The 50,512-nt window shown below is 70.9% G+C and carries 43 protein-coding genes, 1 tRNA gene and 1 pseudogene; 14 read left to right on the top strand and 31 right to left on the bottom strand.

Annotated elements, in window-relative coordinates:
* Positions 1-85: 85 nt before the first annotated feature.
* Positions 86-1,063 (bottom strand): glycoside hydrolase family 16 protein, encoded by a 978-nt coding sequence (locus ACT2CW_RS18555; protein ID WP_445517412.1) that lies wholly within the window; start codon positions 1,061-1,063, stop codon positions 86-88.
* Between the two features lie 317 nt (positions 1,064-1,380).
* Here ACT2CW_RS18555 and ACT2CW_RS18550 point away from each other — a divergent pair, with 317 nt between their 5' ends.
* On the top strand, positions 1,381-1,554 hold the full coding sequence (locus ACT2CW_RS18550; protein ID WP_445517411.1) for a hypothetical protein: 174 nt from the start codon (positions 1,381-1,383) through the stop codon (positions 1,552-1,554).
* 223 nt (positions 1,555-1,777) lie between these two features.
* Here ACT2CW_RS18550 and ACT2CW_RS18545 read toward each other — a convergent pair whose 3' ends face one another.
* Positions 1,778-2,413 carry a hypothetical protein gene (locus ACT2CW_RS18545; RefSeq protein ID WP_432047849.1) on the bottom strand — a complete coding sequence of 212 codons (636 nt, stop codon included), beginning with the start codon at positions 2,411-2,413 and terminating at the stop codon, positions 1,778-1,780.
* Between the two features lie 659 nt (positions 2,414-3,072).
* Between ACT2CW_RS18545 and ACT2CW_RS18540 the strand changes: the two genes are divergently transcribed.
* Positions 3,073-6,234: an AfsR/SARP family transcriptional regulator gene (locus ACT2CW_RS18540; protein ID WP_445517410.1), complete on the top strand. Its 3,162-nt coding sequence runs from the start codon at positions 3,073-3,075 to the stop codon at positions 6,232-6,234.
* Positions 6,235-6,276: 42 nt separating this feature from the next.
* Here ACT2CW_RS18540 and ACT2CW_RS18535 read toward each other — a convergent pair whose 3' ends face one another.
* The 10 genes from ACT2CW_RS18535 to glyA form a co-directional block, all read right to left on the bottom strand.
* On the bottom strand, positions 6,277-8,028 hold the full coding sequence (locus ACT2CW_RS18535) for an ABC transporter ATP-binding protein (RefSeq protein WP_445517409.1): 1,752 nt from the start codon (positions 8,026-8,028) through the stop codon (positions 6,277-6,279).
* The gene (locus ACT2CW_RS18530; RefSeq protein ID WP_445517408.1) at positions 8,025-8,582 is read right to left on the bottom strand and encodes a lasso peptide biosynthesis B2 protein; all 558 of its coding nucleotides are present in this window, start codon (positions 8,580-8,582) and stop codon (positions 8,025-8,027) included. Before ACT2CW_RS18530 ends, ACT2CW_RS18535 begins: the two co-directional genes overlap by 4 nt.
* Positions 8,579-8,875 (bottom strand): PqqD family protein, encoded by a 297-nt coding sequence (locus ACT2CW_RS18525; RefSeq protein ID WP_182468216.1) that lies wholly within the window; start codon positions 8,873-8,875, stop codon positions 8,579-8,581. Before ACT2CW_RS18525 ends, ACT2CW_RS18530 begins: the two co-directional genes overlap by 4 nt.
* Positions 8,872-10,410: an asparagine synthase-related protein gene (locus ACT2CW_RS18520; RefSeq protein WP_445517407.1), complete on the bottom strand. Its 1,539-nt coding sequence runs from the start codon at positions 10,408-10,410 to the stop codon at positions 8,872-8,874. The genes ACT2CW_RS18525 and ACT2CW_RS18520 overlap by 4 nt, the downstream gene beginning before the upstream one ends.
* Before the next feature lie 283 nt (positions 10,411-10,693).
* Complete coding sequence (locus ACT2CW_RS18515; RefSeq protein ID WP_267950677.1) at positions 10,694-10,822, bottom strand: hypothetical protein; 129 nt, start codon at positions 10,820-10,822, stop codon at positions 10,694-10,696.
* Positions 10,823-10,928: 106 nt separating this feature from the next.
* Entirely contained in the window at positions 10,929-11,543 is a 615-nt protein-coding gene (locus ACT2CW_RS18510; protein WP_445517406.1) for a sarcosine oxidase subunit gamma, read from the bottom strand.
* On the bottom strand, positions 11,536-14,439 hold the full coding sequence (locus ACT2CW_RS18505) for a sarcosine oxidase subunit alpha family protein (RefSeq protein ID WP_445517405.1): 2,904 nt from the start codon (positions 14,437-14,439) through the stop codon (positions 11,536-11,538). The genes ACT2CW_RS18510 and ACT2CW_RS18505 overlap by 8 nt, the downstream gene beginning before the upstream one ends.
* On the bottom strand, positions 14,436-14,732 hold the full coding sequence (locus ACT2CW_RS18500) for a sarcosine oxidase subunit delta (protein WP_020865506.1): 297 nt from the start codon (positions 14,730-14,732) through the stop codon (positions 14,436-14,438). Before ACT2CW_RS18500 ends, ACT2CW_RS18505 begins: the two co-directional genes overlap by 4 nt.
* Positions 14,733-14,811: 79 nt before the next feature.
* Positions 14,812-16,032 (bottom strand): sarcosine oxidase subunit beta family protein, encoded by a 1,221-nt coding sequence (locus ACT2CW_RS18495; protein ID WP_445517404.1) that lies wholly within the window; start codon positions 16,030-16,032, stop codon positions 14,812-14,814.
* On the bottom strand, positions 16,029-17,345 hold the full coding sequence (gene glyA / locus ACT2CW_RS18490; protein ID WP_445517403.1) for a serine hydroxymethyltransferase: 1,317 nt from the start codon (positions 17,343-17,345) through the stop codon (positions 16,029-16,031). The genes ACT2CW_RS18495 and glyA overlap by 4 nt, the downstream gene beginning before the upstream one ends.
* 96 nt (positions 17,346-17,441) lie before the next feature.
* On the opposite strand from glyA, the gene ACT2CW_RS18485 reads away from it, so the two are divergent.
* From ACT2CW_RS18485 to ACT2CW_RS18465, 5 genes are all read left to right on the top strand, one after another.
* On the top strand, positions 17,442-18,107 hold the full coding sequence (locus tag ACT2CW_RS18485; protein ID WP_037965141.1) for a GntR family transcriptional regulator: 666 nt from the start codon (positions 17,442-17,444) through the stop codon (positions 18,105-18,107).
* Between the two features lie 126 nt (positions 18,108-18,233).
* The gene (locus ACT2CW_RS18480) at positions 18,234-18,566 is read left to right on the top strand and encodes an aldehyde dehydrogenase family protein (RefSeq protein WP_445517402.1); all 333 of its coding nucleotides are present in this window, start codon (positions 18,234-18,236) and stop codon (positions 18,564-18,566) included.
* On the top strand, positions 18,563-19,297 hold the full coding sequence (locus ACT2CW_RS18475) for a hypothetical protein (protein ID WP_445517401.1): 735 nt from the start codon (positions 18,563-18,565) through the stop codon (positions 19,295-19,297). The genes ACT2CW_RS18480 and ACT2CW_RS18475 overlap by 4 nt, the downstream gene beginning before the upstream one ends.
* A 20-nt stretch (positions 19,298-19,317) precedes the next feature.
* Entirely contained in the window at positions 19,318-20,583 is a 1,266-nt protein-coding gene (locus ACT2CW_RS18470; protein ID WP_445517400.1) for a sensor histidine kinase, read from the top strand.
* Positions 20,580-21,287, top strand: coding sequence for a response regulator (locus ACT2CW_RS18465; protein ID WP_445517399.1), 708 nt, complete (start codon positions 20,580-20,582; stop codon positions 21,285-21,287). Before ACT2CW_RS18470 ends, ACT2CW_RS18465 begins: the two co-directional genes overlap by 4 nt.
* Before the next feature lie 168 nt (positions 21,288-21,455).
* On the opposite strand, the gene ACT2CW_RS18460 is transcribed toward ACT2CW_RS18465, so the two are convergent.
* The 4 genes from ACT2CW_RS18460 to ACT2CW_RS18445 all read right to left on the bottom strand — a co-directional run bounded on the left by ACT2CW_RS18460 (position 21,456) and on the right by ACT2CW_RS18445 (position 24,050).
* Complete coding sequence (locus ACT2CW_RS18460; RefSeq protein ID WP_445517398.1) at positions 21,456-21,785, bottom strand: deoxyxylulose-5-phosphate synthase; 330 nt, start codon at positions 21,783-21,785, stop codon at positions 21,456-21,458.
* A 208-nt stretch (positions 21,786-21,993) separates the two neighbouring features.
* Positions 21,994-22,548 carry an AAA family ATPase gene (locus ACT2CW_RS18455; RefSeq protein WP_445517397.1) on the bottom strand — a complete coding sequence of 185 codons (555 nt, stop codon included), beginning with the start codon at positions 22,546-22,548 and terminating at the stop codon, positions 21,994-21,996.
* Between the two features lie 80 nt (positions 22,549-22,628).
* A complete protein-coding gene (locus tag ACT2CW_RS18450; protein ID WP_445517396.1) occupies positions 22,629-23,762 on the bottom strand; it encodes an FAD-dependent oxidoreductase in 1,134 nt (377 codons plus the stop codon).
* A 213-nt stretch (positions 23,763-23,975) separates the two neighbouring features.
* Positions 23,976-24,050 (bottom strand) — tRNA-Trp (locus ACT2CW_RS18445).
* Positions 24,051-24,354: 304 nt separating this feature from the next.
* Here ACT2CW_RS18445 and ACT2CW_RS18440 point away from each other — a divergent pair.
* On the top strand, positions 24,355-25,101 hold the full coding sequence (locus ACT2CW_RS18440; protein ID WP_241788062.1) for a GNAT family N-acetyltransferase: 747 nt from the start codon (positions 24,355-24,357) through the stop codon (positions 25,099-25,101).
* 350 nt (positions 25,102-25,451) lie between these two features.
* Here the strand turns inward: ACT2CW_RS18440 and ACT2CW_RS18435 are convergent, their stop codons facing one another.
* The gene (locus tag ACT2CW_RS18435) at positions 25,452-25,961 is read right to left on the bottom strand and encodes a MarR family winged helix-turn-helix transcriptional regulator (RefSeq protein WP_037963508.1); all 510 of its coding nucleotides are present in this window, start codon (positions 25,959-25,961) and stop codon (positions 25,452-25,454) included.
* 128 nt (positions 25,962-26,089) lie between these two features.
* On the opposite strand from ACT2CW_RS18435, the gene ACT2CW_RS18430 reads away from it, so the two are divergent.
* On the top strand, positions 26,090-26,515 hold the full coding sequence (locus ACT2CW_RS18430; protein ID WP_037963511.1) for a Rid family hydrolase: 426 nt from the start codon (positions 26,090-26,092) through the stop codon (positions 26,513-26,515).
* Between the two features lie 390 nt (positions 26,516-26,905).
* Here ACT2CW_RS18430 and ACT2CW_RS18425 read toward each other — a convergent pair whose 3' ends face one another.
* From ACT2CW_RS18425 to ACT2CW_RS18405, 5 genes and pseudogenes are all read right to left on the bottom strand, one after another.
* The gene (locus ACT2CW_RS18425) at positions 26,906-27,826 is read right to left on the bottom strand and encodes a class I SAM-dependent methyltransferase (RefSeq protein ID WP_037963513.1); all 921 of its coding nucleotides are present in this window, start codon (positions 27,824-27,826) and stop codon (positions 26,906-26,908) included.
* A complete protein-coding gene (locus ACT2CW_RS18420) occupies positions 27,823-28,959 on the bottom strand; it encodes an NAD(P)-dependent alcohol dehydrogenase (RefSeq protein WP_037963515.1) in 1,137 nt (378 codons plus the stop codon). The genes ACT2CW_RS18425 and ACT2CW_RS18420 overlap by 4 nt, the downstream gene beginning before the upstream one ends.
* Positions 28,960-29,121: 162 nt before the next feature.
* Positions 29,122-29,430 (bottom strand): annotated as a pseudogene (locus ACT2CW_RS18415) (aldehyde dehydrogenase family protein); the annotation flags it as partial.
* Between the two features lie 8 nt (positions 29,431-29,438).
* Positions 29,439-30,215, bottom strand: coding sequence for a (5-formylfuran-3-yl)methyl phosphate synthase (locus ACT2CW_RS18410; protein ID WP_037963518.1), 777 nt, complete (start codon positions 30,213-30,215; stop codon positions 29,439-29,441).
* Between the two features lie 209 nt (positions 30,216-30,424).
* The gene (locus tag ACT2CW_RS18405; RefSeq protein WP_445517395.1) at positions 30,425-31,324 is read right to left on the bottom strand and encodes a LysR family transcriptional regulator; all 900 of its coding nucleotides are present in this window, start codon (positions 31,322-31,324) and stop codon (positions 30,425-30,427) included.
* 168 nt (positions 31,325-31,492) lie between these two features.
* On the opposite strand from ACT2CW_RS18405, the gene ACT2CW_RS18400 reads away from it, so the two are divergent.
* Positions 31,493-32,374: an EamA family transporter gene (locus ACT2CW_RS18400; protein ID WP_445517731.1), complete on the top strand. Its 882-nt coding sequence runs from the start codon at positions 31,493-31,495 to the stop codon at positions 32,372-32,374.
* Between the two features lie 81 nt (positions 32,375-32,455).
* Positions 32,456-32,929 (top strand): nuclear transport factor 2 family protein, encoded by a 474-nt coding sequence (locus ACT2CW_RS18395; RefSeq protein WP_037963568.1) that lies wholly within the window; start codon positions 32,456-32,458, stop codon positions 32,927-32,929.
* A gap of 53 nt (positions 32,930-32,982) precedes the next feature.
* On the opposite strand, the gene ACT2CW_RS18390 is transcribed toward ACT2CW_RS18395, so the two are convergent.
* From ACT2CW_RS18390 to ACT2CW_RS18365, 6 genes are all read right to left on the bottom strand, one after another.
* Positions 32,983-34,023, bottom strand: coding sequence for a vWA domain-containing protein (locus ACT2CW_RS18390; RefSeq protein WP_037963525.1), 1,041 nt, complete (start codon positions 34,021-34,023; stop codon positions 32,983-32,985).
* 114 nt (positions 34,024-34,137) lie between these two features.
* Positions 34,138-36,432 (bottom strand): family 43 glycosylhydrolase, encoded by a 2,295-nt coding sequence (locus ACT2CW_RS18385; protein WP_445517394.1) that lies wholly within the window; start codon positions 36,430-36,432, stop codon positions 34,138-34,140.
* Between the two features lie 120 nt (positions 36,433-36,552).
* Positions 36,553-40,215: an alpha-glucuronidase family glycosyl hydrolase gene (locus tag ACT2CW_RS18380; RefSeq protein WP_445517393.1), complete on the bottom strand. Its 3,663-nt coding sequence runs from the start codon at positions 40,213-40,215 to the stop codon at positions 36,553-36,555.
* A gap of 12 nt (positions 40,216-40,227) precedes the next feature.
* Positions 40,228-42,024: a sugar-binding domain-containing protein gene (locus tag ACT2CW_RS18375; protein ID WP_445517392.1), complete on the bottom strand. Its 1,797-nt coding sequence runs from the start codon at positions 42,022-42,024 to the stop codon at positions 40,228-40,230.
* A gap of 77 nt (positions 42,025-42,101) precedes the next feature.
* Positions 42,102-42,710, bottom strand: coding sequence for a hypothetical protein (locus tag ACT2CW_RS18370; protein WP_445517391.1), 609 nt, complete (start codon positions 42,708-42,710; stop codon positions 42,102-42,104).
* Between the two features lie 8 nt (positions 42,711-42,718).
* A complete protein-coding gene (locus ACT2CW_RS18365) occupies positions 42,719-43,555 on the bottom strand; it encodes a carbohydrate ABC transporter permease (RefSeq protein WP_037963530.1) in 837 nt (278 codons plus the stop codon).
* A 155-nt stretch (positions 43,556-43,710) separates the two neighbouring features.
* Here ACT2CW_RS18365 and ACT2CW_RS18360 point away from each other — a divergent pair, with 155 nt between their 5' ends.
* Complete coding sequence (locus ACT2CW_RS18360) at positions 43,711-44,919, top strand: RNA-guided endonuclease InsQ/TnpB family protein (RefSeq protein ID WP_445517390.1); 1,209 nt, start codon at positions 43,711-43,713, stop codon at positions 44,917-44,919.
* Positions 44,920-44,933: 14 nt separating this feature from the next.
* Here ACT2CW_RS18360 and ACT2CW_RS18355 read toward each other — a convergent pair whose 3' ends face one another.
* Positions 44,934-45,905: a carbohydrate ABC transporter permease gene (locus tag ACT2CW_RS18355; RefSeq protein WP_182468187.1), complete on the bottom strand. Its 972-nt coding sequence runs from the start codon at positions 45,903-45,905 to the stop codon at positions 44,934-44,936.
* On the bottom strand, positions 45,902-47,224 hold the full coding sequence (locus ACT2CW_RS18350) for an ABC transporter substrate-binding protein (protein ID WP_445517389.1): 1,323 nt from the start codon (positions 47,222-47,224) through the stop codon (positions 45,902-45,904). Before ACT2CW_RS18350 ends, ACT2CW_RS18355 begins: the two co-directional genes overlap by 4 nt.
* Before the next feature lie 377 nt (positions 47,225-47,601).
* On the opposite strand from ACT2CW_RS18350, the gene ACT2CW_RS18345 reads away from it, so the two are divergent.
* A complete protein-coding gene (locus ACT2CW_RS18345) occupies positions 47,602-48,645 on the top strand; it encodes a LacI family DNA-binding transcriptional regulator (RefSeq protein ID WP_445517388.1) in 1,044 nt (347 codons plus the stop codon).
* 245 nt (positions 48,646-48,890) lie between these two features.
* The gene (locus tag ACT2CW_RS18340; RefSeq protein WP_445517387.1) at positions 48,891-49,250 is read left to right on the top strand and encodes a hypothetical protein; all 360 of its coding nucleotides are present in this window, start codon (positions 48,891-48,893) and stop codon (positions 49,248-49,250) included.
* Between the two features lie 12 nt (positions 49,251-49,262).
* Here ACT2CW_RS18340 and ACT2CW_RS18335 read toward each other — a convergent pair whose 3' ends face one another.
* A complete protein-coding gene (locus tag ACT2CW_RS18335; protein ID WP_445517386.1) occupies positions 49,263-49,796 on the bottom strand; it encodes an EF-hand domain-containing protein in 534 nt (177 codons plus the stop codon).
* Positions 49,797-50,512 lie beyond the last annotated feature (716 nt).

The following is a 50,512-nucleotide window of genomic DNA, read 5'->3' as shown; positions in this document are numbered from 1 at the left end:
ATCCCTGTGAGGCGGACCGGACGCACCCGGCCCCACCGCGCGGGTGGGACCGGGCGCTCCGCTACGCGGATGAACGTGCGCGGCGCTACTTGCTCACCTTGACGGAGAACCAGTCCACGCTCATTCCCTCACCGGAGGTGGTGTCCGCCGCCGGTGAGGTGCAGCCGCAGACCTTGTTCGGGTAAGAGCCGCCGACCGCGACGTTGAAGATGGCGAAGAACCCGTGGTCGACCGCCTTCTTCCAGGTCTCGGCCGACACCTGGTTCTGCTTCACCGTGAAGGTCTCCTTGCCGTCGCGGTAGAAGCGCAGCTGTTCGGCGGAGGTGTCGGTGCGATCCACGATCACGGAGTACGTGTGGTAGTCGGTCTGACAGCCGTCGCACGGCAGCAGATCGCTGGTGATCCCGTCCGGGTCGTGGCACTCGCCCGCCCACTCACCGCAGTGGAAGGTGCTCGAGTGCTTGCTCAGCCCGTTGACGGCCTCCATGATGTCCAGCTCACCGATGCTCGGCCAGTTGGTGGCCCCGACCGGGCGCGCGTCGGCGCCCATGGCCCAGAAGGCGGGCCAGATTCCGAGGGCCTTCTCCGGGTTGGGCTGCTTGAGGGAGGCACTGATCTCCAACTGCCCACCGGCGGGCGCCTCGAAGTCGGTGCGCTGGGTCTCCACGCGGCCGGAGGTCCACTTGCCGGAACCGTCACGGATCGGCTTGATCACCATATGCCCGTCACCGTCGTGGTAGACGTTGTCGGTGGAGTCCGTGACCGACTCGATCTCGCCGGTGCCCCAGTTCGCGGCGCCGCCCGGGTAGCCGGTGCCGATGTCGTACAGCCAGTCGTTCTTGTTCAGACCGGTGCCCGCCGCGCCGTCGAAGTCGTCCTGGAAGACGGTGGTCCACTCGGCCTTGGCCGCGGGCTCGCCCGCGGCGGCGGTGTTGGAGGACACCGTGAGAGCCAGCAGTCCGGTCACCGGAAGCGACAGGGCGGCCACGAAGGCCAGAACGCGTCGTCGGCGGCGGCGGGGTTTGGCCTCCGCCGTCGTAGCTGAGGAAGTGATCCTGAACATGTGGGGGGCTGCTTTCGTTCGAAGGAACAGCGGTGCCCGGATGTGCGAGCCCCCGTGGCCCGCTCCTGGCGTGGGGGTGATGGGAGATCGGGCTACGGGAACTCGGGCACAGTGGGCAGAGCGAGCGCCCATGGGGTCGAGAGAGCGCTCACACGGAACGACTGTCTTGGACCCCGCCCTTGTCGGTCAAGGGCCTTGCTGAATTCACTAGTTGAACGAAAGCCGTTTCGGTTGACCGCACCGCGGCGGATGTATCGATCGCCCCACTTCAGAGTTGGAGGCATGTTCGGGGTGCCGGTACTGGTGCTCGCCAACTCTTGACGACGCGGCACGCCGTCCTGGCGGACCTGCTGCTGGACGCGGTCCTCACCGAGGGGACCGACGAAAACGCCGCGCAGGCGGCGGTGCGGGCCGCCGAGCGGCGCGGCCGGCGGATGGCTGGCCGTTCCACCCGCTCACCGGGAAGGCCCCCGACTTGGTGTGCGGCATGAACCATGCCTTCCTCGCCGGTTACGTCAACGGGCTTGAAGAATGATGGGCGGATGGCCCGGGATCGCTGATACGGGCCGCTCTCGGGCGGCCCACTGGCCCGTCGATGGACGGCGGAGCCAGCGGGCGGCGGCCGGTTTCACCGGCGGGGTGATGCCTCGGAGAGGCGAAGAAGCCGAGAGGTCGAGAGGTCGAGATTGTCGACAGACTCAGCGGCCTGGAAGCCTAGAACAGGCGGTTCAGGCGGAGCGACAGGTAGCAGCCGCCGGCGCGGCCGTCGGTGTCGTCGCTCACGGTCACGGAGTGGCCCTCATAGGCCGTGTCGTAGGTGTCCTTGGGGCGGTAGTTCTTGCACTGCCCCCCGGCGTCGGCGCCGCCGTCTCCGTAGAACTGCACGTCGAGGCCGATGTCCGAGCGACCGGAGAGGGCGAAGGTGAGGTTGCACCAGCCCGCTCGGCCATCGGTGTCCACCCGGATGTTGTCGCCGAAGGTCTTGAACGGCTTGATCGGGATCACGTGCGTGCCCCCGTTCTGGCACTGGCTGTCGTCGCTGCCGGGCTCCGGCTCCCAGGTGTAGGTGGCGGTCAGGCCCGCGAGGGAGTTCGACGGGTCGTAGATGCCGAAGGCCAGCTGGCAGCCGCCCGCGCGATTGTCGGTGTCCAGGCGGATGGCGGTGGACCAGTCGGGCGCGGTGACCCACCGCTCCGGCGGATTCGTCGGCCCGTCGCACTGGCCGTCGCCGTCGGGGTAGAAACGAACGCCCAGCTCGGGCGAGGCGTTGGCCGAGGACGACGCGGCGCCGGCCGACGTGGCCGTCAGGCCGCTCACCATCAATAAGCCGACCGCCAGCGCGGATCCCATTCGGGTCGATCTTTTGCCCAGCTTCAGCTTTCTCACGTGTGTCTCCCAGGGTGTCTTCGCTTGATGCCGAAAAGGTGCCGAACCGTTCCACGAGCGCGCATGACCATCACTGAATTCCTGGCAGGTGCGTTGGAACAGGGCGGAGCAGGGAGGAGCGGAGAGGAACAGAGGGAAACCGAGGTGGATCCGATGGAGCAGACGGGAAGGCGAAAATGGACCCTCCCCGGACCGCGGCGCCGCTCTGGCAGGTCACGGCGGCGACGGCAGAATTATCCAGGCCACGTCGGGACGAGCGGCAAGCTGGATATCGGCCAGGTATGGCCGAATCAGAGGCGCCTTCAGGACGAAGGTGAATATGGGGTTTCCTGGTGGTGGAGCGATGGGCGCGCGCTATCAGATGGGGCTCTGTCCTGGGGAGGGGCCGGTCGACCCCGGGATATGGGCCAAGGCCATGGGCTGACGAGTGGGGCGCGCGCTGCCCGACCGGAAGCGCTCATGGCCGAATATGGCGGGGAAGGGAGAGGTATTTCTGGACACCACCGGCGCTTGCGGGAAGCATGACCACCTGGCATACGCAGGTGAAGGCCTCTCGCGTCCGAGGCGGGTCCGAGGCGGGTCCGAGGGCGGGCTGGGGGCGGGGCTCGGGTCGGGGGGAGACCATGCGCGTTCAGGTACTTGGGCCGTTACGGGTCTGGCACGGCGAGGCCGGAATCGACCTCGGCACACCTCATCAGCGAGCCCTCCTCGGCCTGCTGGTCCTGGCAGGGGGACGGTCGCTGTCCCGGGCGGAGCTGGCCGACGCCCTGTGGCGGGCCCGGCCACCGCGCAGCGCCGTCAATCTCATCCAGACCTACGTCAAACGATTACGCCGCCTGCTGGAGCCCACCCGTCCGGCCCGGACCCCCAGCGCGCTGCTGCCCAGGGTCGGGGACGGCTACGCGCTCCGCGTTCCCCAGGACGACGTCGACCTGTCCCGCTTTCGGCAGCTGGCGACGCGGGCCGAGGCCGCACGGCGCGACGGCGACGATCGCGGCGCGGCAGCGCTGCTGGCTGAGGCGCTCCGGCTGTGGCAGTCCCCGCCGATGGCGGATCTGCCCCTCCTGGCCGCCCATCCCGCGGTGGTCGCGCTGGCCGAGGAGCGGCGGGCCGCGGTGGCGAAGTACGGCGACGCGATGATCGCCGCGGGGGACGCCGAGGAGGCCCTGCCCATCCTGGCGGAGACCGCGGCCGCGCACCCGCTGGACGAGCGGGCACAGGCCCGTCTGATGCGGGCCCACGGCGCCGTCGGACAGCGGGACACGGCCTTCACGATCTATCTGGACAGCCGCCGCAGACTCGCCGACGAACTGGGTGTGGAGCCCGGCGCCGAATTGACCGCCGCCTACGCCGCGTTGCTGGGGGAGGCGGCCGGGAGACCGGGAGCCTGTGCGGCAGGCCCCACGGGAACCCGTTCCCGTGGGGCCGACGTCATTCCGGACGCCCCCGGGCACGAAGCCCGGCCCGTCCCCGGGCACGAACCCGGGCCCGCGTCGGGATCCGTCCCCGAGCCCGCGTCGGGATCCGCCCCCCGACCCCGGCCTGGGGACGATCAGCCGACGAGCCCGGACCGGCCCGCCCCGCCCGCCCAACTCCCGGCGGACGTCTACGGCTTCACCGGCCGATCGGCCGAGCTGTCCGCGCTCGACCGGCCCTGGGCCGGGGACGAGCGGCCCGGCCTCCGGGCGCCCGGACCCGCGACCATCGCGCCCGGACCCGCCACCATGACGATCTCGGTGATCTCCGGAACCGCCGGCGTCGGGAAGACCGCGCTGGCCGTCCACTGGGCGCATCAGGCACGCGACCGGTTTCCCGACGGGCAGCTGTACGTCAATCTGCGCGGCTACGACCCGGACCGGCCGCTGTCCTCCGGTGACGCCCTCACCCGCTTTCTGCGCGCCCTGGGGCTGAGCGGTCGGCACATCCCCCTCGACCCGGACGAGCGGGCGAGCCGCTACCGCACCGAGATGGCCGACCGCCGGATGCTCGTCGTGCTGGACAACGCCCTCTCGGTCGAACAGGTGCGCCCGCTGCTGCCGGGCACACCCTCCTGCGCGGTGTTGGTCACCAGCAGGGACAGCCTGGCCGGTCTGGTGGCGCTGCACGGCGCCCAGCGGATCGAGCTCGGCCCGCTGGTCCCCGCCGAGGCGACCGCGCTGCTGCGCCTGCTCATCGGCGACCGGGCTCGGACGGACCACACCTCGTCCGCCGTGCTGGCCGAGCAGTGCGCACGGCTGCCGCTGGCGCTGCGGGTGGCGGCCGAACTGGCTGCCACCCGTCCGGGAGTGACCTTGTCCGAGCTGGTGGCGGAGCTGAGCGACCAGCAGCGGCGGCTCGAACTGCTGGACGCGGGCGGGGACTCCCGGGCCACCGTGCGATCGGTGTTCTTCTGGTCGTACCGTCATCTGCCTCCCGCGGCCGCCCGGACGTTCCGGCTGCTCGCCCTGCACCCGGGGCCGGACTTCGGCGTCCACGCCACCGCCGCCCTCACCGGCGAGGACGTGGACCGGGCCGGCAGCCGGCTCGCCCTGCTGACCCGGGCCCATCTGGTGCGGTCCTCCGGGCCCGGGCGGTACGCCATGCACGACCTCCTGCGCGCCTACGCGGACCGCCTGTCGCTCAGGTACGACGAGCGGGCGGACCGCCAAGCGGCCGGCATCCGCCTGCTCGACCACTATCTGGCCGGTGCCACCGCGGCGATGGACACGCTCTACCCGGCCGAGCGGCACCACCGCCCCGGCACCGCGCCCACGGCGGCATCGGCCCCGCCCATGCGGGACCAGGCGGCGGCGCGGGCCTGGCTGTCCGCCGAGATCCCCGTCATGAGCTCGGTCTGCGCCAGGGCCGCGGACGGACACCGGGCCGACTACGCCGTGCGCCTGGCCGCCGTGCTCTTCCGCCACCTGGACGGCGGCCACCACATGGAGGCGCTGTCGTTCCACACCCACGCGCTGCGCGCGGCCGAGCACATCGGGGACAGCGCCGGCCGGGCCCACGCACTGACCAACCTCGGCGTCGTCCACTGGCGGCTCGGCGCGTACCGATCGGCCGCCGTCCACCTGCGGCAGGCCCTGGTCCTCCATCGCGCCTCGGGCGACCGTGCGGGCCAGGCCCGTACGCTGTCCAATCTGGGCAATGTGCACTGGCGGTCGGGCGACCACCCGTCCGCCGCGCACTGCCACCAGCAGGCCCTGTCGCTGTACGAGGAACTGGCCGACCGGGTCGGCCAGGCCCGCACCCTGACCAACCTCGGCAATGTGTGCCAGCGGCAGGGGGAGTACGACCTGGCCGACGCCTATCAGCGCCGGGCACTGGAGCTGCACGGCGTGACGGGCGACCAGATCGGCCGGGCCCGGACGCTGACCAACCTCGGCACCGTGTGTCTCCGCCAGGGCCGTTACGAGGCGGCAGCCGACCACCACGGTCAGGCCCTCGAGCTCTTCCGCCGGTTCGGTCACCACGGGGGGCAGGGATACGCGATGACCGGCCTGGGGGATGTGTATCTGCGGCAGGGGCTGCCTCTCGTGGCCGCCGACCACCACCGCCAGGCCCTGCGCCTGTTCCGTACCAACGGCGAGCGCTACGGCGAGGCGTCCGCGCTCAACGGCCTGGGCGAGGCGCTGCGCGGGGCCGGGCGCCCCGGCGAGGCCGTCGTCTACCACGTCAGGGCCGAGGCGGTCGCGGCGAGCACCGGTGAGCGCGACGAGCAGGCGCGCGCCCGGCTCGGCGCCGCGCTGGCGCGTGGCGACAGCGACGCCGCCGACGCGTCCCCCACCTTGCGTTAGCCCCACGCCGGCCCCCTCCCGCCACCCGGCCGCGCCTTCGGCTCAGACGAGAAGCTGACGTCCGGCCAGTTCCCGGTACAGGGGCGAGGCGTCGAGGAGTTCGGCATGGGTACCGCGGGCGACGACCCGGCCCTCTTCGAGTACGACGATGAGGTCGGAGCGGACGATCGTGGACAGCCGGTGGGCCACGACCAGCACCGTGCGGTTGACGGAGACGGAGTCGATCGCCTCGGCCAGAGCGGCCTCGTTGCGGGCGTCCAGGCTGGCGGTGGGTTCGTCCAGCAGGAGCAGCGGTGGCGCCGCCAGCAGCACGCGGGCGATGGCCAGCCGCTGGCGTTCGCCACCGGAGAGCAGCACCCCGCCGTCCCCGACCTGGGCGTCCAGCCCCTGGGGAGTGCGGTGGACGAGACCGCACAGGTTCACGGCGTCGAGTACGCGCAGCAGGGCGGCGTCGTCGGCGCCGGGCGCGCCCAGCAGCAGGTTGTCCCGCAGGCTGCCCGCCAGCGCGGGCGCGTCCTGCTCGACATAGCCGAGCTGGCCGCGCAGGACGGCGAGCGGCAGTTCACGGGCGTCGACCCCGTGGAGGCGGACGGCGCCCGCGGTGGGCTCGTAGAACCGCTCGGCGAGGGCGAGCAGGGTGCTCTTGCCCGCGCCGGACGGCCCGACCAGCGCGACCCGGAAGCCCCGCGGGATGTCCAGGCTGACGCCGCGCAGCACGGGTGTGCCGTCGGGATAGTCGAAGTCCACGTTCTCGAAGGCGAGGACCGGCCGGTGCGCCGGGCCGACGGGGACAGGACGGTGGACGGCCGCGGCGCCGGCCTGGGGTTCGGTGGGCAGGGCCCGTACCTCCTCGATCCGGGCGAGCGCCCCGAGCCCGGCCTGGAAGGTGGTGTACGCCTGGAGCGCCTGGGCCATGGGCTGGACGAACAGCAGGAGATAGAGGACGAACGCGACGAGGTCCGCCACGTCCACCGCGCCCGACGCCACGCGGGTGCTGCCGTAGCCCAGCACGGACAGCAGGGCCGCCTGCATCGCGACATTGGTCAGGGGTACGGCCAGCGACTCCAGGCGGGCCACCCGGAGCCCGGCTTCGTAGGCGGCCGCGGCGCTCCGCTCGATCTGCGCGGCCTCACGTTCCTCCGCGCGGGCGGCACGGATGGTGCGCACCGCGGTCAGCGCCCGCTCGACGGAGGCCGTCATGGCGCCCACGGCCTGCTGCGCCAGGCCGCTCAGGTGCCGGACCCGGCGCGAGACCGTGGCCACGGCGACGACGCCGGCCCCCACCGACAGCAGGGTCACCACCAGCAGTGGCGGATCGATGCTCCCCATCAGGACCACGGCACCGAGCGCGACCACCACGCCCGAGCCCAGGTCCACCAGACCGCCGGTCACCACGGACCGCAGCAAAGTGGTGTCGGCGCCCACCCGGGAGATCAGGTCCCCGGTGCGCCGCCGGTCGAACTCCCCGACCGGCAGCCGCAGCAGAGTCCCCACCAGGGTGCGGCGGGCCATGAGGACCACGCCCTCCGCGGTGCGCTGGAGCAGATAGCGCTGGACTCCCTCCAGGGCCGCGGCCGCCACCACCACACCGACCAGGAAGGCGAGGGCGGCGCCGAGACCGGAGCCCCCGCTCGCCGCCCCCAGCGTCCGCTGGACCAGCAGCGGCTGGGCGAGGGCCGCCGCCGCCGACACCAGGGACAGCCCCATGACCGCCAGCAGCGCGCCGCGGTGCGGGGCGAGGTACGGCCACAGCCGGGACGGCCGGCGGCCGGACGCGCCTGGTGCGCCGCTCACGGGGTGAGCCCCCGTCGCCGTCCCGGCGCCGCCGGAGTGTCCGCCGGCTGGGCGGAGCCGATGCGCTGGAGTACGCGATAGCCGACGGTGACGTCCTGGTTGTCGTTGAGCACGACGCCGTGGACCTCGGTCCAGGCATGGAAGGTGTCCTTCTCGAACGTGCTGGTCAGCGCCCTGGCCACACAGACCTCGGCGGGCAGGCCCAGCGCCGCCAGATAGCGGGCCAGGGCCAGTGAGCGGGGCAGGCAGTCCGCCCGGGGCAGCAGGACCCGCAGCACCGACTGGGACCAGAACACCTGTCGCCGGGCCAGGAGGACGCCCACATCCGGGTGGAGTTCGCGCGGACGCCAGGCGCCCGGGGCCGGCCGGGCTCCTTCGAGGAGCGGGCGGGCCCTGCTCCAGCCGCGACGGCGGTAGGTCCACGCTGCCACGGCGGTGGCCCGGAGCGCGCGCAGCCGTAAGAGCGGTGGCACGCCCGGCGGCGGCGCCGCGCCCGGGGCCGGATCCGCCAGGAAGAACTCCCAGTCCGCCAGCGGCTTGGTGAGGGCTCTCACGGTCGCCCCTCCTCGGCCGGGGCGAGCAGGCCGTGCTGGGCGAGCTGGTGCGCGAGGGTGGTGACGCCGGCTTCGAGGGTGCCGCTGGGTGCCTCCACCAGTTCCCCGAGATGGGCGACCACCTCCTCGACCGTGCCGAACCGCAGGGCGGCGCCGAGCATCAGCGTCGCGGTCGCGTTCAGGGCCAGATAGACGTCCTTACGGGTGTCGAGGATCACCCCCGCCTCGTCGGTCGGATCGAAGACGGCGTGGTCGGCCAGGCGCAGCAGAGGGGGAGCGGGGTTCACGGTCATGGGGTCCTTCCCTCGTAGTGACGCAGGAAGATCTCGGTCATGGCGGCGTGGACCAGCGTCTCGGCGTTGCGGCGCCTGCGGTGCGGGTCGGTCAGCACCTCGGTCAGCCGTGCCGGGTTCACCACACCCATGCGGACGAGCCGGGAGTCGGGCCCGCCCATCAGTTCATGGAAGGCGTCCGTGTCCGCCAGGGCGCGGTGCTTGTGCGCGGAGGACATCCACAGGCGTCCGTACCGGCGCCATACGGACGCGGGCAGCCGGGTGGACAGCAGCAGCCGGAGCACCGGCTTGGTGATCACCTGCCCCTGGTAGGGGATCATCCGGTACGCGTCGGGCATCCGCGCGGCCAGCCTGCGCAGGTCCCGGGAGCCCAGAGGGTTGCACATCATGATTCCGCGCGGCCGCCACGACGTCAGTTGCGCGCAGGCGTCCTTGACCGAGTAGTCGTCCTCGGCCGGTACGTCTGCGAACGGGTCGTCCGGGACGCCGGGCACGGGTTCGAGGAAATCCGTGGCCCGGGCGAGGCCGCCGCCGGACCGGATGTCGTCGAACAGCGAGCGGGTCCGGGAGGCGGTGCGGACGATCCGCGGGGATTCCCAGCGGGAGCTGATCAGACCCGCGCAGAGCGCCGCCCTCTCGCGGAACGGGATGTCTCCGGCCAGGGCGTCGTGCAGCCCGTAGCGGAGCGGGCCGAACCGCAGGTCGCCGTCCCTGCCCCACACCAGCAGTCTGACGCCGTCGGTGTGCACCCGCTCCGCCAGTTGCTCCAGCCAGGGAAACCCCACATTCAGGAAGGGGTGGGGGAAGGCGCGCCCGCGCGGTGGGAAGTCGCCGTCGTAGCCCGCCTTGACCATCTCCAGCGGAACGGACAGGTGGTCGCAGATCGTTCGCGCATAGGCGGACTCGTCGGCCAGCGGGTCGTCCACCACATGGTGGTAGGCCACCACATCGGCCCCGGCCTCGACCAGGGCGCACAGCACGGCCGCCGAGTCGAGCCCGCCGCTGACCATGACTCCGACCCGGCCCGCGCCCACGTACGCCCGGGCCTCCCGCAGCAGCATCTCGTAGGCGAGCTCGGCGTACTGGGCCAGGGGCGTGCGGCGCGGCAGGTCCAGCGGCGCGAGGGCGTCGAACCGGACGGTGGACAGGGTCCTTTGGTCGGCGACGACGAGCTCGCCGGGGCGCACGGGGGTCAGTCCGTGGTAGATGAAGACCTCGTCGCCGCGACAGCACCGCCAGATGGCCTGCCGGCTGAACTCCTCGCGTTCCCGGTCGAGCAGGCCGGCCGGGTCGGTGGACCAGCTCACCACCGGGCCGTCCCTGCGGTACAGCAGTCCCTCGGTGCTGACGAGGTTCCGGAACAGCGTCACCTTGCGCGGGGTCACCAGGGCCCCGCACAGCTCACCGGGCAGCCGCGCGAGTTCCGCGTGGCGGCCCTCGCGGACCAGATCTGCGATCCGCCGCTGCCATCCGTCCGCCGCCGGACGGGTCACCGGACCGGACAGCAGCAGATGCTCCCCGGGGCCGGTCTCCACCGGCCGGAGGGAAGTGTCCGGGGCCGGTCGCCGCACCGCCCGGTGAGGTGTCGGCGGTGTTCCCCGGTTTGCGAACGGCAGGCGGGCGAGCCCGATTTCCGCGTCGGCGGCGTCGAAGTCCACCCGACCGGAGATTCCGAGAAAGTCCCCGACCAGCAACAGAGCACCCCTTTTCGCCACATGGTCCAGCCGGTACCTGATGCCCCGCCCAGGTCAGGCGGGGCCGAGCGCATCCGCTCCCGCCCGAAGGGGGCGGGAGCGGAGCGGGTGGTATCGGCCGCCGTCAGCTGAGGCGCCGGTGCGTGGTGATGACGTTGTCGAAGGTCTGCCCGATGGTGAGCCATCCGGTCAGTTCCTCGACCGTGCCCAGCACGGTGACATTGGGCTCCACATACGCCAGCTTGATCTTCATCGGAGTTCCTCCCCTTTGGCCGGGTTCGGTGTGTGTTCCTCCTCAGGTTGCGTCGTACGTTTGGACGAGGACTGGACGTCCGGTGGACACGGCCGCGCCGTCCCTGTCAGGGCACCTCCGGTCCGCGGTACTCGCGCATCGCGTCGATGAGCCAGCGCGCCAGATAGTCGGCGAACGAGGACCGGGGGAGGAGCCGGTACGTGGGCGCGTCGTCGAGCTGCCAGAGCAGCACCGGGACGGGGCCCACCGTGGTCGACACCGCCCGGCCGGGGCCGAAGGCGCGGGGGTGCAGGTCCAGCCGGCAGCCCTTCTCCAGCACCTGGCGGGCGGCCGGGCCGCTCAGTTCGAGCGTGGTGCGGTTCGCCGAGACGTCCACGACCGAGCCCGGGTCTCCCGCGAGTGCCTGCCGCAACTCGGCGGTGTCGATGGGCGCTTCGCACAGCACGAGCCACTCGTCGGGGCCGAGCCAGACGGCCGTGTGGGGGCCGGACGCGGCGGTGTGTCCGCACTCCCGCGGCAGCGGCGCCCCCAGGGTCTTCTCCACGCGGCCGGCCGCCTCCGAAGCGGGGTCGAGGCGCAGGTTCACCATGGAGAGGAACGGCCGCTCGGCCAGGGTGACGCCGCGGGCGCCGGTGACGGCGGCCGCGCGCATCCGGTCCGCCAGATGTGCCAGGGGGCTGGTGCGCAGCCCCACCGGGCCCGCGTCGGTCGGCTCAGCCATCTCGCTTGGTCCCTTCGGGGTCGTAGAGCACGGGTTCGGTGACCTGGACGGATACGAGGTCGTCGCCGACGGGGGCGAGCAGCGTGTCCCCGACGCGGTCCCGCCCGGCGCTGACCAGGGCGAGGGCGAACGGCCGGCCCAGCGCCTGGCTGTGGTAGCTGGAGGTGACATGGCCGAGCATCGGCACCGGCCCGGCCTCGGGGGTGACGGGCACGTCCGGCGCGATGAGCTGGGTGCCCTCGGGCAGCCGGGTGACGCGATCGCTCGGCAGGAGGCCGACCAGGTGCTTGCGGTCGGGGCGGGAGGTGTCGGGGCGGGAGTACGAGCGCTTGCCGATGAAGTCCTTCTGCTTGGAGACCACCCAGGACATCCCGGCATCCTGCGGGGTGACGGTGCCGTCGGTGTCCTGGCCGACGATGATGTAGCCCTTCTCGGCCCGCAGGACGTGCATGGTCTCGGTGCCGTACGGGGTGATGTCGTACGGTCGGCCCACCGCGTACACCTCCTCCCAGACCGCAAGGCCGTACCACGCCGAGACGTTGATCTCGTAGGCCAGTTCGCCGGAGAAGGAGATCCGGCAGATGCGGGCCGGGACACCGGAGGCCAGGGTGGTCTCGCGGAGGGCCATGAAGGGAAACGCCTCGTTCGACAGGTCGACGTCGGGGGCGAGATGGGCGACCACCTCGCGCGACTGCGGGCCGACCACGGCGATCGTCGTCCACTGCTCGGTCACCGAGGTGCAGTGGACGTCGAGCTCGGGCCACTCGGTCTGGAGCCACTCCTCCAGCCAGTCCAGGACCCCGGCGGCGCCGCCGGTCGTGGTGGTCATGAAGTAGCGGTTCTCCTCGAGGCGCAGCGTGACGCCGTCGTCGAAGATCATGCCGTCCGGCTTGCACATCACGCCGTAGCGGGCCATACCGGGCCTGAGCTTCTTGAAGCCGTTGGTGTAGACGCGGCCCAGGAACTCCCCGGCGTCCCGGCCCCAGATCTCGATCTTGCCGAGGGTGGAGGCGTCCATGAACGCCACCCCCTCGCGGGCCGCGCAGCACTCGCGGGCCACGGCCGCGTCCATGTCCTCACCCGGCCGGGGGTAGTACCAGGGGCGCTTCCACTGCCCGACGTCCTCGAACACCGCCCCCTGGGCGACATGCCAGTGGTGGATGGAGGTCATGCGTTCCGGGTCGAACAGCTCACCGCGCTCCCGTCCGGCCAGGGCGGCGAAGGCCACCGGCGTGTACGGCGCCCGGTAGGCCGTTGTGCCGATCTCTCCGGGCGACGCGCCCGCGCCGAGGAGCTCGGCGATGACACCGATCGCGTTGACGCCGGAGGTCTTGCCCTGGTCGTTCGCCGTGCCGAGCGAGGTGTAGCGCTTGACGTGCTCGACACCGCGCATGCCGGTCCCGGTGGACCGCCGGATGTCGGCGACGGTGGCATCGCGCTGGAGGTCGACGAAGTGGGTGTCCCAGCCGCCGGGCTCGCCCTCGGGGGCGGGCACCAGCCACAGCGCGCGGATCGGGCCGGCTCCGGGCCGTGCGTCCCCGGGCGACGGCAGGGGGACCGGGAACCCGGCGTCCGTCGCGGCCCCCGCACCGGCCCGCGCCCCCTCGGCCAGACAGCCGTCGAGGTCGTAACGCCCCCGGGCCGCGCCGACGACCCGCTGGTCCCGTACGGTGCCGTCGGGTACGAACGCGACCAGGTCCTCGTCCCAGCGCAGCCTGCCCTGGCGCTGGCTGTGCAGGTGCACCACCGGGCTCCAGCCGCCCGAGACGGCGAGCAGGTCGCAGTCGAACGACTCCGGCTCGCCGGTGAGCCGACCCTCCTCGCCGAGGGCCTGGACGGTGACACCGGTGAGCCGGCCGCCGCCCGCGGTGCCGACCACCGCACTGCCCGTCAGCACCCGCACACCGGTCGCCGTGGCGACCTCGGCGGCCCGGCGGGACAGCTCGGGACGCGCGTCCACGACGGCGGCGATGTCGATCCCGGCGGCGTGGAGATCGGCGACCGTGTCATAGGCGCTGTCGTTGGTCGTGCTCACCACCGCCCGCGAACCGGGCACCACGGCGTACCGGTTGAGGTAGGAGCGCACGGCTCCGGCGAGCATCACCCCGGGCCGGTCGTTCCCGGCGAAGACCAGCGGACGCTCGTGGGCGCCGGTCGCCAACACCACCTGGCGGGCGCGGATGTGCCACAGCCGCTGGCGCGAGACGCCCTCGGCGGGGTCGGGCGCCTCGGCTCCGAGGTGATCGGTGCGCCGCTGCACGGCCAGCACATAGTTGTCGTCGTAGGAGCCGAACGCCGAGGTGCGGTGCAGGACGACGGCCTCCGGGGCGGCGTCGAGCGCGGCGCGGACCTCGGCGACCCACTCGAGGGCGGTCTGCGCGCCGACCCGCTCGGCGCGCCCGGAGAGCAGCGAACCGCCGGGCTCGGGCTGGTCGTCGAGGAGGATCACCCGGGCGCCGGAGCCCGCGGCAGCGGCGGCGGCCGCGAGTCCGGCCGGTCCGGCGCCGATGACCAGGACGTCGGTGTGGATGTACTTCTTGTCGTAGACGGCGGGGTCGGGGGCCGGGTCGAGCCGTCCCATCCCGGACAGCGTGGTGGCGGACAGCCCGTCGTACAGCTCCACGGTCGTCGCCGGAAGCATGCCCTCCGAGCACGGACCGCCGAGCTGTACCAGGGCGTTGGGCTCCTCGACGCCCGCGGCGACGATGCCGCGCGGGCGGCCGCGGTAGATCGACGGGGCGACCTCGACGACCCCGTTCGCCAGCATCGCCGAGGCGACGGTGTCCCCGGGGTGCCCGGTCAGCTCCCGCCCGTCGACGGTGAACCGCAGCACGGTGCCACGCTCGATACGGCCCCCTTGCCGGAGCCGGCAGCGCTGATGGGGCTGGTCGGTCATCGATTTCCTCCGGCCTGGGGCAGTTCGGGGCGGGGCGCGTCGAGCCGGTAGGAGGCCAGCACCTCGTAGCTGACGGTGTCGCGCAGGACGTTGAACCAGCGGCGGCAGCCGGTGCTGTGCGTCCACCGCTCGGCGAAGGGGCCCTTGGGGTTGTCCCGGTAGAAGACGTAGGCGGCCCACTGCTCGTCGTCGAGGTCGGCGGGGCGCTCGGGGTAGGGGACATGGGCCTGTCCCCCGTAGTGGTACTCGGCCTCGTCGCGAGGACCGCACCATGGGCAGGTGATCAGCAGCACGGTGTCCTTCTCTCAGCGGGCTCTCAGCGGGCTCTCGGCGGGCTCTCGGCAAGCGCTCAGTGGGCGCTCGGCCGGGTTCTCAGTGGGCCACGGCCGCGGCGCCGTGTTCGTCGATCAACGCGCCCGTCGCGAAGCGTTCGAGCGCGAAGGGGGCGTTCAGCGGATGCGGTTCGCCCCTGGCGATGGTGTGCGCGAAGGTCCAGCCGGCGGCCGGGGTGGCCTTGAACCCGCCGGTGCCCCAGCCGCAGTTGACGTAGAGGTTCTCGACGGGGGTGGTGCCGATGACGGGGGAGGCGTCCGGGGTGACGTCGACGATGCCGCCCCAGGTCCGCAGCACATGCGCGCGGGCGAAGACGGGGAACAGCTCGACGGCGGCGGCCATCTGCTGCTCGATGACATGGAACGAGCCGCGCTGCCCGTAGCCGTTGTACGAGTCGACGCCCGCGCCCAGCACCAGCTCGCCCTTGTGCGCCTGGGAGACGTAGACGTGCACATGGTTCGACATGACCACGGTCGGGTGCACCGGCTCGTGCAGCTCGGATACCAGCGCCTGGAGCGGATGGGACTGCACCGGCAGCCGGAAACCGGCCAGCTCGGCCAGCACGCTGCTGTGCCCGGCGGCCGCGAGGCCGACCCGGCCCGCGCGGATGCGGCCACGGCTGGTCTCGACGCCCACCACCCGGTCGCCGTCCTTGAGGAAGCCGGTGACCTCGCACCCCTGGATCAGGTCCACACCCATGGCGTCGGCCCGGCGCGCCAGCGCCCACGCGACATGGTCGTGCTTGGCGATACCGGCCCGCGGCTGGAAGGTGGCGCCGAGGACCGGATACCGGGTGCGGGACGAGACGTTGAGGATGGGGCAGACCTCAGCGACCTCGTCCGGCGTCAGCCACTGGGCGTCCACGCCGTTGAGGCGGTTGGCGCCCACCCGGCGCACGCCCTCGCGGACGTCCTGAAGGGTGTGGGCGAGGTTGAGCACGCCGCGCTGGCTGAACAGGAAGTCGTAGTCCAGCTCCTCCGGCAGCCCCTCCCACAGCTTGAGCGCGTGCTCGTAGATCGCCGCGCTCTCGTCCCAGAGGTAGTTGGAGCGGATGATCGTGGTGTTGCGCGCCATGTTGCCGCCGGCCAGCCAGCCCTTCTCCAGGACCGCGACGTTGGTGATGCCGTGGTTCTTGGCCAGGTAGTAGGCGGTGGCCAGGCCGTGGCCGCCCGCGCCGACGATGACGACGTCGTACGAGGAGCGTGGCTCGGGGTTGCGCCAGAGGAAGTCCGGGTGCTCCGGCAGCGGCTGGGCGGTCATGCCGCGCCTCCGTTCGGGCGGGGGTAGAGGGGGAAGGCGGAGGCGAGCTTCTCGACCCGGTCGCGGAGCAGGCCCGCGCGCTCGTCGTCGAGCCGCTCGTCCTTGAGGGCCTGGGCGATGATGTCGGCCACCTCCCGGAACTCCGTCTCGCCGAAGCCGCGGGTGGCCAGGGCCGGTGTGCCGATCCGCAGCCCCGAGGAGACCATCGGCGGACGGGGGTCGAACGGCACCGCATTGCGGTTGACCGTGATGCCGACGCGGTGCAGCCGGTCCTCGGCCTGCTGTCCGTCGAGCGCGGAGTCGCGCAGGTCGACGAGGACCAGATGGACCTCGGTGCCGCCGGTGAGCACCGTGATCCCGGCCTCGGCCACATCGTCGGCCAGCAGCCGCCCGGCGAGGATGCGGGCTCCGGCCAGGGTGCGCCGCTGGCGATCCCTGAACTCCTCACCCGCCGCCACCTTGAAGGCCACTGCCTTCGCCGCGATGACATGCTCCAGCGGGCCGCCCTGCTGACCGGGGAAGACCGCCGAGTTGATCTTCTTGGCCAGGCCGGCACGGCTGAGGATCACCCCGCCGCGCGGGCCGCCGAGGGTCTTGTGCGTGGTGGTCGTCACGACATCGGCGTACGGCACCGGGTTGGGGTGGAGGCCCGCGGCCACCAGCCCGGCGAAGTGCGCCATGTCCACCATCAGATACGCGCCGACCTCGTCCGCGATCCGGCGGAAGGCGGCGAAGTCCAGCCGGCGGGGGTAGGCCGACCAGCCCGCGACGATCATCTTGGGGCGGTGCTCCTTGGCCAGCCGCTCGACCTCGTCCATGTCGATGCGCAGATCGGACTCGCGCACGTGGTACGGCACGACGGTGTAGAGCTTGCCGGAGAAGTTGATCTTCATGCCGTGGGTCAGATGGCCGCCGTGCGCGAGGTCGAGGCCGAGGATGGTGTCGCCGGGGGAGAGGAGGGCGAACATCGCGGCCGCGTTGGCCTGGGCGCCCGAGTGCGGCTGGACGTTCGCCGCCTCGGCGCCGAAGAGCTCCTTGACCCGGTCGATGGCGATCTGCTCGACCACGTCGACGTGCTCACAGCCGCCGTAGTAGCGGCGGCCGGGGTAGCCCTCGGCGTACTTGTTGGTCAGGACCGAGCCCTGGGCCTCCATGACCGCCGACGGGGCGAAGTTCTCCGAGGCGATCATCTCGAGCGTGGACTGCTGGCGGTGCAGCTCGGCCGCCACCGCGGCGGCGATGTCGGGGTCGAGCTCGCTGAGCGGGAGGGTGAGCGGGGAGGCGAATGTGCTGGTCGACGGATTGATTGCCATCTGTGCACCATCCTGAGAGCCAACTAATGGGCAACTGATATATCAGCCTCTGCGGTAAGGTATGAGAGCTCGCGACACAGGTCAAGGGGGCATTTCATGCAGCAGGTGGCGACCGAACCCGCGGGCGAGGAACTCTCCCTCGCCGAGCGCGCGTATCGTGCCATCCGCGACCGGCTCGTCATGCTCGAGATCCGCCCGGGCGCGCCGATCAACGAGGACCAGCTGGCGCAGTCCCTCGGCGTCGGACGCACACCGGTGCGCGAGGCGCTCAAGCGGCTCCAATACGAGCGCCTGATCACGACCTACCCCCGGCGCGGCACCTTCGCCACCGATGTCAACATCACCGACCTGGCCCATATCTCCGAGGTGCGCCAGGAGTTGGAGCCCCTGGCCGCCGCCCTGGCCGCGCGGCGCGCCACGGCCGCGGACCGTGCGACCCTGACGGCCGCCCTGCGCGAGCTGGCGGGCGCGGACTCACCCCAGCGCGACGCCGCCGAGCTGATGCGCCTGGACCTCCAGGTCCACCGCGCGATCTACGCCGCCACGCACAACCCGTACCTGGAGGACACGCTCGTCCGCCACGACAATCTGGCCACCCGCATCTGGTGCCTGTTCATCGACCGTCTGTCCGACATGGCCGGTCACGTCGGAGAGCACGGGCCGTTGATCGAGGCGGTCGTCGCCGGTGACGCCGACAAGGCGGCACAGCTCGCCCACAGCCATGTCGAGGGCTTCGAACGGGCCATTCGCGCCGCGATCTGAGGCAGGATCCGGCCGTACGCGGCGTCCGCCTCAGTGTGTGGCGCCCCGCGGATCCTCCCGGTGCATACGGGGCCTGCCCGCCGGCGTGGTCCACAGGCGCGGCTCGCCGAGCACCCGGACGTCGACATGATCGCCCTGACCGGTTCGGTCACCAGTGGCCGTGCCGTGGCCCGGGCAGCGGCCGACAGCCTCAAGCGGGTGCATCTCGAACTCGGCGGCAAGGCCCCGGTGGTGATCTTACCGGACGCCGATCTCGCGGCCGCCGCGTCGACCCTGCGCGTCGCCGGTTTCTGGGCCCCATGGTCTCGAAGGCGCACTTCGACCGGGTCACGGGGTACGTGCGAGGTCGGACCAGGGGCCGAGGCGCGGCGGGGGAGGTACGACCACGGTCCGATCTGGAAGTGTGGTCCGTGCTCCGACGACGTGGCGTACGTGCCGGCGACATCGTTGCCCCCATGACCGTCACTTCTCCGTCAACCGCCGCGCCGCGGGCTCTCTTCCCGGGACGCTGGGTGGGTGGCGCATCCCTCGTGGTCGGGCCCTTGCTGGTGCTCACCGGTGTGCTGCTCCGTATGCGCTTCGACTTCTTCTTTCCCGCGCAGCTGCGCGCGTACGAGCGGCACCCGCATCTCATGACCGCCTCGTACAGCCTTGTCGCTGCGGGGTGGGTGCTGCTCTGGCCGGGAGTGGCGCTCCTGGCCGCCCGGATCGGTGAACGTTTCCGGGAGCTGGCCGTATGGGGTGGTGTTCTCACGGTCCTGGGCCTGTTCGCCCGGGCGTTTCACGCGGGTGTGGACCACGCGGACTTCCAACTGGTGACCGCCGATGGCGCGGCGTCTGCGGCGCGCACCGTGAGCGAGACCTATGGCGCCTTCCACGTCTTCAGCGTGCTGAACGCGGCCATCATGGGCGGCTGGATCCTGCTGGCCGTCGGCGCCCACCGCGCACGGGTGCTCGGACCTCTGCGTGCGGCGGCCCTTGGCCTGGTGTCGATGATGCCACTGGGGGTGCTGAAAGGGACGACCGCGTGGTCGGTCGCGGCTGCCACGGGGCTGTGCGTGGCACTCGTACCGCTGGGCGTGGCCACGTGGCGCGCAGGGCCGACTCCGCGGGCGGCCACCGTCGTCGGGCGGCTTGTGCTGGTGGCTGCGGTGGCCACCGCGATGTTCTGCTTCGGGCAGGCGGGATGAGCGCTCGGTATTGTCGTGCGGTGCGCATTGTGCGGTGGCGCCCGCGGACCGGGCCGCATCTGCTGGCAGTCGACGCCTGTGTGGCGGGCGTGGTGACGGCCGCGTATGTGGCACTGGCCGGGCAGGGCGGGTCCGACGGCCTGCCCCGGTTCTCCGGCCCAGCGTGGGCGGGCTGGCTGGTGGCGGCGGGGGTGGGGGCACCGCTGGCCGTTCGGCGCCTGTGGCCCCTGCCCGCCCTGGCGGTGGCGCTGGGCGCCACGGCGGCGGCGACGCTCCTCGACATCACCCGCGACCCCTACGTGTCCACCGCCCTGACCCTCTACGCGGTGGCGCTCCTGGTACCGCCCCGCCGGGCCGTGGCGGCGCTCGCACTGACCCTGGCCGTCTCGGCGGCCGTGGTCATCACCGGGGAGGCGGCGCTGACCCCATCCGGCCCATGGCCGGAAGCGGCCGGAACCGCGGCGCTGGTGTGGCTGGTGGCCGGTGGCGCCTGGGGCGCGGGCCGTGCCGTACGTGAGCGGCGGGCCCGGGCGGCGCGGCGCGAGCGGCGCCTGGCCGAGGAAGCGCTGACCGAGGAACGCCTGCGCATCGCCCGGGAGTTGCACGACATCGTCTCGCACAGCCTCAGCGTGATCGTCGTCAAGGCGTCCGTCGCCAACCACGTGGCCAAGGAACGCCCCGAGGAGACACAGGACGCCATCGGCGCGATCGAGCGGACCGGCCGGGAGGCGCTGACCGAGATGCGGCGCGCCCTGGGCGTACTGCGCGGCGACACCGCCACAGCACACCCGCCAGGTGCCGACGCCGTACCGTACGCACCAGGTGCCGGTTCTGCGCAGTTGGCACCTCCGCCCGGACTGGACGACCTGCCCTCCCTGGTCCGACGCGCCGAGCAGGCGGGTATCCGCACCAGGCTGCGTACCCGGCTGGCGGCCGACCTCCCCGCGGGGATGGCACTCACCGTCTACCGCATCGTCCAGGAGGCGCTGACCAACGTCGTCAAGCACGCCGGCGACGGAACGCACTGTGAGGTCACCGTCACCGCCGACTCGCGCGGCCAGGTGCATATCCAGGTGGTGGACGACGGAGCGGGGAGGGCGGCCGTGTCCGGTCGAGGGGACCTCAGGGGCGGTCACGGACTGGTGGGGATGCGGGAACGGGTGATGATGTACGGAGGCACACTTGACGCCGGGCCCCGGCCCGGCGGCGGGTTCGCCGTCTCGGCCCGCCTCCAGGCCGAACACGCGCCCGGCGTCGCACCGGACCGAAGGGAGCCGACCGCGTGACCGAACCGATCCGGGTCCTGGTCGCCGATGACCAGTCCCTGCTCCGTGGCAGCTTCCGGGTGCTCATCGACACCGCGCCCGGGCTGACCACGGTGGGCGAGGCCGGCACCGGCGCCGAAGCCGTCGAGAGCACCCGGCAGCTACGCCCGGACGTGGTGCTCATGGACATCCGGATGCCCGGCATGGACGGGATCGAGGCAACCCGGCACATAGCCCGGTCGCCCGGGACAGCGCGGACACGCATCCTCATCCTGACCACCTTCGACCTCGACGAGTACGTGTACGGCGCGCTGCGGGCCGGGGCAGCGGGGTTTTTGCTCAAGGACACCTCGCCCGAGGTCCTGCTGGCCGGTATCCGCACCGTCGCCGCCGGAGAGTCCCTCCTGGCACCCTCGGTGACCCGGCGCCTGATCGCCGCGTTCGCCCGTCTTCCCCACGCCTGTCCGGCGCCCGGCTCCTCGCTGGAGCACCTCACGGACCGCGAGCGAGAGGTACTGCTCCTGGTGGCCCGCGGCTTCTCCAACACCGACATCGCCGAGTACCTCCACCTCAGCCACGGCACCGTCAAGACGCACATCGGGCGGCTGCTGAGCAAGCTGGCAGCGCGCGACCGTGCGCAACTGGTCATCAGCGCCTACGAGTCAGGGCTCGTCCGCTCGCAGGAACCACCCCTCACCACCGGTGAACTCGATGACCTGGAATGAGGCACTGGTCATCACGTGATCGAATCCGAGTTCCCGGTGAGCAGGTCTGGGGGGTCGGCTCGAAGGCTTTGGTGACGAAGTAGCAGCAAAGGCCGACTTGGGTCGGCCGGCGGGGATCCATGGCCGACGGCTCACCACCACTCGGGCGGAAGGTGGCCGTCGCGGTGGCTATGGGAGCTCACGGCGGACGAGCGCGTGGCTGAACGGCTCACCGGTGGTTTGGGCGTATGCCATGCGTTCGCGTACCTCGCGGAGTGTGCGTGGGCGGTATCCGGGCCCTCCGCAGCAGCTCTTGTGGAATCGCACGCCCGCGTGGAGCAGCACGGAAAGTACCCGCCACCCTGCCTTGTCCCGCCGGGGAGGGGCAGCGAAGGCGGACCCCACGTGGATCATCGGCTTTGCGCAGCGCGGGCACGGCCGGTCGTGGTCACCGTGGTAGGGCTGCTTGTACGAGGCCCGGCATGGCAGACACACGTACGAGGTCTTCGCGGGAGGCATGCACTCAGGCTAGGTGCCTCGATACCGGCGGGCGACAGGTTTTCCGCAGGCAGGACCGCGCTGCCGTCGCGACTGGAATATCGACCGTACGACTCGACGTCGCATGCTGTATCGCGGCCCTGGCCCGTTGCCGCGTCGAGAGCACCGCATGTCGCCGTTGGACATCGACGCTGAGCAGGACTCCCCTCCGCTGGCGGCGAGAATCTGTTCAGGTGCTGCTGGCGGAGTGCTGCTCGGCCCAGCCTGTCGCGGTTACCACCTCGCGCGCGATATCCACGACGGCACGCCCATCCGTCATCACCCGTACGGTCTCCGCGGTGGTTTTCTGGTCCAGCAGCCGTGCCTTGCGAGCACTGCTTTCCAGTTCCTGCTCGAGCTCGGAGCCGAGTTCCCGGCGTACCAGCCGCTCTCGGACGGTGGCGTCGGAGGCGGTGAGCAGAACCCGAATGATCCGTGTCCCCGTTCCCATAGCGCGCTGGAACATTCCCGTGGACTCAGGCAGCACACTCACGGTGTTGGTGTAGATCAGCCGGCGGTAGCCGCGTTGGGCGAAGTTCGCCCACACGGCCGTCAGGTTGCTTTCGGTGATGTCCGAGCAGTGAGGATCTCCCTCAGGGGGCGGATGGGCCTGTCCCATGAAGTCGCCGTCGATGACCGTGTGCGAGACGGCCGCGGCCCGCAGTACGGCCGATACCTCCCACCCCACCGTCGTCTTGCCGACTCCGGCCCGCCCTCCGATGAGCAGCACTTCCGCGTGATCCATGGGGGCAGCCTGCCAGCACACGTCCGTCTGAGGCGATCCGATTTCGATGGGCCATGTGTCTCAGTGCGGGAGTCGGCGGCTCACGGGGTCTGCTCGCCTCCGGTGAACATGTTGATCAGGCCGTGGGGTGCCTCGTCTCCGTAGAACAACTCGTGGACGTGGATGCCTTCGGTGGCGGCCGCAGCGCTGCGGGGGAACATGGCCCGCTCGTATTCGGTGAGCGCGGTCTCGACCTCGCCGGGGTGCGCGGCAAGGGCCTTGCCGAGTTCGGCGGCGTCGTACATGGCCAGGTTGGCGCCCTCGCCGTTCGGGAGCGAGAGGTGGGCGGCGTCCCCGAGCAGGGTCACCCCCGGCACCCGTGCCCAGCGGTGCTCGACGGGCAGGGCGAAGAGGGGGCGCGGCACCGGAGCGGTGTCGCCGTCACTGATCAGCGCGGTGAGCTCCGGGGCCCAGTCGGCGAACTCCCGCGCGATCCGCGCGGTGGCCGCGGCGGAATCGGTGAAGTCGATGTTCGCGAACCAGTCGCGCGGCCGGGCCAGCATCACGTAAGTGTGCAGGATGCCGCCCTTCTCCCGGTGAGCCAGGAATCCCTTGCCCGGCGCGAGCGCGAACAGCGACCCGCCGCCGACCGCTTTCGCGCTGGCCGGGTGGCGGGTGTCGGCGTCGAACAGATAGGTCTCGACGGCCGACATGCCGATGTACTCGGGGCTGGCGTCGGACAGCAGTGGCCGGACCCGGGACCACGCGCCGTCCGCACCGACCAGCAGGCCGGTGGTGACGGTGGTGCCATCGGCGAAGGTCACCTCATGCCGGCCCTCCCCGAGGGCACGGGTCCTGCTGACCTTGTGCCCCCACCGGACGGTGTTGGCCGGGAGCGAGTCGAGGAGCATCTGCCGCAGCTCGCCGCGCAACACCTCGGGGCTGTCACCCGTACCGTCGTCGACCTTGTCGAACAGGACGGCCCCTTCCCGGTCGAGGACCCGTATCGCCTGGCGGCCCTCCAGAACGAGGCCGCGGAACTCATCCGTCAGGCCGGCCGCCTCGAGAGCCGGCTGTCCGCTGTCCTCGTGGATGTCGAGCATGCCGCCCTGTGCGCGCGCCGTTGCGGAGGCCTCCGCTTCGTAGACGGTGGCCGGGATGCCGTGGACGTGCAGGACGCGGGCGAGCGTGAGGCCGCCGAGTCCGGCGCCGATGATCGTGACGTCAGTGGTCATGATGGTTCCTTGTTGTCGCACGCCTGCCGGATGGGCGCCCGGCAGGATCCATGCGAAAGGTTCCAGGCCCCGCCGACCGACCACCGACAACGGACCGACAGCCACCGATGTGCGACCGACACCACGGTTTTTCCGTCCGATCACCCCCAGTTCGGGCGGGGGAGCGGCGTGGTGGTTGCGGGCGGCTCGCCCGCACACCAGCGCATCGCACGGCAGGGGCGGCAGGATTCGAACCTGCGGCGCGCGGGTTTGGAGTCCGCTGCTCTGGCCGGGCTGAGCTACGCCCCTTTGACGCGGTCAGTCTGACACCGGCCGGCCGTGACCGGCCACGGGATTTCTGAGCGGCTGAGTGGCGGATGACGACCAGTCCTTCGATGGCCGCGCGACCCGGGCCGGAGGGAGGCCGGGAGAGCGCCGACCCCCTCGCGAAGCGACGGCCGGGGGTGGTTAGGGTTCCATGGGCGGTTGGGGTTCCCTCACCTCGGCGCCACTACCGGACGCCTCGGCAGGAATCCAGATGAGGAAACGCGCCCGGGCGGTTGCGGTATCGCGTCGCTCGGCCGACCGCACACAGTGGGAAAGGCACATCACGATGATGAGCGGTGACGGCCGTACCACCGGTGCCGGCGGTGACACCGCGGCACTCGACGACCCGGTGGGCGAGTCGCTGCGCGGCCGCCACGCAGACCTGGGGCGCCGACTGGGCCGGGCTGCCACCTACCTGCCGGGAGTCGCGACCTTCTCCGCGGTACCCGCCGACGCGGACACGGCGGACTGGGCCGGTCTCGCACGGCTCCTCGGCCCTGACGCGTTCGCCGACATGTTTAGCTGCCAGGCGTCCCCTCCTCCGGACTGGGAGCAGGTTTTCGTCCTCGAAGGCCGGCAGATGATCTGGCCCGGCAACAGCCGCCCCGATCAGCCTCATGCGGCGAACGGCACCGACGTGGTCGAACTGGACGCTGCCGATGTGCCTCAGATGCTCGACCTGGTCGCACAGACCCAACCGGGACCGTTCTGGCCGCGCACCCTCGAACTCGGCACCTACCTCGGCATCCGCGACGGCGGCGCACTGGTGGCCATGGCGGGCGAACGGCTCCGGCCCCCGGGATGGACCGAGATCAGCGCCGTCTGCACGGCCCCCGAGGCACGCGGGCGAGGCCACGCCGCCCGCCTGGTCAGTGCCCTCGTCGCAGGCATCCTGGCTCGGAACGAACGCCCCTTCCTGCACGTGGCCGAGACGAACACCGGCGCGATCGCGCTCTACGAACGGCTCGGCTTCGCGAGCCGGAAGCGGGTAACGTTCCGCGGCTTCCGCACCCCCTGCCTCCGCACCCCCTGACGGCACCGCCACGCCGCCGTCAGCCGTCCTGGCCTGCGGAGGCCGCAAGAGCATCTGTCCCCATGTCCTTGCGCATAGCCTCCCTGACCGCCTCCAGCGTGCCAATGACGTTGAAAGAGTCCTCCCGCTCCACCTCCTGCCGGCCCAGGCCGGCGCCCGCCGCGTCCCGAAGGGGCGTGTGTCGAGTAGAGCGTGATCCAGGCCCAAGCGCGGCGTCACGAGCCGAGCTGGTGGGATGGTCGTCGACCACCGGCTCCGGGGGCGAAATACCCGCACACCACAGCCTGAGCGGTCCCTGAACGCGCGGGCGACCTGAACGACTCGCCTCGGGTCGTCGCATGGGGCGGCTGTCAGCCGAAGTCGTCGGGGACGATGCGGAGTTTTTGTGCGATGCGGGTGAGTGCCTTCTGGTCGGCGGTGTTGAGCGCGTCGAGGACGATGCGGCGTACGGCGCGCAGGTGGGTGGGCGCGGCCAGGTGCACGATGTCGAAGCCGGCGTCGGTGAGTTCGGCGAGGGTGTAACGGCCGTCGGCCGGGTCAGGTGTCCGTACGACCCAGCCGCGCTGTTCACAGCGTTTGATGACGTTGGACAGGCGGGAGAGCGACCCGCTGGCGAGGAAGGCGAGTTCTCCCATCCGCAGCTTGCGCTGCGGGGCCTCGGAGAGGTGGCTGAGCACGAGGTACTCGAACAGGGTGAGGCCGTGTTCCTGCCGCAGCGGCGACTCCAGCTTGCCGGGCAGCAGCAGGACAAGGGAGATCATCCCCGTCCACGCCGCCTTCTCCTGCTCGTCGAGCCACCGCAGCTCCTCGTCGTCCTCGTGTTCGCCCGCGCCGCTCATGGGCCCTCCCGTGCTGGTCATGGATCTCCCCGGCTCTCCGGCGAAGGCCGGAATGACTTTACGCTTGAAGTCATCGCCTGCTAGTCTCACTTTACGCGTGAACTCATGTACGAGGAAACGCACCCCTATGGACAGGAAGATGGAGCATCATGAGCACCGTCACCTTCGGCATCACTCCGGGCTCCGGCGAGAAGCTGCACGAGGCCCTCGGCTACAGCGGGGCCGTCCGCGTCGGCGACCGGGTCGAGATCTCCGGTCAGGCCGGGGTGGATGACGCCCTGGTCATCCCCGACTCGCTGGAAGACGAGATCATCCAGGCTTTCGACAACGTGGAGCGCACGCTCGCCACGGTCGGCGCGACATGGAAGGACGTCATTCACGTCAACTCCTACCACAAGGTCGCACCGGGAGCTGACGCCATCGGCGACGACCACAACACGGTCATGGCCGAGCAGTTCCGCCGTCGCCTCGACGGCCGCGCGCCGATCTGGACCGAGACCGGCGTCACGGCCCTCGGCCTCGCCGCCATGCGCGTGGAGATCCGCGTCACCGCCATCGTCGGCTCCGGGAACTAGCTGGACCGGGATCCCGGCCACCCCGGCCTCGTGAAGGAGCTGGCGCAGGCCACGTGGCCGGGGCCGACCGCCCAGTAGGACTCCGTCAGGGGCGGTTTCGTCGAGTCCGGTGACTCCCCGGGCGACACAGGCCGGCCCGCGAGGTCAGCCGGCGAGACACGCTGCGGCTGCCCCTGGAAGAACTGGTCGTTGCGGCGCGGCCGGCGGTCGCGGCGATGACCGCGTGGAAGTCGTAGGCGCCGTCGTGCAGCACGCACGCGGCGAGGCGGTGCTCGAAGGCGGCCGCCCTCGAGGAACAGCACGGTCACGACCGAGGCGGGGCCAGCGCGGGAGGCCACCCGCGCCCGCGCAGAAAGCGGGGCCCACCGGTACCCCCCCGTTCGTGCTGTGCTATCGCCGCTGTCCGGGGCGGGGCCTGTGGGCGAACACCCATCGGTTGCCCGCCAGTGCGTCGTTGTGTTCGGGGCGCGGGCCGCGTCCGTGTCGGCGGGTGTAGTCGAAGGGGGTCCGGACGGTTGTGGTCCAGCCCTTGCCCGCGAGGTCGCCCGCGGAGTCGGGCCGCGGTTCCAGGCTGAACAGATTGAGCAGGTCGATGCCGATCTGGTGTTTCGTCGCGGTGTAGAGGGGGCTGTCGCGGTATTCGAGCAAGTCCTTCTCGAGTTTGACCTCGAACGCCAGCGCGCTTCCGCCCGCGCTCAGCCGGTCCACCGTGTGGATGAGGTTCGTCTCGGAGGTGTTCGGCAGGTAGAACAGCAGCCCTTCGGCCAGCCAGGCGGTCGGTGCGGCCGTGTCGAAGCCCGCGTCGGTCAGCGCCGTGGCCCAGTCGGCGCGCAGGTCGAGGGGGATCGGTACGCGGGCCGCCTTCGGGGTGGTCGGCAGTCCGCCGAGCACCTTGTGCTTGAACTCCAGCACGCCTTCCCGGTCGATCTCGAAGATCACACAGCCGGGAGGCCAGTCGAGTCGGAACGCCCGCGAATCCAACCCCGCCCCGAGCAGGACCACTTGGCGCGCCCCTCCTGCCCGCACCGACTGGAGGAGGAAGTCGTCGAGGACCCTGGTCCGCAGGCCGAAGTAGCGGGCGAAGCGCCCCCACAGCGGGTTCGCGTCTCCGTCCGCGACCTGGTGTATGCGCACCGGCCAGTCCGCGGAGGCCGGTGCGGCGTGGACGAAGTGTTCCGCGTAGATGTCTTGTGCCAGGCTGTCGTGGCGGTGGGTCTCGATCGCCCGGGCCGCGGCGACCATGAGAGCGGTCAGGCCGACGCCCTCTTCCACGCCTTCCACACCGGTGTTGTGATGCGCTGTGTCGGTCATGTGTCCTCCCTTGGCCCCGCGGGAATCAGGACGGGTTTGACCACGCGGCCCGCGTCGCAGTCGCGTTCGGCTTGGTTGATGTCGGTGAGGGGATAGGTGCGGATCAGCTGGTCGAAGGGAAACCGCCCGGCCTGCCAGAGCCTGGTCAGCCGCGGGATCAGCAGTCCGGGCACCGCGTCCCCTTCGCAGATGTGGGAGATCCTCCGGCCCCGGTCCAAGGTCCCCGGTTCCAGTGGCAGTGGGGTGTGGAGACGTGCCACCAGGCCGAGGTGGCCGGTCGGGCGCAGGGCCCGGAGGGCGTCGTTGATCATCCGGGGGGAGCCCGTGGTGTCCAGCGCGTAGTGTGTGCCGCCGTCGGTCAGTTGCCGGATGCGGTCGGGCAGGTCGGGCAGGTCGGGCGGGCCGGGCGAGTCGTTCGATGCGGCGCGCAGCGGGATCGCGTGGAGCCGCTCGGCGAGGGCCAGCCGCCCGGGGTGCCGGTCGACGGCCACGGTCACCGCCCCGGCGGCGGTGGCCGCCATCACCGCGGCCAGGCCGACCGCTCCGGCGCCGTAGACCGCGATGGTGTCGCCGGGGCCGACGCCGAAGGAGTGGAAGACCGCTCCGGCGCCGGTGAGGAAGCCGCAGCCGAGCGGTCCGAGGAGTTCGATGGGCAGCGTGGGATCGACCCGGACGGCGTTGCGGGCCGGGACCATCGCGTATTCGGCGAAGGAAGACTGGCCGAACCAGCGGGGGGCCAACGCGCCTCCGTCCGCGTCGGTGAACCGCGCCGCGTGTTCCCCGCGTCCACCGAAGAGGTTCAGGCTGGGGAAGGAGTCGCAGTAGGCGGGCGCCGCGCCCATGCAGTTCCGGCAGCGTCCGCAGGAGTCGAAGCTCAGAACGACGTGGTCGCCGGTGCTCAGGCCGGTGTCCGGGCCGCCTGTCTCCACAACGACTCCGGCCCCTTCGTGGCCGAGCACCGCGGGCAGTGGTGAGCGGCCGGCCGAGTGCCGCACCGCGAGATCGGTCCGGCACATCCCGCAGCCCGCGATCTTCACCAGGACCTCGCCGTCGCCCGGCCCCGCGTGCAGCATCACCTCCTCGAGGGTGAACGGGCTCTCGTACGAGCGCAGTACCGCCGCGGCGAACCTCATCCGCGCACCTCAACCGGTCGGTGTACGACGAACGGGCTGAGGTTGCCGTACAGCCTTCACGGCCCCCACAGCCCGCCCGCCACGCCGACACCGCTGTCCTTGATGCCCGCGAAGGGCTGGGCGAGGGAGGTCTCGGCGTGGTTGTTGATCCACGCCGTTCCGCATCGCCGCCGTGCGGGCGACCTCCGCGTACGACTCGGCCAGGGGTTTGCCCTGTGCACGGGTGAGCAGCGGGGCGAGGCCGGCCCCGGCCGCCTCCACGGCGTCCGCTGCCGCGAGCAGCGCGGTGGTGCGGGCGGCGGGGTCGGCGCGCCGGCCGCGCCAGGCGGCGCGGGCCCGGCCGACGATGGCGTCCGGCTCATCCGGCCGCTGGCCGGGGGCCTCGTCGAAGGCCTCGCCGGTGGCCGGATCGAGGACGGCGAAGCACCCGCCACGGGTCCCGGGCGCCCGACGGGGCCGGGATATGGGCATGCCGGGCCTCAGCCCGCGGTCGCGACGGACGCCGCGTGTTCCCGGGCGTGCCGGTCCATCTCCGCGCGGAAGGCGGCCACCAGCCGCGGCTGGATCCTTCCGGTGTCGCGGTCGCCTCCCTCGCAGACCGCGCCGCGCACCCCCACGATGTCGGTGCCGATGCGGGTGAGCGCGCCGAGGTCCGCGGCTTTGACGCTGCCCGCGAGGGCGGCGCGCAGACCGGCCTCGTGGGTCTGCCGGACGAACTCCGCGCAGAGGTCGGGCGGAACGTGGTCGAACAGCCGTGTCCCGTCCTTGATCGCGGTGTCGAGCATGGCCGCGTCACAGCCGGAGCGGCGGGCGATGTCGGGCAGCGCGAGCGGGTTGACGCAGCCGATCCGGTGGGCGTCGGCGTAGCCGGAGGCGACGACGAACGCGTCCGGCCGGTAGTCCTTCACCGCCCGGACGACCCCGCGCATGACATCGATGGCCTGTTCGGGCGTCGTGCATCCGTAGAGGCCGACCTTGATGTAGGTGGCTCCGGAGACCGCCGCACCCAGCGCCGCCTGGGCCACTGTGCCGGGCTTGTAGGGGACGTCTCCCACGGTGGCGGAGACCGGCTTGTCCGCCGGGACCGTGTCGCGGATCTGCCGGATGACCCAGGGGAAGTTCGCGCCGAGCGAGCCCTCGTCGGGCTTCTTGACATCGACGATGTCGAGGTGTTCCGCCGCCTTCGCGCAGTCGAGGGCCTCCTCGACGCCGTCCGGGGAGATGAGAAGCAACAACGTGGCGTCCTTCCACCGCATACCACCTGCCCAGGGGGCGGCTGTGCGGAGTCGTGTGGATCACGCGCGGTCCGCTCATCATCGCCGCGTCCCGTGGCCCACGGCAGGGCGCGCGGAGTCCGGACGGGGCGTTGTCATGACGCTCCACGCCCCCGGCACGCCGTCCACGCCGGTAGCCGGTGCGGCGATCGAGACGCTGCGTTCCGCCGAGACGCTGCGTTCCGCCGAGACTATGTGCTCCGCGCCGATTGCCGAATGATCAGGTCGGTCAGCAGGGCCAGCGGGGGCCAGCTGTCGCGACCCCGGCGGGCGACGGCGAAGGCGCGCAGGACGACGTCCGGCGCGGTGAGCGGCACCAGCTGGACACCGGGCAACGTGGAGGTGCCCATCGGCAGCAGCCCTACGCCCATCCCTGCCGCGATCATGCCCTGTACGAGGTCGAGGCTGTCCGCCTGGTGCGTGAGGTGGGGGGTGAAACCGGCCATGGAGGCGAGTGTCCGGATGACGGTCTCGTCACCGGGGTTGCGCGAGTTGCCGATCCAGTCCGCCGTGCGGAACCGGCGGAAGAGCTCGGGGGCGCCCGGCACTGAGGGGCGGGCGGCGTGGTCAGGAACGCCCAGACCCCAGGGAGCGGTCCACAGGGGAGTGATCACGACCGCGGGGTCCGGCTCGGCCGGTGCCAGGTTGTAGTCGTAGGTGAGCGCGAGGTCGGCCTCGTCGTTCGCCAGCAGCTGGAGGGCTTCGGCGGGCTCGTGCTCACGCACCAGGACGCTGAGCTGAGGATGGCTCGTCGACAAGTCGCCGATGATGGGCAGCAGTTGGGCTCGGATGGCCGTGGCGAAGCCGGCCACCCGCACCGTGCCGGTCGGCGGGGCGTCGGGGCTCAAGTCCCGCTGTGCGGCCTCGACCGCCGCAAGGATCGTCACGGCGTGTTCCGCCAGTCGGCGGCCCGCCGGTGTGAGCCTGACCCTGCGCCCATGCGGCTCGATCAGTGCCGTGCCCATCTCCTGGGCCAAGGCGGCGACCTGCTGGGAAACGGTCGAGGTGGTCGTGCCGGTGGCCTCGGCCACGGCGCGCATCGAGCCTCGCCGGGCCAGCTCGGCCAGCATCTGGAGGCGGCGTGTTTCCATCCCCCTATTGTCCATGAATCCCGAACGAATCATTCGGGATTGGCACGTGGACGTGAACGGTGTCAAGGCTCTCTACTGGAGCCCATGAACGCTCCCGAACCGCCCGAGACTCTTCCGTCCCGTCGCTCGCGCCATGCCGGCGCCGGTGCCCTCATGGCTGCCACCGCGATGTGTACCGTGCAGCTCGGATCGGCTCTGACGGTTCCGCTGTTCGGACAGCTCGGGGCGCTGGGAACCGCGGGGCTGCGCCTGGGCTGGGCGGGGCTGATTCTGCTGGTCGCCATCCGCCCCCGGCCGCGTGATTTCAGCTCCCGGGATCTTCTCGCCTGCATGCTGCTCGGTCTCGTGACCGCCGGAATGATGGTCTTCTTCATGCAGGCGATCGCCCGTCTCCCGTTGGGAACCGCGAGCGCGCTGGAATTCCTGGGACCGCTGACGGTCTCCCTCTTCGGACCGAGGAAGGGACGCCTGGTCTGGGCGGCCGCGGCGGCGACGGGCGTCGTGCTGCTGACCGAACCCTGGCACGGCGGCGCCGACCCTCTGGGGGTGGGGAGCGCGCTGCTCGCCGCGGGATGCTGGGCCGCGTACATTCTGCTGACCCAACGGGTCGGTGATCGTGTCACCGGCCTGAAAGGACTGGCCGTCTCCATGCCGGTCGCCGCGGTGGTGGGGCTGGCCATCGCCGCCCCGGACCTCGCCGACCGCATCACCTGGTCACCGGTGTGGACCATGCTGGCTCTGGCGGTGCTCAGCCCCGTCATCCCCTTCGCGCTCGAATTTCTCGCCCTGCGCCATCTGACCACGTCCGCGTTCGGCACGCTGATGAGCCTCGAGCCCGCCATCGCCCTCATGGTCGGTCTGCTCGTTCTCGGCCAGCGCCCCGGGACGGCCGCGACACTCGGTCTGGTCCTCGTGGTCGTGGCCAGCGTCGGCGCCACCCGCGCCGGTGTCCGTCCCCCGGCATCCTCCCAAGAGGCGCCGGTTGCCCGGCATGAGCCCGGCCGGGAGTCCGTACGACGCGATCAGATGTCATCGAACGTGGCAAGCTGACGTCTCGCAACCGGTCGATCGCGGTCCTGTTGTGGCCTGGAGCAGCACGCTGAAGATCTCCCGTTTCGCTTGGAGGAGACCATGTCCACATCCATCGGCAGGCCCGCCGATCCGACGTTGAGCCATCGAGCCATCGAGAACTTGATCGCACGTTACGCCGAACTCGTGGACGACGGTGATTTCGCGGGACTCGGCACGCTGCTCGCCGACGCCACCTTCACGGGCAGTGGCGAGCCGGTCAGCGGGCGCGAAGCGATCGAGGAGATGTTCAAGGAGACTCTGATCGTCTACGCCGACGGCACGCCGCGAACCCACCACGTCACCACCAATGTCGCCATCGAGGTCGATGAGCAAGCGAACACGGCGGTCTCGCGCTCGTACGTCACCGTCTTCCAGGCACTGCCCGACCTGCCCCTGCAACCCATCGCCGCCGGTCGGTACCACGACCGCTTCGAGCGCCGTGACGGGCAGTGGCGTTTCGCGGAGCGACGCGTCCGCATCAACCTGATCGGCGATGTGAGCCGCCATGCGCACCAGGCCGCCGCACGGCGGTAGCCGCTCCCGGGGGAGGAGGCCCCGCCCGTCGGACCGGCGGGGCCTCCACGGCCTCAGATCATGAGCAGCAGCCGCGTGTGCGGTGTCAGCTTCCGATTAACGCTGGTGCTCTGCACGAAGATCGTGAAGTCGTCGTTGTGATCCGGCTTGACGCGGACTTCCGTGTCCGGCAGGCCGAGCAGGGATCGGGCTTCCGGCCCCGTGTACACCCGGTCCGTCTTCTTCTCCAGCACCGCTATCTGCTTTCGCGCCTGGATTTTCTCCGACTTGCTCAGCTGATAGAACGCACAACCGGTGCGGAAGGTGTGCCCGCATTCGATGACCCATTCCCGGATCGCCGCTTCGCGGGCCACCGGAATCAGCTGGTATTTCGACGGGTCCACCGGGGTGAGGCCGGCTGCCTTGATGGTGTCCTTGTTGACCGCCTCCGCACCCGTGGAGAACACCGCCCGCGATCCCCGGATGCCCTGGGCCCGGCCCACCATAAAGTTCTCGGTGGCCTGCTGGATAACCTGCCCCGCCTCCTCCAGGCCCTGAGTGCTCGTGGCGTCCCAGATGGCGATGTTGTCCTTCGGGAAGCCGCACTGCATGGCCTCGCGCTTGCCCATCTGGTCCGGCACAAGGACGGCCAGCGTCCAGTTGTCCTCTTGCGTCTCCATCAACTCGGCCACCGCCCGCACCAGTTCACGCGGGCTCTTGGTGAGGGCATCCGAGCAGCGATGACTCGCGTTCTCCTGGCCGTCCGTCAGCACGAACGTCAGGAAGCTGTGGTCGCCGTACAGTTGGGCGGTCTGCGCCAGCTCCCGCTGCGACTTCAGTGTGGCCGCCAGCAGAGCCGTCATTCCACCGACCCGGTAAAGCTGCTTCAGGGACGGCATCCGCAGCACGTCCTTGTCATAGATGACGCACTCCACCTTGTCGGCGAAGACGTACACCGTAACGCGGGTTTCCTGGTCCAGTTCCTTCGATCGGCGGGCCAGATACGCAATCTGCTGGTCGGCGACTTCGACGACCTTTCCGCGCAGGTGTGACATGGACGAACTGGCGTCCAGCACAAGAGCAACGTGATTGATGTAGTTCTGGTCTCCGGACATGCCGCGCCCCCTCTTTTTCCTTCTCGATGCTCCTACCTTCTCACCCACCACTGACAATCGATCTTGGACCGCGATGCGCGGCGGCCGGTGCCCGTGCAGGAGAGTGACGCGGCGTCAGGAGTAGAAGCGCACATAGTCGAAGCGTGCGGTCACCCCCTTGCCGGCCAGGGAGACGAGGCCGATGGACGGGGCGGAACCGGCGGGCAGCTGCCAGACCCCGCCCCAGATGTAGTGCTTCCCGTCCCGGCTCGTGGCCGGCTGGAATCTGTGTTCGCCGGTCTTCGGGTCGGCGGTATGGCGCAGCCGCAGCCACATGGTGTCGGCCGACGGGCCCAGCTGCATCTCCGGCCAGCTGTCACGGTCCCGGCCGATCCACAGGAAGGCCTGCCGGGATGGGCCGGTCCGGGTCGGAGCCAGATGGATCGAGTCCTCCGGGCTCTGGAAGGCGATCATCCCGGCCTGGCTGCGCCCGTCGGGGGCGTCGCTGATCGGGAAGTGCAGCTTGGTCTCGACCGTGTAGGTGCCGGTCGGAGCGTCACGGAGCAGCGCCGACGCCATGGTCCCCTTGCCGGAGAAGTCGGCGTCCTGCGTCGGCCACACGTACTGGCCGTCGGCGACCTGCCCGTCGGCGGGGCCGAACCACCTCCAGCCGTCCAGCCGGCTGTCGTCGAAGTCCTCGTCGTACTCCGGCAGCCGGGCTCCGATCGAGGGGGCCGGCTGTTTGACCGTCACCGGTGTGTAGGGCCGGGTCACACCGACGTTGTCCGCCTCGCCGGCGCCGCGGGTCGAGGCGACACCGCCGCGGCGCCAGCCCTTCGGTACGTCCACCGTCAGCTCGGCCAGCGGCATGTCGAGCAGGGCCGAGCTGACCTGTATGTGCGCCGCGCCGTCGCGGATCTCGGCCGTGAGCGAGTGCCAGGTACGCGGATCGGTGTTCGCGTGCAGGCGAGCGGTCTGCTTCCGCACCACCTTCCGGTCCCGGGTGACCTCGACGGAGAGGGTGCCGGTGGAATCCAGCCAGGCCACGGCGTGGTTGGACCGGCCCGCGGACGCCAGGACAAGCCCGACCCGGCCGTCGTCGCCGCGCAGCCGGAGGTCGGCCTCGATCCTCACATCGCCGTCCGGGGCCCGCCGCGGCAGCAGCAGCTGCGGGAGGGCAGCCAAGGACCGGCCACGGGCATAGCGTCCCGAGTCGGGATCCGACGCCGTGGTCCAGGAGCCGTGTCCGAGGGTGTCGAAGTCGACCAGGCCGTCGTCGAAGGTGCTCCCCGAGCCCCAGTCGCCCACGGGTGCGGTCTGCCGGTCCTCGCTGGTCCAGGCGCCCGCGCGCACGGTCGGCCAGCCGTCGATCCAGTCGAGCCGGTCCATCATGGTCGGCCGTCCGCCCCAGTTCGGATCGCTCTCGTGGCGGTCGAATCCGTTGGTGAGGATCCAGTCCTGGCCGGACTTGTCGACGACGTTCGCCGAGTGGCCGGTCGCGACCCACTTGTTGCCGTTCGGCGCGTTGACGATCGTGCCGCCGGGGTTCAGGTCGGCCAGGCCGACGCCCTCGGCGTCGGTGAACGGGCCCATCGGGTCCTTCGCCCGCCCGACGAACACCGGATAGGCGCCCTGGTCACGGGCACAGCAGCCCAGGCCGGAGTAGAACAGGTAGTACCAGCCGTCCCGCTTCACCACATACGCGGCCTCGCCACGCCGGGCGCCGACCACCTGCACCGGATCGCCGACCGGCGCGGTGCCCTCCGTATTGAGGCGCACCGCATGGATTCCGCCGTCGCGGAAGGAGCCGTAGTAGAGGTACTTCTGGCCGTCGGAGTCGAGGAACACCGACGGATCGATCTGATTGACCGTCGTCCCGTACGGCAGCACGGGGTGGCCGATGTCCTTCCACGGGCCGGCCGGGTGGTCCGCGGTGGCCAGCGCGATGGTGTTCTTGTCGCCGCCGGCGACCGAGTAGTAGAGGTAGTACGTGCCGTTGATGTACCGGATGTCGGGTGCCCAGTAGTAGGTGGTCTTGAAGTCGCGCCATTCCGGGTGGTTGTCGGGTCCGAAGACATCACCGACGTAGGTCCAGTTGACGAGGTCGGCCGAGCGCGTGATCGGCATGAAGTGCTGTGACTCCCAGGGGCCTCCCTGGTTGTCCCGGCGCATGCTGGTCTGGGTCGCATAGGCGTACCAGTAGCCGTCCTTGCCCCGGATGATCGACGGGTCGGAGAAGGCGTCCGCGACGTCGTCCATCACCGGGTTCTGGTACGTCCCGGGCGGATCGGCGGGATCGGCCACGGCCGGTCCGGGATGTGCGCCGCCGAGGCCGAGGACCATGAGCAGGGCGAGGAGGACGACGCCGGGTCTGCCGCGTCTGCCACGTCTGCCGCGGACCGCGGGGAATCGTGCTGACTTCGATGCCATGTCGGGAGCTCTCCTTTGGAGATGCCGTAGATGCCGTAGATCCGTAGATGCGGAGATACCGGGGCGCCGGGGCGCGGACCGCGCCCGGGAAAACAGGTAGTTGTACGGCCCGGGGTGAGCTCAGCCGACGACCAGGGCCGCGATGCGCCAGAGGCCGTTCAGCTTCGAGCCGGTGATCTCCAGGTCGGCGGTGCGCCCGTCCGGGCCGCCGTCGAGGTCGAAGGAGAACCAGACGAAGGCGCGGCTCGGCAGGCTGTCGTCGCCGGAGCGTCCGAGGACCGTGCCGCCCTCGGAGATGGTGGTGACACCCGAATCGGTGAGGGAGTCGCCGGTGAGCACCCACACCGTGTGCGTGCCGGCCGGCACCGGGATACGCAGGACGATGGGCTCGCCCTTCTGCATGACGATGTCGCGGCGCAGGTCGTCGGCGTTGCCCCGGTCACGGGTGAGCGGCCGGTCGCCGACCCAGCCGAAGCCGCGGTCGTCGGTGTAGCCGTCCTCGGGCGACAGCCTGGTGTACCCGGTCAGCAGCGGGCCGGCCGGCGGGCCGGCGTCGAACGCCGACGCCACGTCATCGGGGTGCGGCGTGGTGACCACGGACACCGACCGGCCGCGCTCGATCTCCTCGTCGCCGCTGGTGAGCCGGATCTCGACGGTGGCGAACCCCGGAGTGGACACCGGGGTCGTGGTGACCGTCACCTCTCGCTCGGCTCCGGCGGCGACCGTCACGGTCCGCTCGGTGCCGGACCAGCCGTCGGGGGTGACCAGCCGGGCGGTGACGGCACGGTCCTTGGCGCCGGTGTTGCGTACCAGCACCGTGACCGGGTTGGCCCGGCCCGTCCACCACACCGGCTCCGCCACCGCCTTCAGCACGACCAGGGACGGTTCCGGGGCGGTGGGATCGGTGACGGCGAACGCGGACAGCCGCCAGGGGCCGCCCACCCCCGTGAACGTGATGTCGGTGGTGCGGCCGATGGTACCTCCGTCGAGGGGCAGCTCCAGCCAGGTGAAGGTTCCGCCGGGCTGCTTCGGGCTGGTGGCGACGGTGGCGCCGTCCACCGCGACCCGGGTCGGCGAGGCCGTGGCACCGGTGTCACCGACCAGCGCGTACCCGGTGTGCTTACCGGCCGGCAGGGCGAGGCGCAGCACCCGGGACGAGGTGTGCCAGAGGTGGTCGCGCAGCAGGGGCTCGCCACCGCGGTCCCTGGCCGACGGGGCGGCGCCGACCCAGCCGTGGCCGGCCGACGCGGACCAGGCCGACTCAGGGGTCAGCGCGTCGTAGCCTGGCATCGAAGTCCCGTTCCGCGGCCCGGCGTTGAGCGCCAGGAGGCATCGACTGCCCTCGGGGGCGACGACCAGCGCGGGCGGCCGGCCGTCGAGCCGGGTGAGCTGCGGCGCCACCTCCAGGTCCAGGGCGGCGACGGTGCCCGGCAAGGGGGGAGTGACCGGCAGCTCGAGCTCAGCGGTCGCGGCGCCGGCCGCGGACCGTTCGGCGGGCTCGGTGTGCCAGCCCACCGACGGCGGCCGCAGCGCGACCGCGATGTCGCGGTCCCGCGCCGAGGCGTTGGTGACGGCCACCGGCAAGAGGTTCGGCCGGCCGCCGAGCAGCACCCGCGGGCCGTTCAGTGCCACGTGCAGCCATTCCCGCTCCGCGTCGACGACGCGGCTCCTGTCGAAGAAGAATCCGACCACCGTGTCGCGCCAGAACGTCGCGTGGCTCCGTTGGGCCTCGAAGCCCGCCTCGATGGCGGCATGGCGCCGCCGGTCGACCTTCCCGGACAGCTCGCTCCACCCGGCGCGGAACCGGTCGATGCGGTCGACCCCGGTGAAATGGGTGTCGTAGATGTGCTGGATGACCGTCTTGCCCGACCGCAGTCGATGGTCGTACGGCACCCAGTGCATGAACAGCAGCAGGTCGTCGGGACAGGTCGCCGTGGACTCGTAGCGCTTCCGCCACGGCCGCGGGTAGAGCCCGGTGAAGCCGCTGCCGGTCGCCTCGGTGCGGTCGAAGCCGGTGCCCTCGGCCGTGGAGTGGTGTGACTGGAAGAGTGTGCCCAGCGGGCTCGGATCGAGGTGGTCGCCACCGGGGTCGGTGAGGTACCCCATCCCCAGCGGCGAGGTGTAGTCCTCGTACGTCCGGCGCGAGTGCGTCAGGATGTCGGCCACGACCCCGGTGACCGTGAGGTCGTGGCCGAAGGTCAGCCCGGCCCACTCCGCGGCCAGGTCCCGGGGATCGGCGTCCGGGTTCCAGCACATCCTGCCGAAGGCGTAGGTGTTCGCCGCTCCCAGCAGCTGGCCGGTCCAGTCGCGGGCGTTGCCGAAGTTGCTGACCCCGGCGATGCCCGCCCGGGGCGCCCGGCCGTCGCCGTCCGCGAGGACGTCGGCGACGGTCGGTCCGGTGCCGGGCCCCTGAGTCGGGAAGGTCAGCACCTCCCGCCACAGCGGAGCCAGATAGGTGGTGTGGATCTCGTGGCCCGTGTACTCCTGAGTGAGCTGGAGCTCCAGCATCTGGTGGGTGTGGCGCATGGCGCCGAACAGGGGGTGTACGGGCTCGCGGATCTGGAAGTCGATCGGTCCGTACTTGGTCTGGAGGATGACGTTGTCGTCGAACGCGCCGTCCAGCGGGGCGAACACCCGGTACTGGTACTCCGCCCAGTCGCCGAAGTCCTCGTGGACGAAGCTGCGCCAGACGATCTGCCCGCCGTGCGGTGCGACCGTGCGGGCCAGCATGTTCGCGCCCTCGGCATGGGTGCGTCCGTAGTCGAGCGGCCCTGGCTGCCCCTCCGAGTTCGCCTTCACCAGGAAACCGCCGAATCCGGGCAGGCTCGTGAAGATCTCGGCGCTCTTGTCCCGCCACCACCGCTGGACCCGTCGGTCGGCGGGATCGGCCGTCGTGATCGGATCGGCGTCGTCCGCGGTCAGGATCATCGGGCTGGCGTAGTTGACGGACAGCCAGGTCGAGATCCCCCACGAGTGGAGAAGCGCCGCCAGGGGTCTGAGTCCGGTCAGCGTCTCGCTGGTGATGAAGTCGGCGCTGGCGTTCACATTGTTGAGCACCGAAGCGTTGATGCCGATCGATGCCATGGACCGTGCGTAGTCGACGACCCGGTCTGAGATGTCCGGCAGCTTGTCCCACTCGAAGATCGACGTGCCCGCGTAGCCACGCTCGACCGACCCGTCGAAGTTGTCCCAGTGATTCATCATGCGCCGTGCGATACGCGGCCTCTGTAGGACGGACAGCTTGTGCAGTGGCCGCTCGAGCTGGAGCAGACGGATGAGATGGAAGACCCCGGCCAGCACGCCGCGATCGGTGTGGGCCCCGATGACCAGTCGTCGCCTGCCCGGCGTGCCGGTCATCTCGATCACGAACCCCTGCGCACCGATCCGGGCCAGCCGATCCGGGCTCACCTGGGACCGTACGACCGGCGACTCGTCCACCGTGCCGATGACAACCGAGGCCCGACCGGCGGGAGCCCGGACCGGTGCGCTGCCGATGAAGCCCTCGACGGCCCGGCACAGCTCCAGCTCGGCGTTCTCCATGACCCGGCCCTCGCCCTGACGGGCCAGACCGGCCAGGGCCTTCCGGTACTCCTCGAGCCGCCGGGGATCGGCGGTGGGGCGGTAGCGCAGCCAGAGATCGTAGCCGTCCTCATCGGGGATGCCCGCCGATGCGGCGAAGCCGGCTGCCGCGCTCCATGGGCTCAGCACCGTGGCGAGGGCGAGAGCGGATGCCTGGAGCACTCGGCGACGACTGTACTCGTACTCGTACTCGGATCGCGCCATTGCGGTTTCTCCTCATGCACGGGTTCGGGTGAGAATTTCGCGCAGTTCGGCCACGGGGATCTTCGGTTGGCGGTCCGGGGTGAGCAGGCCGTTGGTCTCCTGTTCGGTGTCGGTGAACTGGGTGTAGCAGAAGCCCGCGAGCCCGGAGTCCACCGCCGCGGCCACCAGACCGGCGAGGCGTTCGGCGAAGTCCTCCTTCGTGGCGACGGTGTCGTAGCCGAACCACTCGGCGCCCTCCGCCGGTTCGAAGGTCGCGCCGCCGAACTCGCTGAGGACGACCGGCTGCCCCTGGTGGCGGACGCCATCCAAGGTCAGCCGTTTGGCGCCGGGCCACCGCTCGGCGAACTCGCCTTGGCGCAGCGAGGCGTGGCCGTAGCGCTCGCGCAGTACGTCCCCGTGCTGGGTGTAGTCGTGGACGCCCCAGATGTCGGCGGCGGAGATCTCCCAGCCGTCGTTGGAGACGGCCGGGCGGGAGGGGTCCAGGGCCTTGGTCAGGTGGTAGAGGGCGTCGATGAAGTGGCGCTGTGCGGGGACGAGCGCCGGGTTCGGCACGGACCAGGACTCGTTGATCGGGACCCAGGCGACGATCGAGGGGTGGCTGAGGTCGCGGGAGACGGCTTCGGTCCACTCGGCGACCACGCGCTCGACGGTCTGCACGCCGAAGGCGTACGCCGACGGCATCTCCTCCCACAGCAGCAGCCCGAGCCGGTCGGCCCAGTACAGGAAGCGCGGGTCCTCGACCTTCTGGTGGACGCGCAGCCCGTTGAGGCCGATCTCCTTCGCCAGTTCGACGTCGCGGCGCAATGCGCCGGCCGAGGCCGACAGGTGCGATGCGGGCCAGTAGCCCTGCTGGAGCGCGAACCGGAGGAAATACGGCTTGTGGTTGAGGAGGAAGACACCGTCGTCCCAGCCGATGTCGCGCAGACCGAGGTAGGACGTGACGCGGTCGACCGGTGTGTCGTCGGCCGCGTCACGCAACTCCACCACCGCGTCGACCAGTTGCGGCCGCTCCGGACTCCAGAGCAGGCCGTCGAGATCCTGCCCGTGGCGCAGGGCGGGCACCGCGACGTCGAACTCCGCCTCCTGGCCCTCGATCAGCGTCCGCTGCTCGGCGAGCACCCGCTCGCCGAGCGTGAGGCGGACCGTCACGGTGAGCGGGCGCCGCGGCCAGTGGCCCAGACGCAACCGGCAGCGGACGCGGGCGTGGGCGACCTCGGGGGTCCAGTGCAGGAGCGTGATGTGCTCGGCCGGGACCTCCTCCAGCCACACCGGCTGCCAGATCCCGGAGGTGCGGTGGTACCAGATGACATGCGGATCCCGGCGCCAGTCCTGTTTGCCGCGGGGCTGCGCGGCGTCGAGCGGCTGGTCCTCGGCGCGGACGACGACGGTCTGCTCGCCGTCCCGGTCGACGGCATCGGTCAGATCGCAGCTGAAGCCGGTGTGCCCGCCCTCGTGACGTCCCACCAGGCGGCCGTTCAGCCAGACCTCGGCCCGGTGGTCGACCGCACCGAAGTGCAGCAGGAGCCGCCGCCCGGCGGCCGGCCGGGACACCTCGATCGTGCGCCGGTACCAGAGCACGGGGTGGAAGCCGGTGTCCGCCACACCCGAGGCCGCGGACTCGGGCGGATAGGGCACGGTGACGGTGTCGGTGAACGGCGCGGAGGCCGCCGGGTCCATCCACCGTTCGGTGCGGCCGCGGTCCTCGTCGTCGTGGGCGAACCGCCAGGGGCCGCCGAGGTCGCGCCAGTGGGGATCGCGGACCAGCTGCGGCCTCGGATGGCCCGCGGCGTCCAGGTGCGGGTAGGGCATGCGTGAACTCCGGTGGTGTGATGCGTATCCGGTGGTGTGATGCGTAGGGGAGGGGCGGGGAGGTGGCGTGCCGCGGTTCAGCTCTCCAGGGCGTCCGAGCGGAGGTCCACGACCGTGGCGGCGAACGCCAGCGGGCCCGGCAGTAGCGGGACCAGCAGCGGAATGGACCAGGCCAGGAGCGCGCCGAGGAGCACGCCACCGGCCAGGAGGAGACTGCCGCGCGGGTCCGCGGCCGAGCGAAGCAACGCCTCGCGCGCGGACAGCGGATGCGGTGCCCTGAGCGCGGTCGCCCGCAGCGCCACGACCGTGGCACCCAGGACGAGCAGCGCGAGGACGGGCGCCATGACGGCCGCTCCGGGCAGCGTGGCGCGCAGCAGCGCGGCATCGACCAGGACGATCATCGCGAGCAGCGGCGGCACCAGACCGAGGGCCGCCGACCGCGCGGACAGGTGGGCACGGAAGTGGGCACCGTAGGTGCCGGCCCTGACCTGGACGCGATCGTCCGCCGCTTGCCGAAGCGTCGAGGACGCGGCGGCGAACGCGGCCGGGGCCGTGACGACCGGCAGACAGGCGAGGCTGGTGAGCAGGCCGACGAGCAGCATGTCCGCGAAGAGGCTGAAGCCGGAGCCGAAGACCTCTCCGGGTTCCCGGCGCTCGCGCCGGTGCGCGATCGGTGCGTGGGCCATGGTGTGCCTCACCCCTTCAGTCCGGACGTGGCCATGCCCTGTACCAGGTAGCGCTGGAAGACCAGGAAGAACAGCACGATCGGCAGCACCGAGATCACCGACATGGCGAACATGGGCCCGTACGCGGAGGTGCTGGACTGGTCGACGAAGCTGCGCAGGGCGAGCGTGATGGTGAACTTCTCCGGTGCGAAGAGATAGATCATCTGCGTGAAGAAGTCGTTCCACGTCCAGATGAACGTGAAGATGGCCGTGGTGATCAGCGCGGGCCGGGCCAGTGGCAGTGTGATCGACCAGTACGCGCGGAAGGGACCGCAGCCGTCGATCCGCGCGGACTCCTCCAGCTCGCGCGGAAGGCCGCGCATGAACTGGACGATGAGGAAGACGAAGAACGCCTCGGTGGCCAGGAACTTCGGCAGGATCAGCGGCCAGAAACTGTCCACCAGGCCGAGGCGGTTGAAGATGATGTACTGCGGGATCAGCACGACGTGGTGCGGCAGCATCAGCGTCGCCACCATGAAGGCGAACATCACCTTGCTCATGCGGAAGCGCAGTCGGGCGAAGGCGTAGGCGGCCAGCGAGCAGGACAGTACATTGCCGAGCACGGCGCCCCCCGCGATCAGCAGGGTGTTGCCCAGCAGGCGGGTGACGGTGACGCCGGAGACCCCGTCCAGGGCGGTCGTGTAGTTCGACCACTCCAGGTGGCTGGGCAGCAGGTCCAGGCTCGTCACCACCTCGTCGGCGGGCTTCAGCGACGTGGCCAGCAGCCAGGCCAGCGGGTACAGCAGGACGAGCAGACACCCGGCCGCGACGGTGTGCGGCAGCCACCGCTTCGTGGCGATGTTCATCAGGTTTTCTCCATGGGTACCCCGGCCTTCGGGCCGGGGAGGAAGCGGACTCCTGCGGAGCAGGGCAGGGAAAGCGGAATCGCCGTTAGGGCGATTCGGTGTCCACCGACCACCGGCTGACACGTGTTCACACTGGAGCTGATAAAATGTGAGGCATGGCGCGGCAAGTTAAGCGGGCGTTCAGGTACCGCTTTTACCCCACGGACGAGCAGGCGGCTGAGCTGTCGCGCACGTTCGGGTGTGTCCGCTTGGTGTACAACAAGGCGCTGGAGGAGCGCACGCGGGCCTGGTACGGCGAGCGGCGCCGCATCTCCTATGTGCAGTCCTCCGCCGCGCTGACGGAGTGGAAGAAGACCGAGGAACTCGCCTTCCTCTCGGAGGTGTCCTCCGTCCCCCTCCAGCAGGCGCTGCGCCACCTTCAGGCGGCGTTCGGGAGCTTCTTCGCCAAGCGTGCGAAGTATCCGCGGTACAAGTCGCGGAAGAAGTCCCGCGCGTCGGCCGAGTACACCCGCAGCGCCTTCACATGGCGCGACGGGCGCCTGACGCTGGCGAAGATGGCCGAGCCGCTGGGCATCCGCTGGTCGCGCCCCCTGCCGGAGGGTGTGGAGCCGACGACGGTGACCGTGTCCCGCGACAGTGCGGGCCGCTGGTTCGTCTCGATGCTCGTCGAGGACACCATCGTCCCTGCCCCCGCCTCGAGTGCGGCGGTCGGCCTGGACGCGGGGATCACCTCCCTGGTGACCCTGTCCACCGGGGAGAAGATCGTCAACCCCCGGCACGAACGGCGCGACCGGGCCCGCCTGGCGAAGGCGCAGCGGGAGCTGTCCCGCAAGGCCAAGGGGTCCGCGAACCGGGAGAAGGCACGCCGGAAGGTCGCCCGCGTGCACGCGCGGATCACCGACCGGCGCCGGGACTTCCTGCACAAGCTGTCGACTCGGCTCGTCCGTGAGAACCAAACGGTCGTGATCGAGGACTTGACCGTCCGTAACCTGCTGAAGAACGGCCGCCTCGCGCGTGCCATCTCGGATGCGGCGTGGACGGATTTGCGCATGATGCTGGAGTACAAGTGCGCCTGGTACGGGCGTGAACTGGTGATGGTCGACCGCTGGTTTCCGTCCAGCAAGCTGTGCGGGGTTTGCGGCATGGTCCGCGAGAAGCTGCCGTTGAACGTCCGCGAGTGGACGTGTGACTGCGGCGCTGTGCATGACCGTGATGTGAACGCGGCACGCAACATTCTGGCCGCCGGGCTGGCGGCGTCTGCCTGTGGAGACGGTGTAAGACCTCAACGGGAGTCCTCCCGGACGGGGCGGTCGTCGGTGAAGCAGGAAGCCCAGCGGGCGACCGCTGGAATCCCCCGCCTTTAGGCAGGGGGAGGAAGTCAACGACCCTCCTCGTCCGCGTAGAAGACCCAGGACCGGGAGGTCCGGAACAGGATCAGGGTGATCGCGCCGATGGCGATCAGCAGCAGCCAGGCCATCGCCGCGGCGTAGCCCATGTGCGAGGCCGTGAAGCCGCGCTCGTACAGGTAGAGCGTGTAGAACATCGTGGAGTCGGCGGGTCCGCCGTCGCCGCCGCTGATGGCGAAGGCCGGGGTGAAGACCTGGAACGAGTTGATGACCTCGAGGACCAGGTTGAAGAAGACCACCGGGGACAGCATCGGCACGGTGATGGACACGAACTGCCGCCAGCGGCCCGCGCCGTCGAGCGCCGCGGCCTCGTAGAGGTCGGGTGAGATCTGCTGGAGGCCCGCCAGGAAGATCACCATGGGCGCGCCGAACTGCCAGACCGTCAGCAGGACGACCCCGTACACCGCGAGATCGGGGTCGCCGACCCAGCCGCCGGTGTGGATGCCGACCGCGTCCAGGATGTCGGGGACCGTGCCGCCGTCGTTGAACAGCGCCTTCCACACCAGGGCGATGGACATGCTCGCCCCGAGCAGCGACGGCCCGTAGAACGCGGAGCGGTAGAAGCCCCGGCCCCGGCCGAGGCTCTTCAGCAGCATCGCCACGCCGAGGGCGAGGCCCAGCTTCAGCGGGACGGCCACGACGACGTACAGCAAGGTGGTGCCGACCGACCGCCAGTAGCGCGGGTCCTCGAACAGCATCTCCCGGTAGTTGCGCAGGCCCACCCAGTGCGGCGGGTCGAACAGGTTGTAGTCCGTGAACGACAGGTACAGCGACACGGCCATCGGCACCAGGGTCAGCACGACCGCGCCGATCATCCACGGGGAGAGGAACACATAGGCGGGCCACTGCCGTTCACGGACCTGGCGCCGCCTGCTCTTGTCCGGGCGCGGAGCCGTCGTGCGGCCGACGCGCGCGGGCGCCCTCGTCGTCGACACCGTGCTCATGACCTCAGCTCCCGGTTCGCCTCGTCGATGAGTTCGCGCGCCGCCTGTCGCGGGGAGGCCATGCCGTACATCACGCGCTGGTAGCCCCGTTTGAACGCCGTCTGGATCGCGAGGTCGCCGGGCGGCGGCGCGGTCGGGGGGTCGTCCAGGCCGTACTTCTCCATCGTCCGCGCGTAGTCGTAGATCTCCCGCTCCGGCCCCTGGAGCGTCGTGGCGACCCGGGCGGCGATCTTTCGGTTGGGCGGGGTGGAGCGGGAGAAGCCCAGGATGTCGCCCGCCCGTGGGTCATTGAGGAGAAAGTCGATCAACTGGGCCGCCTCCTTGGGGTGCTCGCTGTTCGCACCGATGCCGAGGAGCATGCTCGGCTTGAAGTACGCACCCTGGTGGCCGCCGGTGGTGGGCACGGGCGCGAAGTGGATGTCCTTGCCGAGCAGGCCCGTGTATCCGGGGAACGGCGCGTCCCAGGTGAAGTCGGCGGCCGCGAGGTGGCGGCCGATGGGGCTGGTCTCGGTGCTCTTGGCCTGCACGGTGTCCTTGGCCTCGGCGATGGCACCGTCCTTGCGGAGTCCATCGCAGAACGACCAGAAGGCGGTCAAGTCGTCCTCGGTGAAGCCGAGTTTCGTCTGCCCGGCGTAGAGCTTCCCGCCTCGGCCGCGCAGCCAGGTCTCGAAGACGTCCTCGTTCGTGCCCCCGTCGTTGGAGCCCGTGAAGGGGCGTCCGTCGGGGGACTTCAGCCCCAGGGCGGCGATCTTCTTGTTGGCCTCACCCCAGTCCTGCCAGGTCCAGCTCGGCCGGGGCGTGGGGATTCCCGCCTTCTTGTAGACGGCGGAGTCGTAGGCGTAGCCGGTGATGCCACGGCCCATGGGCAGGGCGTACTGCCCGCCCCCGTAGGTGCCGGTGCGCAGCAGACCCTTGTCCATCTCGGACGTACGGATTGTCCTGGCCTTGATGACGTCGTCCAGCGGCATGATCGCTTCGCCGCCCGCGTACTGGGAGACCTGCCGGTAGTCGAGCTGGACCACGTCGGGTATGCCGCCACCCGCGGCCTGTGTGGCCAGCTTCTGGAGATAGGCGCCGAATTCACCGTTGGACGTGCGGACGCTGACGCCCGGGTGCTCCTTCTCGAAGAGCCGTACCGCCTTCTCGGTGCGCGCGGCACGGTCGTCGTTCCCCCACCAGGAGAACGTGAGGGTGATGCCGCCCGAGGTGCCGCCGCTCGCGGCGGAGCAGCCGGAGAGCGTGGCGGTCAGGGCCGTACTGAGGCCGATGGCGGCCGCGGCGAGCACGGCCCGGCGGCTCGGGTGCGGGGCGGGCGTCATGCGGGGGCCTCCTCCTTCAGCGTCCACAGCGCGGGCAGGTGACTGGAGCGCGCGATGCCTCCGGTGCCGACCACGGCGGTGCGCAGTGGGGTGGTGGAGCGGTGCGAAGACATGCGGGCCCTCTCATGAGATGGGTGGTTGAGCGTGGCGCCGTGGGCCTGGGCGGGCAGCCCGGACCGCCCGACGGATGGTCGTCGGCGGCCCGCGTGACGCCCTCGGGAGCAACCGCTTGCTATCGATCTGTTCCAACGTTGTAACTGCGAAATCTCGCCAGGGTCAACCCCTCGTCAGGAACGGGATTCCGGGCCGTCCCGGCACTGACAGCCCGCCGGAACCGGTGCATAATGCGGAGAAACACAGGTGAGGGGGTTCGGTCAGTGGCCGCGGTGACACTCAAGGACGTGGCGGAGCGGGCAGGGGTCTCGATCAAGACCGTGTCCAACGTTGTACGCGATGCTCCCCGCGTGTCCGAGGCCACGCGGAAGCGCGTACTGAAGGCCGTGCACGAGCTCGGCTACCGGCCGAACCCGTCGGCCCGCCGGCTGCGCACCGGCCACAGCGGCCTGATCGGCCTCGCCGTCCCGGATCTGGCCACGCCGTACTTCGCCGAGCTCGCCCAGCACGTACGGGCCGAGGCGGCGCAGCTGGGCCTGACCGTCCTGATCGAGGAGACGTCGGGCGACGCGACGGAGGAACTGCGCCTGGCGACCGGCGTCGGCGCGGCGCTGCTGGACGGCGTGATCCTGTCGCCGCTGGGCGTCTCGCCCGACGAACTCGCTGCCGTGGCCAACGAGTTCCCGCTGGTGCTGCTCGGCGAGCGCAGCTACGAGCGTGACCAGGTGGGGGCCGATCACGTCCTGATCGACAATGTCGCGGCGGCGCGCGAGGCCACCGCGCACCTGGCCGCCCTCGGCCGTACCCGGATCGCCGCCATCGGCGTGGACCGGCAGGCGTCGGCGACCAGCCGTCAGCGTCTGGAGGGCTTTCAGCTCGCCCTGCACGAGGCCGGGGTGACGTACGACCCCCGGCTCGCGCCCTCCATCAAGGAGTTCGACCGGCTCAACGGCCTGATGGCGATGCGCGCCCTCGCCGCCCTCCCGGCCGGGGTGCGGCCGGACGGGGTCTTCTGCTTCAGCGACCTGCTGGCGGTCGGGGCCCAACGCGCCCTGTTCGAAGCGGGGTTGCACATCCCGGACGACGTCGCCGTGGCGAGCATCGACGGCTCCGACGAGGCGCTCTACAGCACGCCGTCGCTGACGTCCGTGGTCCCGGACAAGGCCGCGATCGCCTCGCTCGCCGTGAAGTGCCTGGCGGCCCGCATCCGCTCGGACGTGCCCCTGCCGTTCGAGGTGCACACCGCTCCGCACTGGCTGCACACCCGGGAGTCGACGAACGGCGGGCGCCAACAGCTTTTCCGCTGAGCCGGACCGATTCTTCGCTGCTTTTTTGGACCGGGGGACGCTCTTCGTCCGGCGGTCCCTCGGTGGGCGCGACCAGCCACGATGCGGCCGCAGACGCACGACGGCATTTCGCGGCACTTCCCGCGGAGCGCTTAGCCCGCGGGCGGACCGGAACCCGAGTTTCGACGGCGCCGATCCATGGCCTAGGGTGCAACGCCGCGCCCTGGTGCGATTATCCTTCCGGCCTACCATCACGGGGATCTCTCATGCGTTTGGCAACCACACTCCTCCTGATCGGCGCCCTGTTCGCAGTGGCGCCCGCCACGGCCCAGGCGGCGTCGTCGCGTGACTCCGTCTCGTACGTCGCGCTGTCGTCGAAGCGAGGCGGTGGCAGCGGCGGCGGTGGTGGCGTCAGCAAGGGCGGCGGTGGTGTGAGCAAGAGCGGCGGTTACAAGAAGTCGAGGAGCGGCGGCTACTCCTCGGGCGGCAACGACGGCGGTTCGTCCACCGGTAAGAAGAAGATGCCCCTCTGGCAGGCGATCCTGTTCCTGCTGATCCTGGGGTGCCTCGTTGTCTGGGGCGGCGTCAAGCTCGTGCGCAAGTTCCGGAGGCTGGTCAGCGACTGACGGGGTAACGCGTCAGATCGCCGGGCCCGGGACCAGGAGGTCGCCCGGGATGCCTGCCTTGTCGGGGGCGTAGTAGTCCTTGATCCCGGCGACCCAGACGGCCACCTGGATCCGGTCCAGGTCCGAGGGGCCGAAGGCGTCGAAGAGTGCGTCGATGTTCGCTCGGTTGAAGCCGATCGCCGTCATCAACGCGACGAACGCGGGGCGTTCGATGAGTCCATCGCCGTCCGGGTCGCCGAGCGCGGCGAGCGCCTCGGCGAACACACCGATCGTCGAGGCGAAGCGCTCGGGCGAGAGCACGCAGGCTTCGAACTCCTCGTAACTGATCTTGCCGTCGCCGTTGGCGTCCAGTTCCGCGGCCAGGGTCGTCCAGTACTGGCGGAACGCCGCACGCATCGCGTCCTTCGCCGCCTCGTCCGCCCCGGGCGCGGCCGCGATGACGTTGTTCGCCATGAGGTCGAAGTCATCTGCTTCCAGGACGCCGTTGCCGTTGGCGTCGAAGAGGGAGAAGACGTGTGCGACCCGGTTGGTGGCCTCCGTGCGCATGAATGTTGTCACCCTTCTTCGATCCGTGGGCTGCCGTGTTTGGGCGCGACCGGCAGTTCATGCCCGGTTGCCTTGCTCACTATTTGGCCGACGGCTTGCTCATACCGTGGGTATTCCCCTTTATTCACTCGAAAGGCGGACTGGTCGGCGGTCGCGGGGGAGAGACAGCACGACGGAGAACTCGTCATCGCCCAGCCTGCCGACCGACGCGCGGGGCCGGCCCAGGCCGTGTGCCGGTCGGCGGTCGCCCGCAGCGCGGTGTCCTTAGCCGGATGGCCAAAATGCCCATGACGTCCTTGAGATGGTCCTGGTCGACCAGGAGCACGCACACGTCGTCGCCGTGGCGGCGCAGCAGCCCGGTCAGTTCGTCTTTCTTCGCGGCTGCCAGGAGCCGGTGCAGGGCGATGGCATGGACGGTCCGGCCGGTCACCGGGACGGCGGCGGTTGGCCCGGTCGGACGCCGTTGGTGCCTGTCCCGGGACGGATCTACAGCTCGAAGTCGCCGTTGCCGGCGAGGCTGGTCTCGCATACGAACGCGTCTTCGTGATGCATCCCGCCCGGCCACAGCCCTGCGCAGGGGCGGTTGGCCTACTGACCTTGTCGGATTAGCTTCGGGTGGTCTGGGTGAGGGGTAGTCCGGTTTCGGTGAGGCAGCCGTCGATGAGTTCGGGGTGGCGCTGGATGTGGGCGAGGCCTCGACGGAGGGTGCGGGTGAG

The organism is Streptomyces sp. NEAU-174, from assembly GCF_052665095.1.
This window is presented reverse-complemented; position numbering and strand designations above follow the sequence as displayed.

Bases quoted from the DNA above. Each gene is read 5' to 3' on its own strand.
- ACT2CW_RS18355 (WP_182468187.1), bottom strand. From the start codon at position 45,905: ATGAGCACGGTGTCGACGACGAGGGCGCCCGCGCGCGTCGGCCGCACG.
- ACT2CW_RS18400 (WP_445517731.1), top strand. From the start codon at position 31,493: ATGTGTACCGTGCAGCTCGGATCGGCTCTGACGGTTCCGCTGTTCGGA.
- ACT2CW_RS18425 (WP_037963513.1), bottom strand. From the start codon at position 27,826: ATGACCGACACAGCGCATCACAACACCGGTGTGGAAGGCGTGGAAGAG.
- ACT2CW_RS18525 (WP_182468216.1), bottom strand. From the start codon at position 8,875: ATGACCGTGAACCCCGCTCCCCCTCTGCTGCGCCTGGCCGACCACGCC.
- ACT2CW_RS18340 (WP_445517387.1), top strand. From the start codon at position 48,891: ATGCGTTTGGCAACCACACTCCTCCTGATCGGCGCCCTGTTCGCAGTG.
- ACT2CW_RS18510 (WP_445517406.1), bottom strand. From the start codon at position 11,543: ATGGCTGAGCCGACCGACGCGGGCCCGGTGGGGCTGCGCACCAGCCCC.
- ACT2CW_RS18540 (WP_445517410.1), top strand. From the start codon at position 3,073: ATGCGCGTTCAGGTACTTGGGCCGTTACGGGTCTGGCACGGCGAGGCC.
- ACT2CW_RS18440 (WP_241788062.1), top strand. From the start codon at position 24,355: ATGATGAGCGGTGACGGCCGTACCACCGGTGCCGGCGGTGACACCGCG.
- ACT2CW_RS18435 (WP_037963508.1), bottom strand. From the start codon at position 25,961: ATGACCAGCACGGGAGGGCCCATGAGCGGCGCGGGCGAACACGAGGAC.
- ACT2CW_RS18370 (WP_445517391.1), bottom strand. From the start codon at position 42,710: ATGGCCCACGCACCGATCGCGCACCGGCGCGAGCGCCGGGAACCCGGA.
- ACT2CW_RS18545 (WP_432047849.1), bottom strand. From the start codon at position 2,413: ATGGGATCCGCGCTGGCGGTCGGCTTATTGATGGTGAGCGGCCTGACG.
- ACT2CW_RS18555 (WP_445517412.1), bottom strand. From the start codon at position 1,063: ATGTTCAGGATCACTTCCTCAGCTACGACGGCGGAGGCCAAACCCCGC.
- ACT2CW_RS18420 (WP_037963515.1), bottom strand. From the start codon at position 28,959: ATGAGGTTCGCCGCGGCGGTACTGCGCTCGTACGAGAGCCCGTTCACC.
- ACT2CW_RS18360 (WP_445517390.1), top strand. From the start codon at position 43,711: ATGGCGCGGCAAGTTAAGCGGGCGTTCAGGTACCGCTTTTACCCCACG.
- ACT2CW_RS18390 (WP_037963525.1), bottom strand. From the start codon at position 34,023: ATGTCCGGAGACCAGAACTACATCAATCACGTTGCTCTTGTGCTGGAC.
- ACT2CW_RS18385 (WP_445517394.1), bottom strand. From the start codon at position 36,432: ATGGCATCGAAGTCAGCACGATTCCCCGCGGTCCGCGGCAGACGTGGC.
- ACT2CW_RS18335 (WP_445517386.1), bottom strand. From the start codon at position 49,796: ATGCGCACGGAGGCCACCAACCGGGTCGCACACGTCTTCTCCCTCTTC.
- glyA (WP_445517403.1), bottom strand. From the start codon at position 17,345: ATGGCAATCAATCCGTCGACCAGCACATTCGCCTCCCCGCTCACCCTC.
- ACT2CW_RS18450 (WP_445517396.1), bottom strand. From the start codon at position 23,762: ATGACCACTGACGTCACGATCATCGGCGCCGGACTCGGCGGCCTCACG.
- ACT2CW_RS18505 (WP_445517405.1), bottom strand. From the start codon at position 14,439: ATGACCGACCAGCCCCATCAGCGCTGCCGGCTCCGGCAAGGGGGCCGT.
- ACT2CW_RS18485 (WP_037965141.1), top strand. From the start codon at position 17,442: ATGCAGCAGGTGGCGACCGAACCCGCGGGCGAGGAACTCTCCCTCGCC.
- ACT2CW_RS18480 (WP_445517402.1), top strand. From the start codon at position 18,234: ATGATCGCCCTGACCGGTTCGGTCACCAGTGGCCGTGCCGTGGCCCGG.
- ACT2CW_RS18380 (WP_445517393.1), bottom strand. From the start codon at position 40,215: ATGGCGCGATCCGAGTACGAGTACGAGTACAGTCGTCGCCGAGTGCTC.
- ACT2CW_RS18395 (WP_037963568.1), top strand. From the start codon at position 32,456: ATGTCCACATCCATCGGCAGGCCCGCCGATCCGACGTTGAGCCATCGA.
- ACT2CW_RS18495 (WP_445517404.1), bottom strand. From the start codon at position 16,032: ATGACCGCCCAGCCGCTGCCGGAGCACCCGGACTTCCTCTGGCGCAAC.
- ACT2CW_RS18365 (WP_037963530.1), bottom strand. From the start codon at position 43,555: ATGAACATCGCCACGAAGCGGTGGCTGCCGCACACCGTCGCGGCCGGG.
- ACT2CW_RS18405 (WP_445517395.1), bottom strand. From the start codon at position 31,324: ATGGAAACACGCCGCCTCCAGATGCTGGCCGAGCTGGCCCGGCGAGGC.
- ACT2CW_RS18350 (WP_445517389.1), bottom strand. From the start codon at position 47,224: ATGACGCCCGCCCCGCACCCGAGCCGCCGGGCCGTGCTCGCCGCGGCC.
- ACT2CW_RS18410 (WP_037963518.1), bottom strand. From the start codon at position 30,215: ATGCGGTGGAAGGACGCCACGTTGTTGCTTCTCATCTCCCCGGACGGC.
- ACT2CW_RS18455 (WP_445517397.1), bottom strand. From the start codon at position 22,548: ATGGATCACGCGGAAGTGCTGCTCATCGGAGGGCGGGCCGGAGTCGGC.
- ACT2CW_RS18475 (WP_445517401.1), top strand. From the start codon at position 18,563: ATGACCGTCACTTCTCCGTCAACCGCCGCGCCGCGGGCTCTCTTCCCG.
- ACT2CW_RS18375 (WP_445517392.1), bottom strand. From the start codon at position 42,024: ATGCCCTACCCGCACCTGGACGCCGCGGGCCATCCGAGGCCGCAGCTG.
- ACT2CW_RS18515 (WP_267950677.1), bottom strand. From the start codon at position 10,822: ATGAAGATCAAGCTGGCGTATGTGGAGCCCAATGTCACCGTGCTGGGC.
- ACT2CW_RS18460 (WP_445517398.1), bottom strand. From the start codon at position 21,785: ATGCCTCCCGCGAAGACCTCGTACGTGTGTCTGCCATGCCGGGCCTCG.
- ACT2CW_RS18430 (WP_037963511.1), top strand. From the start codon at position 26,090: ATGAGCACCGTCACCTTCGGCATCACTCCGGGCTCCGGCGAGAAGCTG.